This is a genomic window from Streptomyces sp. PTL18 (assembly GCF_059510295.1).
The window spans coordinates 1-57,671 of sequence record NZ_JCAJZO010000004.1; the positions used below are offsets into that span (position 1 = coordinate 1).

General features: G+C 71.5%; 41 protein-coding genes and 4 pseudogenes (1 of these 45 running past the window's edge). 26 read left to right on the top strand and 19 right to left on the bottom strand.

The window, feature by feature from the left end:
- The 8 genes and pseudogenes from AC5WS8_RS09065 to AC5WS8_RS09100 all read right to left on the bottom strand — a co-directional run.
- A pseudogene (locus AC5WS8_RS09065) lies at positions 1-252 on the bottom strand (hypothetical protein); the annotation flags it as partial.
- The gene (locus AC5WS8_RS09070) at positions 249-2,225 is read right to left on the bottom strand and encodes a site-specific integrase (RefSeq protein ID WP_496102795.1); all 1,977 of its coding nucleotides are present in this window, start codon (positions 2,223-2,225) and stop codon (positions 249-251) included. The pseudogene AC5WS8_RS09065 and the gene AC5WS8_RS09070, both read right to left, overlap by 4 nt.
- Positions 2,226-2,445: 220 nt before the next feature.
- Complete coding sequence (locus tag AC5WS8_RS09075) at positions 2,446-3,522, bottom strand: hypothetical protein (protein WP_496102796.1); 1,077 nt, start codon at positions 3,520-3,522, stop codon at positions 2,446-2,448.
- The gene (locus tag AC5WS8_RS09080) at positions 3,494-4,168 is read right to left on the bottom strand and encodes a hypothetical protein (RefSeq protein WP_496102797.1); all 675 of its coding nucleotides are present in this window, start codon (positions 4,166-4,168) and stop codon (positions 3,494-3,496) included. The genes AC5WS8_RS09075 and AC5WS8_RS09080 overlap by 29 nt, the downstream gene beginning before the upstream one ends.
- Positions 4,168-5,685 carry a site-specific integrase gene (locus AC5WS8_RS09085; RefSeq protein ID WP_496102798.1) on the bottom strand — a complete coding sequence of 506 codons (1,518 nt, stop codon included), beginning with the start codon at positions 5,683-5,685 and terminating at the stop codon, positions 4,168-4,170. The genes AC5WS8_RS09080 and AC5WS8_RS09085 overlap by 1 nt, the downstream gene beginning before the upstream one ends.
- A gap of 45 nt (positions 5,686-5,730) precedes the next feature.
- On the bottom strand, positions 5,731-6,684 hold the full coding sequence (locus AC5WS8_RS09090; RefSeq protein WP_496102799.1) for a tyrosine-type recombinase/integrase: 954 nt from the start codon (positions 6,682-6,684) through the stop codon (positions 5,731-5,733).
- A 64-nt stretch (positions 6,685-6,748) separates the two neighbouring features.
- On the bottom strand, positions 6,749-7,570 hold the full coding sequence (locus tag AC5WS8_RS09095) for a hypothetical protein (protein ID WP_496102800.1): 822 nt from the start codon (positions 7,568-7,570) through the stop codon (positions 6,749-6,751).
- A gap of 305 nt (positions 7,571-7,875) precedes the next feature.
- Positions 7,876-8,736, bottom strand: coding sequence for a GntR family transcriptional regulator (locus AC5WS8_RS09100; RefSeq protein WP_496102801.1), 861 nt, complete (start codon positions 8,734-8,736; stop codon positions 7,876-7,878).
- 632 nt (positions 8,737-9,368) lie between these two features.
- Between AC5WS8_RS09100 and AC5WS8_RS09105 the strand changes: the two genes are divergently transcribed.
- Complete coding sequence (locus tag AC5WS8_RS09105) at positions 9,369-10,412, top strand: DUF2637 domain-containing protein (RefSeq protein WP_496102802.1); 1,044 nt, start codon at positions 9,369-9,371, stop codon at positions 10,410-10,412.
- A gap of 114 nt (positions 10,413-10,526) precedes the next feature.
- Here the strand turns inward: AC5WS8_RS09105 and AC5WS8_RS09110 are convergent, their stop codons facing one another.
- A complete protein-coding gene (locus AC5WS8_RS09110; RefSeq protein ID WP_496102803.1) occupies positions 10,527-11,009 on the bottom strand; it encodes an ATP-binding protein in 483 nt (160 codons plus the stop codon).
- 275 nt (positions 11,010-11,284) lie between these two features.
- On the opposite strand from AC5WS8_RS09110, the gene AC5WS8_RS09115 reads away from it, so the two are divergent.
- Positions 11,285-11,878 carry a hypothetical protein gene (locus tag AC5WS8_RS09115; RefSeq protein WP_496102804.1) on the top strand — a complete coding sequence of 198 codons (594 nt, stop codon included), beginning with the start codon at positions 11,285-11,287 and terminating at the stop codon, positions 11,876-11,878.
- 100 nt (positions 11,879-11,978) lie between these two features.
- On the opposite strand, the gene AC5WS8_RS09120 is transcribed toward AC5WS8_RS09115, so the two are convergent.
- The 5 genes from AC5WS8_RS09120 to AC5WS8_RS09140 form a co-directional block, all read right to left on the bottom strand.
- Positions 11,979-13,721, bottom strand: coding sequence for a pyruvate dehydrogenase (locus tag AC5WS8_RS09120; protein ID WP_496102805.1), 1,743 nt, complete (start codon positions 13,719-13,721; stop codon positions 11,979-11,981).
- 54 nt (positions 13,722-13,775) lie between these two features.
- Entirely contained in the window at positions 13,776-15,182 is a 1,407-nt protein-coding gene (locus AC5WS8_RS09125) for a protein phosphatase 2C domain-containing protein (RefSeq protein WP_496102806.1), read from the bottom strand.
- A 242-nt stretch (positions 15,183-15,424) separates the two neighbouring features.
- Complete coding sequence (gene rsgA / locus AC5WS8_RS09130; protein WP_496102807.1) at positions 15,425-16,579, bottom strand: ribosome small subunit-dependent GTPase A; 1,155 nt, start codon at positions 16,577-16,579, stop codon at positions 15,425-15,427.
- Positions 16,580-16,856: 277 nt separating this feature from the next.
- A complete protein-coding gene (locus AC5WS8_RS09135; protein WP_496102808.1) occupies positions 16,857-18,353 on the bottom strand; it encodes a cellulose binding domain-containing protein in 1,497 nt (498 codons plus the stop codon).
- Positions 18,354-18,570: 217 nt separating this feature from the next.
- Positions 18,571-19,926 carry a radical SAM protein gene (locus AC5WS8_RS09140; protein WP_496102809.1) on the bottom strand — a complete coding sequence of 452 codons (1,356 nt, stop codon included), beginning with the start codon at positions 19,924-19,926 and terminating at the stop codon, positions 18,571-18,573.
- 244 nt (positions 19,927-20,170) lie between these two features.
- Here AC5WS8_RS09140 and AC5WS8_RS09145 point away from each other — a divergent pair, with 244 nt between their 5' ends.
- From AC5WS8_RS09145 to AC5WS8_RS09160, 4 genes and pseudogenes are all read left to right on the top strand, one after another.
- Positions 20,171-21,415, top strand: a complete 1,245-nt coding sequence (locus AC5WS8_RS09145) for an FAD-binding protein (protein WP_496102810.1) — start codon at positions 20,171-20,173, stop codon at positions 21,413-21,415.
- A 142-nt stretch (positions 21,416-21,557) separates the two neighbouring features.
- Positions 21,558-22,841 (top strand): ROK family transcriptional regulator, encoded by a 1,284-nt coding sequence (locus AC5WS8_RS09150; protein ID WP_496102811.1) that lies wholly within the window; start codon positions 21,558-21,560, stop codon positions 22,839-22,841.
- Between the two features lie 14 nt (positions 22,842-22,855).
- Positions 22,856-23,240, top strand: a pseudogene (locus tag AC5WS8_RS09155) (carbohydrate ABC transporter permease); the annotation flags it as partial.
- Positions 23,241-23,252: 12 nt separating this feature from the next.
- Positions 23,253-26,114, top strand: coding sequence for a glycoside hydrolase family 2 TIM barrel-domain containing protein (locus tag AC5WS8_RS09160; RefSeq protein WP_496102812.1), 2,862 nt, complete (start codon positions 23,253-23,255; stop codon positions 26,112-26,114).
- Positions 26,115-26,390: 276 nt separating this feature from the next.
- On the opposite strand, the gene AC5WS8_RS09165 is transcribed toward AC5WS8_RS09160, so the two are convergent.
- Positions 26,391-27,035 (bottom strand): CBS domain-containing protein, encoded by a 645-nt coding sequence (locus AC5WS8_RS09165; RefSeq protein WP_496102813.1) that lies wholly within the window; start codon positions 27,033-27,035, stop codon positions 26,391-26,393.
- Positions 27,036-27,226: 191 nt separating this feature from the next.
- Here AC5WS8_RS09165 and AC5WS8_RS09170 point away from each other — a divergent pair, with 191 nt between their 5' ends.
- Both AC5WS8_RS09170 and AC5WS8_RS09175 read left to right on the top strand, forming a co-directional pair.
- Entirely contained in the window at positions 27,227-27,814 is a 588-nt protein-coding gene (locus AC5WS8_RS09170) for a TetR/AcrR family transcriptional regulator (protein ID WP_496102814.1), read from the top strand.
- Positions 27,807-28,613 (top strand): alpha/beta fold hydrolase, encoded by an 807-nt coding sequence (locus tag AC5WS8_RS09175; protein ID WP_496102815.1) that lies wholly within the window; start codon positions 27,807-27,809, stop codon positions 28,611-28,613. Before AC5WS8_RS09170 ends, AC5WS8_RS09175 begins: the two co-directional genes overlap by 8 nt.
- An 82-nt stretch (positions 28,614-28,695) precedes the next feature.
- On the opposite strand, the gene AC5WS8_RS09180 is transcribed toward AC5WS8_RS09175, so the two are convergent.
- Positions 28,696-29,784 (bottom strand): cellulase family glycosylhydrolase, encoded by a 1,089-nt coding sequence (locus tag AC5WS8_RS09180; RefSeq protein WP_496102816.1) that lies wholly within the window; start codon positions 29,782-29,784, stop codon positions 28,696-28,698.
- Between the two features lie 466 nt (positions 29,785-30,250).
- Positions 30,251-30,607 (bottom strand): annotated as a pseudogene (locus tag AC5WS8_RS09185) (SGNH/GDSL hydrolase family protein); the annotation flags it as partial.
- Between the two features lie 119 nt (positions 30,608-30,726).
- Between AC5WS8_RS09185 and AC5WS8_RS09190 the strand changes: the two are divergent.
- The 4 genes from AC5WS8_RS09190 (at position 30,727) to mmuM (ending at position 41,062) form a co-directional block, all read left to right on the top strand.
- Complete coding sequence (locus AC5WS8_RS09190) at positions 30,727-32,844, top strand: autotransporter (RefSeq protein ID WP_496102817.1); 2,118 nt, start codon at positions 30,727-30,729, stop codon at positions 32,842-32,844.
- A 408-nt stretch (positions 32,845-33,252) separates the two neighbouring features.
- The gene (locus AC5WS8_RS09195) at positions 33,253-37,248 is read left to right on the top strand and encodes a HAMP domain-containing protein (protein ID WP_496102818.1); all 3,996 of its coding nucleotides are present in this window, start codon (positions 33,253-33,255) and stop codon (positions 37,246-37,248) included.
- Positions 37,249-37,324: 76 nt separating this feature from the next.
- Positions 37,325-40,054 (top strand): SpoIIE family protein phosphatase, encoded by a 2,730-nt coding sequence (locus tag AC5WS8_RS09200; RefSeq protein WP_496102819.1) that lies wholly within the window; start codon positions 37,325-37,327, stop codon positions 40,052-40,054.
- A 78-nt stretch (positions 40,055-40,132) separates the two neighbouring features.
- Positions 40,133-41,062, top strand: a complete 930-nt coding sequence (gene mmuM / locus AC5WS8_RS09205) for a homocysteine S-methyltransferase (protein WP_496102820.1) — start codon at positions 40,133-40,135, stop codon at positions 41,060-41,062.
- Between the two features lie 57 nt (positions 41,063-41,119).
- Here mmuM and AC5WS8_RS09210 read toward each other — a convergent pair whose 3' ends face one another.
- A complete protein-coding gene (locus AC5WS8_RS09210) occupies positions 41,120-42,724 on the bottom strand; it encodes a carboxylesterase/lipase family protein (RefSeq protein WP_496102821.1) in 1,605 nt (534 codons plus the stop codon).
- 97 nt (positions 42,725-42,821) lie between these two features.
- On the opposite strand from AC5WS8_RS09210, the pseudogene AC5WS8_RS09215 reads away from it, so the two are divergent.
- A pseudogene (locus AC5WS8_RS09215) lies at positions 42,822-42,986 on the top strand (substrate-binding domain-containing protein); the annotation flags it as partial.
- A gap of 109 nt (positions 42,987-43,095) precedes the next feature.
- Here the strand turns inward: AC5WS8_RS09215 and AC5WS8_RS09220 are convergent.
- On the bottom strand, positions 43,096-44,244 hold the full coding sequence (locus tag AC5WS8_RS09220; protein ID WP_496102822.1) for a YihY/virulence factor BrkB family protein: 1,149 nt from the start codon (positions 44,242-44,244) through the stop codon (positions 43,096-43,098).
- A 120-nt stretch (positions 44,245-44,364) separates the two neighbouring features.
- Between AC5WS8_RS09220 and AC5WS8_RS09225 the strand changes: the two genes are divergently transcribed.
- The 13 genes from AC5WS8_RS09225 to AC5WS8_RS09285 form a co-directional block, all read left to right on the top strand.
- Positions 44,365-45,999, top strand: coding sequence for an acyl-CoA dehydrogenase family protein (locus tag AC5WS8_RS09225; protein WP_496102823.1), 1,635 nt, complete (start codon positions 44,365-44,367; stop codon positions 45,997-45,999).
- A gap of 300 nt (positions 46,000-46,299) precedes the next feature.
- Positions 46,300-47,589: a GAF domain-containing protein gene (locus AC5WS8_RS09230; protein ID WP_496102824.1), complete on the top strand. Its 1,290-nt coding sequence runs from the start codon at positions 46,300-46,302 to the stop codon at positions 47,587-47,589.
- Positions 47,590-47,721: 132 nt separating this feature from the next.
- Entirely contained in the window at positions 47,722-49,098 is a 1,377-nt protein-coding gene (locus AC5WS8_RS09235; protein ID WP_496102825.1) for a hypothetical protein, read from the top strand.
- A gap of 133 nt (positions 49,099-49,231) precedes the next feature.
- Positions 49,232-49,804, top strand: coding sequence for a GNAT family N-acetyltransferase (locus AC5WS8_RS09240; protein ID WP_496102826.1), 573 nt, complete (start codon positions 49,232-49,234; stop codon positions 49,802-49,804).
- Between the two features lie 127 nt (positions 49,805-49,931).
- Positions 49,932-50,015: a putative leader peptide gene (locus AC5WS8_RS09245; protein WP_309486338.1), complete on the top strand. Its 84-nt coding sequence runs from the start codon at positions 49,932-49,934 to the stop codon at positions 50,013-50,015.
- A gap of 174 nt (positions 50,016-50,189) precedes the next feature.
- Positions 50,190-51,881: a nitrite/sulfite reductase gene (locus AC5WS8_RS09250; RefSeq protein ID WP_496102827.1), complete on the top strand. Its 1,692-nt coding sequence runs from the start codon at positions 50,190-50,192 to the stop codon at positions 51,879-51,881.
- Positions 51,878-52,057: a hypothetical protein gene (locus AC5WS8_RS09255; protein ID WP_496102828.1), complete on the top strand. Its 180-nt coding sequence runs from the start codon at positions 51,878-51,880 to the stop codon at positions 52,055-52,057. Before AC5WS8_RS09250 ends, AC5WS8_RS09255 begins: the two co-directional genes overlap by 4 nt.
- Positions 52,054-52,764, top strand: coding sequence for a phosphoadenylyl-sulfate reductase (locus AC5WS8_RS09260; RefSeq protein WP_496102829.1), 711 nt, complete (start codon positions 52,054-52,056; stop codon positions 52,762-52,764). The genes AC5WS8_RS09255 and AC5WS8_RS09260 overlap by 4 nt, the downstream gene beginning before the upstream one ends.
- Positions 52,765-52,790: 26 nt before the next feature.
- Positions 52,791-53,327 (top strand): adenylyl-sulfate kinase, encoded by a 537-nt coding sequence (gene cysC / locus AC5WS8_RS09265; RefSeq protein ID WP_496102830.1) that lies wholly within the window; start codon positions 52,791-52,793, stop codon positions 53,325-53,327.
- On the top strand, positions 53,324-54,262 hold the full coding sequence (gene cysD, locus AC5WS8_RS09270; RefSeq protein ID WP_496102831.1) for a sulfate adenylyltransferase subunit CysD: 939 nt from the start codon (positions 53,324-53,326) through the stop codon (positions 54,260-54,262). Before cysC ends, cysD begins: the two co-directional genes overlap by 4 nt.
- A 2-nt stretch (positions 54,263-54,264) precedes the next feature.
- Positions 54,265-55,593 (top strand): sulfate adenylyltransferase subunit 1, encoded by a 1,329-nt coding sequence (locus AC5WS8_RS09275; protein WP_496102832.1) that lies wholly within the window; start codon positions 54,265-54,267, stop codon positions 55,591-55,593.
- A 234-nt stretch (positions 55,594-55,827) separates the two neighbouring features.
- Complete coding sequence (locus AC5WS8_RS09280) at positions 55,828-56,940, top strand: ABC transporter substrate-binding protein (RefSeq protein ID WP_496102833.1); 1,113 nt, start codon at positions 55,828-55,830, stop codon at positions 56,938-56,940.
- Positions 56,941-56,952: 12 nt separating this feature from the next.
- Positions 56,953-57,671, top strand: partial view of an ABC transporter ATP-binding protein gene (locus AC5WS8_RS09285; protein WP_496102834.1) — the 5' portion only. 85 nt of this gene lie beyond the right edge of the window; the window shows 719 of its 804 coding nt (coding positions 1-719); its start codon is at positions 56,953-56,955; its stop codon lies beyond the right edge, outside the window.

The window sequence follows — 57,671 nt, forward strand, 5'->3', positions numbered from 1 at the left end:
GGTGATCTGGGCTTCGCGGGGGTCGGGGATCTCTCCGGCCTGGTGCAGGGCCTGGAGGCGCCGCTCGAACTCGACGCGGAGGTGAGAGTAGGGGCGGTTGCCGTAGAACGCGGTGCGGTCGACCGCGGCCTCGCCGGCGAGGGTCTTGATGTCGCACTTTCCGCCGCGCGGGATCTCACCTCGAAGGAGCCGGTCCATGGTGGCCCTGATGCGGTTCTCGTTCTCGGTTCGCTGGGCTGCGGAGATTCTCATGCGGAGTCCTCGTTCATGGTGGTGCGGGCGGCGTCGATCTCGGCGACGACGCGGAGAGCTCGGTCGCAGTCGGCCTGGAGCCGGGCGCGTTCGGTCTTGCGCGTGGTGCCGAGCTGGCCGATGAACGTCTCGGTGCGGTCGGCGTGTTCGGCCCAGACGGGACGGTGGCAGGGATGGTGTGTGGCCTGCGGGCAGCGGGCGGAGTCACACATTCCGACCAGCGGTCGGTCGGCGGTGGGGGTGCCGGCGAGCTTCAGGCAGAGCGCCCGGGACGGGTCGGTGAACCAGCAGTAGTTCGCGGGACCGAGGTGGAGGACCTTGGCTCGTTTGGTCAGCAGGTTGAGCACGTCGTGGTCACTGCGCTGCGTCTTCGGCGCCGACGCTGCTGCCGGGTCGAGCTTCTCGTCGATGCTGGCGAAGAACTCGGTGAGGCTCCGAGCTCCCGGGCCGGCCGGCAGGATGCCTTGCTGGTAGTTGCGGAACTCGGCCAGGACCAGATCCAGGTTGCGGTCGCTCTCGTGCTTGTTCACCTCGGCCAGCAGTTCGGCCTGAGCTCCGCCGGGGCGCGAGGCATACCCTTCCGTTGTGGCGACAACGACATGCTTTAGGTGGATCTTGGATGCGAGCACGCCGCCGGGACGGTAGGCCAATTCCAGGGCCAAGGTCCTCCTCAGCATCCGGAGATTGACCGGTCCGTTGGGAATCGGGGCAAGCCCAAGTCGTTGTCCGGCTTCGGAGTTGACCCAGTTCCTGAACCACTTGTAGCGGACGCCGAAGGAGAAGCGGCCAAAGAGCAAGGACCCGTCGTGCGGGTTGTCGTGTAGTTGCTCGGCGAGTGAGATCGCGCGATAGACCGGTTCGATGACGACCCACTCATCGTCGGTGGCGCCCAACGGCTGGCCTTTGACTACCTTGCTGGCGACGCGGTAGCGGGTCAGACCGGGGACAGGCTCCTCGGGCGGGCGGCGGCAGCCGACCCTCAGTTCCATCAGCTCACTCGCCCTCATCCCGGAGACCGCGGCCAGAAAGATGATCACGGCTGTGCGGACGATCCCGACCAGCGCGACGGCCTGGAGCCGGTGCAGCGGCAGGGTCCAGGACAACGACGAGGTGCCGTCCGCTGCGGCGACCTCGGAAGCCTGACGGGCGAACATCTTCTCCACTCCCACCGAGGCGACCGCCGATTCCAACGGCCCGCGCAGAGCCGGGAACCATCTCGACCAGAACTGGCTGAACCCGGCCTGCCGGGCCAGGACTCCGGTGGCCACCGGCAGCAGGGGATCGTCCGCGGACCAGCCATCGGCCCGTCGGTCGTCGGCATAGTTCTCGGCAAGCATCGGCAGCGGTGTGCACGTTCGCGTGTACTCGGCCAGCAGCTTCACGATCTCATCAGCGAAGTCGGGACCGCCGTGTCGCAGCCCGGCCGTCTTGCAGGAAATGCTGCTGTCGTTCTCCCGTACTTCCCGGTCCAGTTTGATGGCGTGCGGGCCGAGCGTGGACACGACGTAAAGTGCGGCCGCGAGCATGGGCTGCAGCACGCTGTCCTCGACCGGCGAGGTCTTGTTCTCGGTGCGGCCGCTGGGCATCTCAGCGACAGCTGAGGCTGTGGCTTCGCCCCAGGGCCGCAGGTCCCCGGGGACGCGGTCGGCCGTGAACAGGTCGCGGTAGTTGACGAGGTCGACGACGACCTGTGCGGCGGCGCGTCGCGTTGCGGGGCTCTGTTCGCCGACAACCGTGCCGTCCTCATCGAGCACGTAGCGGCGATGGGCCATGTATGCCTCGCAGATCTGCGTACTGATCTGCTGCAGACTCCCGATGGCCTGCTTGTCCAGCCAGGCAAAGAGCCTGGTGAGCTCGTCCAGCCGGCCCGCGCAACTGCGCAGGTGCAGGGCCGTGCGATGAGCCCTGGGCAGTGGGGCGACGGCTGGATGACGCGGGGCGAACAGAGCCAGCACCAGTTCCTTGGCAACCAAGCGCCACCGGGTGTCGGTGATCGCGGTGAAGTGGAAACGGCGGGTGCAAAGGGCGAGTTGGACGGGCAGCCCGATGACGTCGGTGAAGTCCCAGGTGTCGTCCTCGAACAGCGGTCGCTGTGTGCCCTCGGAAGAAGGAATCCGGCCTCGCGGCAGACATCAGCGCCGGCGAAGATCGCGGACCGGCCGTCGAAGAAGGCAGCAGCGGCAAGGGCGGTGGTCACACGCTCATCTCCTCGGGCCGCAGGGGAAGTTCATCGTCCTGGTCGGCGATATGGGCGGATCCCGCGGCCAGCACGGTGGGGTCGAAGCGGTCCAGGACCTGATGGATGCGTGCGGCGTAAGGGCCGAAGACAGCCATGAACTGGGCGGCGGGCATCTGCTGCCACTGCCGGGAGAAGAACGCCTTCAGCCGCAGCAGGTTGACCGCGTGCCGAGGGGCGAACACTGCCAGCGGGCAGAGCAGACAGACCCAGGGCCGGGCCGGACAGGGTTTTCCCTTCGGCCCGTGCAGTCCGGACAGCTGGTCACCGCAGGCGGCCGTGAACACGTCGCGCTGGCCGCCGACCAGCTCGGCGATCGCCGCATCGTTCAGGTCCATGGCCGCCACCAGCTGCGGATAGCCCCCGGCCAGCGCAGCCGCGTCCTCCTCGGTAATCACCGTCGGCGGGTGGGCCCGCCGGAGCATGTCGTGCTGGGCGTCCTCGACGACCGTCTCGATGGCCTGCTGCTGGGCCGGAGTCGCGGCCGTCAGGTAGTGATCGCCTTCGACGGCCGGTGTGTGGTTCGGGTCGATGGTCGCCCGCGAGCTGCCTGTCCAGGTGCTCTTGTCCCGCATGGCTTCGTGGGTGGTGCGGATCCGCGACCGGTGGACCTTGAGGGGCTGGCCGTCGTTCCCGACGACTCCATGGCGAAGGACCCATCGCTGAACTGCGACCCGGTCGATCCTGCGGATGCGGCGTGACCCGCCGGCCCGGCTCACCCCCACCCACAGCTTGCGGCGTTCTTCCGGCGGCATAAAACTCCGCAGCAGTGCCGAGTGCGCGAGCCACTGTTCCAGCAGCCGGACCGCCCGGCGGGGCAGGTTCAGGCTCTCCGCCGCGGTGCGGCGCTTGATGTAGGAGAGAAGGACCGTCGAGTCACCGGCCCAGTCGATGTCCTCGGTGACCAGGTCGTCGGTGCCGTCGGGGACGATGCCGGAGTAGATGCCGAACAGCAGCCGGTAGGCGATCAGCGCGTCCAGGTGCGGGAAGACGGCCCGGGTCGCGTCATGGAAGCCGCCGCGGTTGTGGACCACTGCCGCCGAGACGTCCAGGTACTGGCCGAAACCGCTGATGCTTACGGGCCCGACCCGAGCCAGCAGCCAGCAGCCAGCGCAGATTGCCCGGCTTCCAGCCGCCTTCGAGGGGGTGCTGTCCGTCGGCGGCATCGGCGAGGGCTCGTCGGTGAGCGGCGTACGAATCGTCGACCAAGGTGCGGCAGACCGCGGTCAGCCGCTGCCATTCCTCCTCTGCGTAGGGCGGCAGCGTGTGGCGGTAGGGCTGGATGTTGAAGTGCCGTCCGGCAGCGAGTTCCAGTACTCCCTCTCCGAGGGTGCCGCCGCTTTGGGCATAGCCCTCCACCAGGCTGCGGGTCAGGGCCTCCAGCCTGGTCGGACTGGCCATCCAGAACTCGGCCAGCTGGCCCCGCCGTAGCTGAGCGGCGCCACCAGCGAAGCCCTGCGCGGCCAGAGTGCGGACCATGTTCCGCAGAGCCTGGATATAGAAGTTGACCGTGCCGTCCGAGTCCGCGGTGCCGTGCGGATGGATCAGGTCCACGAGGCCGGTGGCCAGGTCCCGGGCCAGACGCGGGTTGGGCAGCCCGTCCAGGTTGTAATCGGCACGGCGACCGTCACTGAACACGCAGGTCAGGCCGAGGGGTTCGTCGATGAGCATAGTCGGCATCAGAGGTCACCATCCTCGACCGCGTCGGCGAACTCGGCCGCAGCTTCCCGCTCGGCCGCCGAATCCTCGGTCAGCCCGGCATCGGCTCCGGCCCCCTCGTATGCCTCCCGGTAGATGCGCGTCGTGTCCAGGCGGCGAAGGTACTTTTCCGTGGTCAGGACGGTGGTATGTCCAAGAAGATCACGAAGTACCAGTAGCGGGTCCGCCTTGCTCAAGTAGAAGACCAGGGCGGCGTCGGCGTCGGTGTCCCGGACGAGCTTCGCGGCCTGCCGATAGTGCCCGGTGACCAGGAATTCCAAGGTCCTCATCGAGAAGGTGTGGCGGCATCGGTGGGGCCAGACGTGCGGGAAACGGGGCTCGAAGCGGGACCGGATCCGGTCCGAGGTTCGCTCGAAGACCGTGGCCCAGGCCGTGAACGGGCCGCCGCCGTTCTTCACTGCCAGCAGGCACGAACCGCCCTCCGGGGCGACCAGCCGGCGCCGCTCGGCCGGCGTCAGCGACGCCCAGGGGCGCCGGATCCCATTGATCAGCCCACCCCTCGAGTCTGGCTCGGTCACCATCAGTGACTCGCCCCATCGCCGTGGCGGCCGCCACGGCGAGCCTTCCGTCGTAGCGGCGCGGTCGAGGTCGAGATAGTTGTGCAGCCCGGCCAGGGCATCGTAAGAAGTCCACGTGGTGCGGAACTTCTTGCCCTTGGTGATCCCGGCCGGCACCGGGAACGGGATCGGCACCACGGTCGGCTCCGGCGGCAGGGCGGGGACCTCCCAGGGCAGCAGGTAGGTGAACTCCTGCAGCCGCAGCCCCGTGGCCAGCGCCAGGTCCCCGATGGCAGCGTTCCGGGTCATCTCCCGGCCGTGGAACCCGGTGTCCTGAGAGCCGTCCGGAGCCAGCCCACGCAAGCCCTTGCGGAACAACTCGGTGAAGTCCGGCTCCAGGTACTTGATCGTCACGTGCGGCTTCGGCGTGCGGCGCACCGCAAGGTTCACCTTGACCTCTCGGCCGGCCCCGGCGAACAGGGCCCGTGCGGAACGGTAGGTGAACGGCTCTGCCGTCGCGTACCCCTCGTTGATCGCCCACCGATAGAACAACGACAGGATGCTCATGTGCTGGCCCCACGTCGTCGCCGCGAACCGGGCCTTCAGCGGGCCCGCGGCCCGGTGCTCGGCGTACCGGCTGAGCCCGGCCTTCAACCGCTCCCGCGAGTCGAACAGACCCACCCCGTGCTCGGCCAGGAACTCCATCCACTCCTTGAGGGCTCGCGCGTAGTTCTCCCACGAGCTCGGCGCCGGCGCCCCGCTGGCCGGGAGCTCACGTAACCACCGGTTCACTACCGCCGTCGGACGCGGCGCTGCAGGACCGTCCTCGAAGCACAGGTCCTCGTCGACGAGCACGGGCATCCCCTCGGGGATCAACGGCCGATGCTCGACGTCCCAGGGCTCCCAGCCCCGGGACGAGAAGAAACTCAAGATCATGGGCGCTGACAGTAGAAACACCACACGGCTCAGCGCAAAGCCCAAACACCCAAGCCACCAGCCCAGTTGGAGCCAATCGCCACACGGAAACTAAGCAGAGACAACGTGGCGAGCGGAGTGGACGGTCAGCTCCTTCGGGAGTTTCAGGGCGTCGCGGTAGGCGACGAACCGGGCGTTGATCTCCGCCGGCTTGATGCGGCCGCCCCGCTCGGTCACCCACAACGCGGGGTGGTCCTCGCAGCCGAACCGGGGACGGACGTTCTCCATATAGTCGGCGACCGCCTCCACCGCCCAGTCCATCACCGACAGCACGTTCCGGCGCCGAGGCGGCTGGCCCTTCTTCGCCTTGCCGTAGCGGACGTTGAGCGTGCCGTACCGGCCGAACTGCGGAGCCTTCGCATTCCGCCCGAAGTCCACCACATCCAGCTTCGACGTCTCGGTGCGGCGCAGCCCCCACCCGTAGATGACCTTGAAGAGGGTGGCGTCGCGGTAAGCGGCGAGGGCTCCCTTGCGCTTGGCCCGGACCGCCCGTTCGACCTGATCGTCGGCGTAGTCGAGGAAGCGCTGGATCTCCTCGCGGGTGAACGGCCTCGCCTCGGGGCGGCCCTCGTAGTCGTTGAGGTGGGCGATGGTGTTCCACTCGTGGCAGATGGCCACCGGGTGAGTGCCGAAGGCGTCCTCGCAGGCCACCGCCCAGCCGTAACGGCCGTCGATCAGAAACTCGCTGAACAGGCGCAGGCTGCCCTGGTAGCTGCGGATCGTGGACGGCGCGAGGTGCTTCTCGCTGGTCAGCCATAGCGACCACTCATCCACGTGGCCCGGCGTCCAGGCCCACGGGTATTCGTTGGTGTGCTCCACAAACCGGCGTACGAGTCGTTCCCGGGCGGTGACCGTGTCCTCACGGAGCCCGCGGGCGGCCTGCTGAGCCCGCCAGCCCCGCAGCATCGCCTCGACCATTGCGTCCTGCGGACGCAGCTGGACCACCCCGGAGACCAGCTCCAGATGAGCCGCCCCCGCCAGATCGGCACGTCGTTGAAGACCCACTTCCGCCCTCCCTTCCGGAGGGCAAATCCTGCATCAGATGGGATCTGATCACCAAACTCCCAGCTCAGGCCGCCAAGTTGTAGGAGGATGGAGCCATCGCCGGACGCTGTCCTGACCTCGCGACCTGCCGTTTCTCGCCCGTCTGATGCAATTCCCGAGGGTTCAGGTAGATATCCATCGTGGTGGTCACGTCGGCGTGCCCCATCAGCGTCTCGACCAGATACCAGGTGTCGCCGAACTGGGCGCGGAAGTCGCGTACCTCCTCGGCGTTCAGGTGCGCGACCTGCCGCTCGTGGAGCAGTCGGCCGACCGAGTACCAGCGCAGCGCGAACGAGTGCCGCATCATGTGCGCGTTCGCCTCGAACGAGGTGAGCCCGGCGCGGGCGACCCGCTCGTTGCCGGTGTCGAAGGTGTGCTGCCAGCCGTGCGCCTCGCGTGGCATGCCGTCCTCGTTCAGCCAGACCGCCAGCGGTTCCAGTCCGGCGGCGGTCCGGCGGAACAGCCTCTTTCGGGCGCCGGGGTCCAGCGAGTCCAGCGACGCGGCCATCCGTCGGCCGTTGGTGTCGCGCATCTCCAGCCGCCGGTTGCGGGTCCTGCATTCGGCCAACAGCAACTGCGGCAGCCGCTCGTAGTGGCCGGCGCGCTGAGCGAGGCGGACCGCTGCGGCGCGTTCGCCCTCCTCGTAGGCCAGGACGTCGACCAGCACGCTGCGTGGCATCCAGAACCGGCGCCCACGTCCGCCCTTGGCGCAGGCCTCCGCCAGCCGGCAGGTGTAGTAGGTGCGGGTCTCGTCGTCCGCGGGCAGCTCCAGGCGCAGGACGCCGGCCCACTCACTCAACCGCAGCCCGGTGCCGTAGAGCCCGTCGGGCTGTTGCGCCCGCGCCACCCGTCGATCTCCCGACCGCGCAAGTCCAGTCCGCGCAGCCCGACGTCGACCCGGCGAGCGTAGCCAGCCGGGTCCAGCCACTTCACGTCCTTGCCGCGTACGAGGTGCGGGCCGGCCTCGAACGACTCCGTCACCGTGCCCGGGTCAGGGTCTGGAACCTGCTGTCGGACCACTGGATCGCTCACTCCGAACCGGGACCCGGCCCTGAACATACAGCCACTCACAGTCACTGAAATCCCAGCAACAGTTACTTGTGGCTGGAGACCGCCCGCACGCCCCGCCGGGAGGGCAGTGACAAGGCCCTGTCAGGAGGCTCCCGCGAAGTGTTCCCGAACGAGTGACCGCACCACCGTCAGGTCCTGGGCGGCCAGTGCGTCGAGCAGGGCCGTGTGCTCGGCGGCGTCGGCGAGCAGGTCGGCGCGGCCGCGGGAGGCGGGGGCCTCGACCAGGGGCCACTGGGCGCGGCGGTGCAGGTCGTCGGCGATCCGCAGGAGCTGCTCGTTGCCGGCGAGGGAGAGGACCGCGCGGTGGAAGGCGCGGTCCGACTCGGCGTACGTCGCCCGGCACCCCAAGGACGCGGCGCGGACGGTGGCCTCGGCCAGCGGGCGCAGCTCCGCCCAGCGTTCGACGGGAACCGTGCGGGCGAGCCGCAGCATCACCGGGACCTCGATCAGGCCGCGGATCTCGGCGAGTTCCGCCAGTTCCCGGGCGCCGCGCACGACGACCCGGAAGCCCCGGTTGGGCACGACCTCGACGGCGCCCTCCACGGCCAGCTGCTGCATCGCCTCGCGGACGGGGGTGGCGGACACCCCGAACCGCTCGGCGAGCCCCGGCGCCGAGTAGACCTCGCCGGGCGTCAGCTCGCCCGCGACCAGCGCGGTGCGCAGGGCGTCGAGGATCTGCCCGCGCACGGAGGCCCGCTGGACGACGGGCCGCCCGTCCGGTGTGCGCAACCCGGCGGGGCCCGCGTCGTGTCGCACGCAGGGGTGCGGGATCGGTGGCTCGCTGTGGGTGTGCTCGCCGCGGGTGGCCCCCGTGGCGGCGGCCCGCTCGCGGACCTCGTCCCCGGACCGCAGTTGGTGCGGCACCCGTGCGGCCGGTGTCCGGGATGCCGCGGCCCTGGTCTCGGTAGAGCCCTCCGGACGGCGGGAACGGGCCTGCTCCACGGGCTCCTCCTCCGGTCCCTGCGACGTCCTGCACGGTGCGATGCGCTTCACGACGGTTGTTTACCGCTCGTAAAGCACCATAGGCACCTTACGCTCCGGTTCAACCACAGACCACCTCCAGTAAGGAGAGCCTTACCTGCCAAGCAGTGCGGAACGACGGCCCGCACCCCGTGGCGGTCTCGCTCCCTTCCCTGGCGGGGGACGCCTGCGCCCGGCTCGGCGAGGCGCCTCCCGGGCAGGTCGGTCACCGAACTCGGCGGCCGCTCGCGGCCGGACGAACCGCCGAACCGCCAAACCGACCGCCCTGGCGGCCGGTTGAGTGAAATCCAGGGACCCGGGCGACGGACCACCGTGCGCGTGCCGTAGGATCCAGCCCCGGACCGGACCCCGCGCGACCCACACGCGTTTCACAAGTTCCTCACCTGTCGCAGGAACTTTCCGTGGAACCACCCGTACGGGTAGTCTTGTTCGAACTCAACTCCCGCCCCTCAAGCGGCAGTTCGAGCAGAACGCCGTCCAAAGCATTCCCTTGCACATCCTTGGCGGCCTCTTGCCCCGAAACCCCCTGAGGGCCGGTGGGATTGGGCCACTATGGCGGGCGTTACGCCCTATCCCAATGCAAGGGACCCCAGATGAGACTGACCGACATATCGCTGAACTGGCTGCTTCCGGGCGCCGTACTGCTCCTGGGCATGCTGGTGGCGGTGGCGGTGCTCGCGCGCGGCAAGCGCTCCTCCGGGGAGAGCGCGAGCGCGGACGACTCGTGGGAGCGTGCCGAGGAGCGCCGCAGGCGCAAGGAGACCGTCTACGCCACCGCCTCCTACGTACTCCTCTTCTGCTGTGCCGCCGTCGCCGCGGCGCTCTCCTTCCACGGCCTGGTCGGCTTCGGCCGGCAGAACCTCGGCCTGACCGGCGGCTGGGAGTACCTGGTCCCGTTCGGCCTGGACGGTGCGGCCATGTTCTGCTCCGTGCTCGCCGTCCGCGAGGCCAGTCACGGCGACGCGGCGCTCGGCTCCCGCATCCTGGTGTGGACCTTCGCGGCGGCGTCCGCCTGGTTCAACTGGGTGCACGCGCCCAGGGGCATCGACCACGCGGGCGCCCCCCAGTTCTTCGCCGGCATGTCGCTGTCCGCCGCCGTGCTGTTCGACCGCGCGCTGAAGCAGACCCGCCGCGCCGCACTGCGCGAGCAGGGCCTGGTGCCGCGTCCGCTGCCGCAGATCCGTATCGTCCGCTGGCTGCGTGCGCCCCGTGAGACGTACAAGGCCTGGTCGCTGATGCTCCTCGAGGGTGTGCGCAGCCTGGACGAGGCCGTCGAGGAGGTCCGCGAGGACCGACGCCAGAAGGAGCTGAACAAGGCCCGTCGTCGCGAGCAGCAGCGGGCCGAGCGGGTGCAGTTGAAGGCGCTCAGCCGCGGTCACCGCGCCCTCACCGGCGGCAACGGCGGACGCCAGGTCGAGGTGCAGACCGTCGAGCGGGCCCCCGCACCGGTCTCCTCGGAGCCTGCCATACCCGCGGGCGAACTGCCCTCGCGCACCCGCCCCTCGCTCCAGCCCGTCCGGAACTCCGCCGCTGACCCGATCACGGTCGACCTCACCGCCGAGGACGACACCATGGCGCTGCCGCGGCTCGACTCCCTGGAGCGCAAGCTCAAGGACCTTGAACAGCAGTTCGGCTGAGACCGGACACCATCCCGGGAAGGGGGCGCGGCACGATGCCGCGCCCCCTTCCCGTTGGTGACGCCTTCCCTCCCGTTGGTGACGCCTTCTTCGTCCCAGCCCTGCGGCGCCGCCTCACGCGGCCTCGGCACCGAGGTCGAACCACACCGCTTTTCCCACACCGTGCCCCCGCACGCCCCATGCGTCCGCCAGCGACTGGACGAGGATCAGTCCTCTGCCGTGCGTGCCGTCGTCGGTGCTCGGTGCGCACGGCCTCGGTCTGCGTCCCGCGAAGTCCCTTACCTCCACGTGGAGTCCGCGCGAGGAGACGGTGGCGGTGAGGACCGCGTCGCGGTCGGTGTGGATGAGCGCGTTGGTGACGAGCTCACTTGTGAGCAGTTCGGCTATCTCGGAGCGTCCCGGCCTTCCCCAGTGCCGCAGCAACTCCCTGAGCGCCCTGCGCGCCTCGGGCACCGCCCGTAGGTCCGACCGCCCCAGCCGGCGCCTGAGCTGGGGGGCCGCCGAGTGGTCCGTCGGCGTGTCGGTCGCTTCCTCCGTCGTCTTCGCCGAGGAGGCCCCGATGACCGCGGGACCGCCCCCTCGTGCTCGCCTCTTCATGACCCCCGCCCCGTAGCCGGCTGCCGGTTCCCCTCCGCTCGAACACCTCCATGGACATGCATGCCCCGGCGACGGACCGGCAGTCATGGTGACGGCGTTTCTCCTCGACTTCCGGACCCAGGGACGTTCCTCGGTGACGCCACATCAGCCTTCGTTACTCCAAAAGGATTGTTATTCATATTGTCGGTATGTCGGATATGACAGAGATCGTCAGGGTCTGTACGTTCAATCACGCATCGGCTTTCAGCCGACGTCTCTCAGACAGGAGAAGCAACATGGCAACGCGTTCCACCGTTGTAACCGCCGCGATCGCGGCTGCCGCGGCCCTGGCGGCCACCGGCATCACCTACGCAAACGCGGCTTCCGAGCCGGCCCAGGCGGCTCCCGTCGCTCCGGTCGCCGCGGCCCCCGCCCCCGCTGCCGCCCCCGCCCTCCCGCAGGGCGGCAACGGCGACAACAGCAAGGGCAACGAGGGCCGTGAGGACCACGGGGACCACGGGGACCACGACGAGGACTACGGTCGCGGCTACCGCCACGAGTTCCTCGGCAAGGTCCGCATCAACGAGCGTGAGTACCCGGCCATCCCGGACGGTTGCGTCACGATCGTCAGCGGCCTCGGCTCCAGGAGCCTCAACATCCGCAACGACAGCAGGAAGACCGTCGAGGTCTTCTCCGGGGCCACCTGCGACAACGGCGCTCCCATCGCCATCGTCGGTCCCTGGAGCCAGAGCGACGGGGTGCACCCCCGTCACGTCTGGGGCGGTGTGAAGGTCAAGCACGGCGTCGTGGGCAGCTTCCGGGTGATCCGTCACCACCACGAAGACTTCGACCACGGCTTCGACCACGGGCGCGAGCACGAGGACAAGTGACCGAGCCGTCCGAGTCCGACACAACAAAACGAGAACCCCGGCCCGCCGGAATCGGGCCGGGGTTCCGGTCTTGGAGCCTCGCACAGCGAGGCGCGCGGCGTCACGGCCGGGGCACGTTGCGCAGATTGGAGCGTGCCATCTGCACCATGCGGCCGACACCGCCCTCGAGCACGATCTTCGAAGCGGAGAGGGCGAAGCCCGTCACCATCTCCGCGCTGATCCTCGGAGGAATGGACAGGGCATGCGGATCGGTGACCACGTCGACCAGCGCCGGACCGTCGTACCGGAAGGCGTCCTTCAGGGCGCCCGCGAGCTGCTTCGGCTTCTCCACCCGTATGCCGTACGCACCGCACGCACGCGCCACGGCCGCGAAGTCCGGGTTCTTGGTGGCGGTGCCGTACGAGGGCAGCCCGGCGACCATCATCTCCAGCTCCACCATGCTGAGCGAGGAGTTGTCGAACAGGACCACCTTCACCGGAAGGTCGTACTGCACCAGGGTGAGGAAGTCACCCATCAGCATGGAGAACCCGCCGTCACCGGACATCGACACCACCTGCCGCCGCCGGTCGGTGAACTGGGCGCCGATCGCCATGGGCAGCGCGTTGGCCATCGAGCCGTGGGAGAAGGAACCGATGATGCGGCGGCGGCCGTTGGGCGAGACGTAGCGGGCGCCCCACACGTTGCACATGCCCGTGTCGATCGTGAACACCGCGTCGTCCGCGGCCACTTCGTCAAGGACGGAGGCCACGTACTCGGGGTGGATCGGAACGTGCTTGTCGACCCTCCGCGTGTACGCCTTGACGACGCCCTCCAGCGCGTCGGCGTGCTTCTTGAGCATCCTGTCGAGGAAGCGCCGGTTCTCCTTGCTCCGCACCCGCGGGATGAGACAGCGCAGGGTCTCCCTCACATCGCCCCACACCGCCAGGTCCAGTTTGGAGCGGCGACCCAGGTTCTCCGGACGGACGTCGATCTGGACGATCCTCACGTCCTTCGGCAGGAAGGCGTTGTACGGGAAGTCGGTGCCGAGCAGGATCAGCAGGTCGCACTCGTGAGTGGCCTCGTAGGCGGCGCCGTAGCCGAGCAGACCGCTCATGCCGACGTCGTACGGGTTGTCGTACTGGATCCACTCCTTGCCGCGCAGGGCGTGCCCCACCGGGGACTTGATCTTTCCGGCGAACTCCATCACCTCGGCGTGCGCACCTCGTGTGCCGCTGCCGCAGAAGAGGGTGACCTTCTCCGCCTCGTCGATCATCTCCACGAGGCGGTCGATCTCGGCGTCACCCGGGCGGACGTTGGGGCGGGAGGTGACGAGGGCGGTCTCGGCGGGCCGGTCGGGGGCGGGCTCGGCGGCGATGTCGCCGGGGAGCGAGACGACGCTCACGCCGCTGCGGCCGATCGCGTGCTGGATGGCCGTCTGCAGCAACCGCGGCATCTGCCGGGGGTTGGATATCAGCTCGCTGTAGTGGGAGCACTCGCGGAACAGCTGGTCGGGATGGGTCTCCTGGAAGTACCCGAGGCCGATCTCGCTGGAGGGTATGTGCGAGGCGAGGGCGAGCACCGGGGCCATCGAGCGGTGGGCGTCGTACAGGCCGTTGATGAGGTGGAGGTTGCCGGGCCCGCAGGAGCCGGCACAGGCGGTCAGCCGGCCGGATATCTGGGCCTCTGCGCCGGCCGCGAACGCGGCGGTCTCCTCGTGCCGTACGTGCACCCAGTCGATCGCGGAGTTGCGGCGTACGGCGTCCACGATCGGGTTGAGGCTGTCGCCGACGACCCCGTACAGGCGCTCGACCCCCGCCCGGACGAGGATGTCGACGAACTGGTCGGCGACGTTCTGCTTGGCCATGGATCCACGCACCCCTTCGCTGTCCCTGGATCCATGTATCCACACGGGACGCGATCACGCCTCCCAGACGGCGGCCGCCGTACGGTCATCGGCGTAGCCCTTCACCCTCACCAGAGCGTCGGCGAGGAAGGCGGCGAGACCCGGCACCTCGCCCGTGGACCAGCGGGCCGTCAGGTGCTCGGCGAGTTCCGGCTCGTCGCGCAAGGGGTCGGCGAGACCAGTGCTGCACAGCAGGAGGGTGTCCCCCGGCCGGGCGACGGAGGCACGGAACAGAAAGGGTGAACGGGGCGGCTCGACGACCGGTTCGTACGGGTTCGGGGGTGTGGTGATGCCGAGGTCCATGGTGAGCCGGTCGCCCTCGGGCGTCTCGGAGGGCGGGGAGCCGAAACCGACCACCGGCTCACCGGTGGTGTCGGCGGCGTACGGCTCGATGTCCTGCCACTCGCCGTCCCGCAGCCGGAACAGGCCGCCGGCGCCGACGCCGAAGAAGACGCGGATACGGCAGGCGGGGTCGGCGGGCAGCAGCAGGCAGCGCAGGCTCGCGGCGTACTCCTCCGGGTCGGCGCCGTGGGCTGCCGCGCCGGCGCGGAGCTTGCCGAGGCTTCGGTCGGTGAGCCGTTGCAGTCCGGACTTCAGGTCGCCGCGCCGGGCGGAGCGGATGTCCTCGCCGAGGCGGAGCTGGCTGCGGCCGACGGCACGGGCGATCCAGTGACACGCCTCGGCCGCGGCACGATGGGCGCCGGGTGCGCCGCGCCGACCGGTGGCCATGGCGACGAGCACGAGGGCCTGGTCCCCCGCGCCGAAACGGGCGGTGAGCAGGCAGTCCCGCCGCGGCTCGCCCCGGTAGCGGGCCGAGTCCCCGCGCGCGGAGACCGCCCGCAGCGTGCAGGACCCGTAGCGGGCTCCGTCCAGCGCGGTGTCGGGGACCAGGTCGGCGAGTCGGTCGGGATCGGCCGGCGGGAGGGCGGTGGGCTCCGGGTCGTAGGTGGGCGGGCCGGAGCCGATGTAGTCGACCGGGAGCGGGGGGCGCGGGACGGGCGGCGCGGGCGGGGCCTCCGACGGCGCGTCGGGGGGTGCCGGCTTCGGCGCGCTGTCGGCGGACGCGGGCGGCGGGGGGACGACCGGTGGCTTCGGGACGGACGGGAAGGTCACCGGGCTCGGAGGGAGGGCGGACGGGGACTCCCAGGGAGCGCGGTCAGGGGGCGGGGCGCTGGGGCGGGGGGTGTCCGGCGAAGTGACCTTGCCCTCCGGTCGGTTGTCCTTGCCCTCCGGTGGAGTGCCGTGTCCCCGAGGTCCGCTGCCCCGCGCCGCGTCCTGCCCCACCGTCCCCGCGGCGGAGGCGAAGCGGTCGTCGAGGGTGTCGGACGCGGGGGCCGGTCCCGTGTCCCCGGTGGAGTCGTCGTACAACTGCCCCCACCAGTCGTCCTGGTGGCCGGTGGGCCTGTCCCCCTGCTGGCTCATGCCCCCAATTGTCCACCGCCGGGGGCCGTTGCAAACGGGCCATCAGGAAAATTCCGGCCCGGCGACCGGTCCGTGCGCGGTGTGTCGGACGATGCGTCGAACAGTGATACGGAGCCGGCCGGGAGAGAAGGGCGCGAACGGCTGCCCGCTCGCCCCTGGCGGCCTGACGGCGAGTACTCTCGCGAGGCGTCCTGCGGCCCCCCGGCCCGCGAGGGCCCTGGGGGACGCACGATCATCCCCGGCTAGGACGGCCGCCGGCCCCGCTTGGCCTCCATCGCCGCCCTCCCCTGCGCTCCCTTGCGCCTCCAGTCCCGGCGCAGCTCCGCCCGTACGCGCGCGTCCGTCTTCGCCACGATCCACCGGTTCTCCCGCAGGAGCTTCCGGTAGCTCTCCAGGCGGCGCTGAGACAGTTCCCCCGCCTCGACCGCCGCCAGCACCGCGCAGCCGGGCTCCGCCGCGTGCGCGCAGTCCTGGAAGCGGCACCGCTCCGCCAGTTCCTCGATCTCGGAGAAGACCTGCCCGACCCCGCTCTCGGCGTCCCAGAGACCGACCCCGCGCAGCCCCGGCGTGTCGATCAGCACTCCCCCGCCCGGCAGCGCGAGGAGGTTGCGCGTGGTCGTCGTGTGGCGGCCCTTCTCGTCCACCTCCCGCGTGGTCTGTACGTGCATGACGTCCTCGCCGAGGAGTGCGTTGGCCAGGGTGGACTTGCCCGCGCCGGACTGCCCCAGCAGCACGGACGTTCCGCCGGTCAGGAGGGCGGCCAGCACGTCGAGCCCTTCGCCCCGCCGTGCGCTGACCGGCAGCACCGGCACCCCGGGCGCGGTGGTCTCCACATCGCGGACCAGGTAGGAGAGCGTCGTCGCGTCCGGCACCACGTCGGCCTTGCTGAGCACCACGACCGGCTGCGCCCCGCTCTCCCAGGACACTGCCGACTTGTGCAGCAGGGCCTCACCACTCGAACAGGACATCGCAAGCGCGAGGAACCGCTCGATCCGCTCGAGGTCGAGTTCGACCGCGAGCGACACACAGATGACGACGTGATCGATGTTGGTGGCCAGCACCTGGCCGTCGGACCGCTTGGACGACGTCGAGCGCACGAAGGCGGTACGGCGTGGCAGCAGCGTCCGCACGTAGCGCGGGTCACTGCCTTCGGGGTCGACGGCGACCCAGTCCCCCGTGCACACGACCTTCATCGGGTCACGGGGGACGACGAACTCGGTGTCGGCGCGAACGGTGCCGACCGGTGTGACGACGTCGCACTGACCGCGGTCGACACGTACGACACGGCCGGGCAGGAGTCCCTGCCGGGCACAGGGGGCGAATTCGGCTTCCCAGCCCTCGTCCCAGCCGTAGACGGCGAGAGGGTGCGACGAAACCGAAGCAGAAGAGAAAGACAAGGGGTGACCCTTCACAAGGTGGCCCCGGCACCGCGCCCACTGGCACGGGAGAAAAGTGAGGTCAGCCGGAGACCACGGGGGTGGACTGAATGAACTTCCGGATGCGGGCAGCGCCCATCTCAACGACAGCCATCGGTCACACCTCCCGAACGAATCCGAGTCACCCGCGGCAACGTCCAGTCACCGCTCGAACAGCACTGACCCTAGGGGTGGTCAGGCCGCGACGCCACCGAATTACGGCAACCACGCGGCGACAGACACGGCGTCTCCGGGCGGCTCAGCCCGCCGTGCAGCGCGCCCCGTTCACCGTGAAGACGCGCGGGTGTGCGTTGCCGCCGTGCCAGGAGGAGAGGAAGCCGACCGCGAACGTGCCGTTCGCGGCGACCCGCTGGTTGTAGTCGGCGGCCTTCGCGGTGACCCTGGCGCCGTCCTGGGTGTAGATCCCGTCCCACATCTGGGTGATGCGCTGGCCGTCCTGGAACGTCCAGCCGATGCGCCAGTCGGCGAGCGCCCTGGTCGAGGTCACGGTGACGGTGGCCTGGAAGCCGTCCGGCCACTGGTTGACCACCTCGTACTTCACCCGGCATGTCGACGGCGTGGCCCTGTCGTCGGAGCCGGAGGCCGTGGACGGGTCGCCCACCGGGCTGGTCGAGGTGCCCTGCGGTTCGGTGTCGGAGTCGCCGCTCCTCGCGGGCGTGCCCGAGCCGGACGGGCGCGAAGCGGAGGAGGCACCGGCCGGGCCGTGGCCGGCGGACGGGCCGCGGGGGGACGAGGACAGCCCCGGCGCGGTGACCGACTGGCCGGTCACGTCGCCGCTCGCGGTGGTGTCGTCCCTGCCCGAGCTGCCCAGCTGCAGCAGCGAGACGGTGAGCGCGAACGCGGAGACGATCACGGCGGCGGTGAGGATCCCGGCCCGGCCGATCCGGGGCCGCGCCTGGGCGCCCACGGTGATGCCCCGGTCCGTGCCGGCGTCCGTGCGGCCGCCGCGCAGCCCGGCCTCCGCCGCCCGGCGGCGCCGCTCCAGATAGGCGAGCCCGCCCCAGCCGATCACGCCGCTCGCGAGTGCGGCGGGCGTGCCGCCGCCGTGCAGCCTGAGGCAGGCCGCCGCCTCCGCGCACTCCACACAGGTCGCCAGGTGCCGGGAGAGGTCCTCGGGCGTGTCCGCGCCCGGGGAGCGGGTGACCGCGTCGAGCAGCCGGGCGTAGCTGCGGCAGCCGGGGTCCATGGGCGTGTCGAGGTGGTTGCGCCGGCAACGGTCCCGAAAGAGGGCGCGTACCTGGGCGAGTTCCTCGGCCGTGGTTGCCGGGTCCAGGCCGAGCCGGCGGGCCACGTCGGGCAACGGCAGCGCCTCCACCTCCGCGAGCCACAGCAGGGCCGCGTCCGGCTCCTGCATGTCCTTCAGGCCGCGCAGCGCGAGCGGGCGGTGGAGGGGCGGACCCGTGTAGCGGGCGGCCTTGTCGGAGTTGAGCCACAGCCTCAGGTCGGGGTCGAGGTGGTGTCCCCTGCCCTCCGTCTCCCAGGCCGCGGCGGTGGTGCGCACCGCGGTCAGCAGCAGGGGTATCCGCGGCAGGCGTGGGACGCGGCGCCCGGCGGCCATGCCCTGGGCGTCGTGGGCGCGGACCTCCTGTATGCCGTGGGAGAAGGCCTCGGCGGCCAGCTGCCGGCCGGCGCCCGAACCGGACGTGCACAGGTCGGCGTACGACAGGACCGCGTCCCAGCACTCCGAGAACAGTGCGGCCTCGGCGGCGTCCTGGGGGGTCGGCAGGTCGGGCATGAGGGCTCCTGCGTCAACTGCTTCCACATGCAAAGTCAACTCACCTGTAAAAGCAAGGGAGTTGAGGGTCGTCTCACGACAGGCCCAGAGCCTTTCACGGCTCCCACACAACTGACAAGCGGCGTATTCAAATGCCGTTACCGGTGGTTGCGCGCTGTGGAGTTGTACGGACCGCGGCCCCGCTGCGACTCAGCCCGCGGGGCACACGATCGCATTGTTACGCATGCGACGGTTCTTCAGCCCCTTCGTCCACGACTTCGTCCGCCGGGAGACTGTCCATGAACGAACTGACGGAGAACACCGCGCGACCCGGGCCGGGCGGACCGTAGCCGGGGGGCGAGGAGAGCCCGAAGTCGTCCATGGTGGCGCGGTAGGCCTCGAGCAGTCGGATGTGGTACTCCAGCGGCGCGCCTTGCGGGTTGGCCTTGCCGAGCGGGGTCGTGGGCTCCGGGCACCAGGTGGTGAAGCGGGGCGTGATGCCGTGCGACATGAAGAAACGCAGGCCCTCGGTGGTGGAGGCGATGGCCTCGTCCACCGTGGTGAAGCCGAAGGGCTCGGCCATCTCCACGCCCGCGACGAAGTTGGGGATCACGTTGCGCGCGCCGAAGACCTCCGCCGAGTCGAGGATGCGCCGGTGCCACTCGTCCCGCCCGACGTACCGCTCCTTGCCGGGGCAGTACAGCTCGAACAGGCGGCGGTCCCACACCTCGAAGTTGGGGTGGTAGATCTGGACGCCGTAGTCCTTGAAGCGCTGTACGTCGTCCTTCGGCAGCGCCTGCGCGACGACCTTGCCGATCCAGCGGCCCGGGAAGCGCTCCTCGATGGCCCTGGCGTAGTGCCCGTAGAAGTCGGCCTCGTCACGGCCGGCCACCTTGGAGGTGATCGCGCCGCCGGTGAGGGTGTAGGCCGTGGACGCCTTCTGGGTGTCGTAGCGGTCGATGATCTCGAGCGCCTCCAGCACCTCCTCGACGTCCTTCACACCCGTGTAGGGGCGTCCGGCCGCCTTGTGCTGGCGCCAGTTGTGGTTGATGTCGCAGTACTGGCACTCCTCCTTGGCGCCGAAGTACTGGCAGACCCGGAAGACGGTGAGATAGATCAGGTAGCCCCATTGGATGGTGGGGGCGACCTCCATCACCGACTTCCCGTTGGAGAGGGTGTGCCGGTAGTACTCCGGCATGGGCGGCACGCCGACGTCCGCGATCCGCCTGCCGTCGAGGTACAGCCCGAGCAGGCCCTCGTCGTCGGCGGCGACCCGGTACGGCGAGGCGGGGTTCACCCGTACGGAGACGACGGTCCGCCGCAGACCGTAGGGGCCCCCGGTCAGGATGATCTCCTCGGGCGGGCGGCGCAGCGCGGCCTCGCCCAGTTCCGGCAGGGTGCCGTGGTCGAAGGAGAAGATGAAGTACGACTTCGGCTTGACGTCGCCGGCAGCCTCGTTGGCGGTGTCGCTCAGCGCCGACTCGTCGAAGGCGACCCCACCCCGCAGCAGGTCCTCCTTGAAGACGGCCTCCCGCGGCACGTGCGGGAATCGCTCCATCAGGTCCTCGACCAGCGCGGTGCGACTGTCACCCATCCCGTTCTCCTCGTTCCCGGCGTGTGTTGCTCGACTCCCCACGGTATGCCTCCGGCGTGCGGCCGGACCTGTCGGGTCCCCGCACGACGCACATGTTGCCCACTTTCGGCACTTTTCATCAGACGTGTACCGAGCGACAAGCGGACAGAACCGGTCACGCGAACGGGGCGAACGGGCTTGATCGCCCGGTGTCCGTCGGCTGGGATGCCGGTAACCACTGCGATCCCCGGGGAGGGACGACGGGATGACCGAGACCGTGACCAACTGGGCGGGCAACATCACCTACGCCGCCAGGGAACTGCACCGCCCGCACTCCCTGGAGGCACTGCGGTCGCTCGTCGCGGACAGCGCGGCCGTGCGCGTGCTCGGCAGCGGGCACTCGTTCAACGAGATCGCCGAGCCGGGCGCCGGCGGCGCCCTGCTCTCGCTGGCCGCCCTGCCGGACGAGATGGACGTCGACACGGCGGCCCGCACGGTACGGGTCGGCGGTGGCGTCCGGTACGCCGAGCTCGCCCGGGTGGTCCACGAACACGGGCTCGCCCTGCACAACATGGCCTCCCTGCCGCACATCTCGGTGGCGGGCTCGGTGGCCACCGGCACCCACGGCTCCGGCGTCACCAACGGCTCGCTCGCCTCGGCGGTGCGCGAGGTGGAGCTGGTCACCGCGGACGGGTCGATCGTTCGGATCGCCCGGGGCGAGCCCCGCTTCGACGGCGCCGTGACCTCCCTCGGCGCGCTCGGTGTGGTCACGGCCCTCACCCTCGACCTGGAGCCGTCGTACGAGGTCGAACAGCACGTCTTCACCGAGCTGCCCCTTGAGGGGCTCGACCACGAGGCGGTGGCCGCGACGGCGTACAGCGTGAGCCTGTTCACCGACTGGCGTGCCCCCGGCTTCCGGCAGGTCTGGCTCAAACGCCGCACCGACCAGCCGCTGCCCGGCTTCCCGTGGGCCGCCCCCGCCGCCGAGGCCATGCACCCGGTGCCGGGCATGCCCGCGGTCAACTGCACCCAGCAGTTCGGCGTCCCGGGCCCCTGGCACGAGCGGCTGCCGCACTTCCGGGCGGACTTCACCCCGAGCAGCGGCGCCGAGCTGCAGTCCGAGTATCTGCTGCCGCGCCCGTACGCGCAGGCCGCGCTGCACGCCCTCGACGCGATCCGGGCGACGGTCGCGCCCGTGCTGCAGACGTGCGAGGTGCGGACGGTGGCCGCCGACGCGCAGTGGCTCAGTCCGGCGTACGGGCGGGACACCGTGGCGCTGCACTTCACGTGGATCGCGGACACGGCGGCCGTGCTGCCCGTGGTTCGGCGGGTCGAGGAGGCGCTGGACGGTTTGGAGGCTCGGCCGCACTGGGGCAAGGTGTTCACCGTGTCACCGCAGGTGCTCCGTGAGCGCTACCCGCGGCTGGACGACTTCACGGCGCTGGCGGCGGAGCTGGACGCGGCGGGCAAGTTCAGGAACGCTTTCGTACGGGACGTGCTCGGATCGTGAGACCGGGGAGACAAGGGCAGACAGGGGCACGGGGCACTTCATACACCCCCTTTCCTAAGCCCTTGTAGAAAGGCGGGACCGGGCATAGGCTCCTCCGCGCCGAGGCACGGGGCCTCGGCGCGACCTGGGAAGGATCGGGGACGTGCCGGTCAAGCGCACCTCACGCGACATCCGCACCGCGAACCGCTACGAGGTGCTGCGCCAGATCATCGCCCACTCCCCCACCTCGCGTCAGGAGCTGGCGGCGGGAACCGGGCTCAGTCTGGCCACGGTCGCCACTCTCGTCGGCGAGCTGCTGGACCTCGGCATGCTGACCGAGGTCGGGTTCGAGGACTCGGCGGGTGGGCGGCCGCGCGGCCTGGTCGCGGTCAACGCCTCCGGGGGCGCGCTGATCGGCGTCGACATCGCGGAGACGTACGTCCGGGTCGAGCTGTTCGACCTGGCGCTGAACATACTCGCCCGCGCCGACGAGGACATGCGCCCCGGCGAGAACCGACCCGAGCAGGTCGTCGCCCATGTCGCCGCGGCCGTCGGCTCGGTCGTCACCCAGTCCGGGGTGGTGGGCGCCCGCGTCCTCGGTGTCGGTGTCAGCGTCCCGGGCCAGGTCGACCGCGACCGGGGCGTGTCGGAGTACGCCCCGAACTGGGACTGGCACGACGTACCGCTGCTCGACCTGCTCACCGAGCACATCGCCTACCCGCTGTACCTGGACAACCCGCTGCGCGCCTGCGCGGTCGCCGAGCTGTGGTTCGGCGCGGCCCGCGGGCACGGGGACGCGGTGGTGGTCAATCTCGGCACGGGCGTCGGCGCCGGCCTGGCGCTGGGCGGCGGCCTGCACCGCGGCGTCAGCAACAGTGCCGGCGAGTGGGGCCACACGACGCTGGTACTGGACGGGCGGCTGTGCCACTGCGGCAACCACGGATGTGTGGAGACGTACGTCGGCGCCCCCGGCATCATGCTCAACCTGCGGGAGCTGAGCCCGCGGAGCCCCCTGCTGCACCCCGAGGACCAGACCGCCACGATCGACGCCCTCGCGCGCGGCGTCGCCGCCCAGGACCCGATCGCGCTGAAGGTCGTGCGGGACACCGCTCGCTACCTCGGCGCCGGGATCGCCGACCTGGTCAACCTGTTCAACCCGGAGGTGGTCGTGCTCAGCAGCTGGGTCGCGGCCACGCTCGGCGAGCCGCTGCTGGACGAGGTGCGCGAGGCCGTCGCCCGGCATGCCCTGAAGCGGCCGTTCGCCGCCACCGAGATCGTCCTGTCCCCCATCCCCACCGATCCGGTGTGCCTCGGAGCCGCGACCTTCGCCCTCGAGGGCGCACTCCAGTCCGTCAGTCAGAGGGGCGCGCCGGTGCCGAGGGCGCACGGGGGTCGCCCCGCTCGAGCGAAGTCGAGAGCCGGGGAGCGCGGAGGCCCGAAGGGCTGAGCACGGCCACGGTCTCGAGCGGTTTCACCTGCTTCCTGTTCCGGCAGTACTTCCCGGGGTTCCCCAAGGAGCTGGAGGAGGCGGCGCGCGTGGACGGGCTCGGCTACTCGACGCGTACTGGCGGATCGTCGTACCGAACTCCCTGAACTTCTTCACCACCATGGCCCGATCACCTTCATCAGCGGCTGGAACTCGTTCCTGTGACCGCTGGTCATCGGACAGGACCCCAGCGCCTGGACCGTACAGGTCGCCCTCTCCTCGTACATGACCAACCAGACCGTCAACTACCACCTGATCTTCATGGCCACCGCCATCTCGATCCTGCCCCTGGTGTTCGTCTTCCTCTTCCTGCAGCGCTGGCTGGTGCAGGGGGTCGCGCAGACGGGCATCAAGGGCTGACCTGGGAGACCGATGACTTTCCGCACCCCTGCCTCCATCGACTACGTCGAGGACGTCTCCCCGGGCAGCGGGGCCCTGCCGCCGCGTGCCTGGTACGCGTCCTCGGACGCCGCCTCCCTCTCCCTGAACGGAAACTGGCGGTTCAGGCTGTCGGCGACCGCGGACGCCGAGGACAGCGCGTTCGCCGCGCCCGGATTCGACGCGGGGGACTGGGCGGAGGTCTCGGTCCCCGGACACTGGGTCCTCCAGGGGCACGGCTCGCCCGTCTACACCAATCACCTCTATCCCTTCCCGGTCGACCCGCCGCGCGTGCCGACCGAGAACCCGACCGGTGACCATCTGCGCGTCTTCGACCTGCCGTCCGACTGGCCGTCGGACGGCGGGGTCGTGCTCCGCTTCGACGGGGTCGAGTCCTGTGCCCGCGTCTGGCTGAACGGCACGGACATCGGCGAGTTCAAGGGCTCCCGGCTGCCGCACGAGTTCGCCGTCGGGCACCTGCTGGAGCCGAGCGGCAACGTGCTCGCGGTCCGGGTCCACCAGTGGTCGGCGGGCTCGTACCTGGAGGACCAGGACCAGTGGTGGCTGCCGGGGATCTTCCGGGACGTCACCCTGCTGCACCGTCCGGCGGGCGGTGTCCTGGACTTCTTCGTGCACGCCTCCTACGACCACACGACCGGCCAGGGCACCCTGGAGGTCGACTCGGACGTGGACGGGCGGGTGACGGTGCCCGCGCTCGACATCGATGTCGCCACCGGTGAGTCCGTGACCGTACCCGTCGAGCCGTGGACCGCGGAGACTCCGGAGCTGTACGACGGCGAACTCGTCACCGAGGGCGAGCGGGTGCCGCTGCGGATCGGTTTCCGCACGGTGGTCCTCGAGGACGGCCTGATCAAGGTCAACGGAAAGCCCGTCCTGTTCAAGGGCGTCAACCGGCACGAGTGGCACCCCGCGAAGGGCCGCGCGCTGGACCTCGCGACCATGCGCGAGGACGTGCTGCTGATGAAACGGCACAACATCAACGCGGTGCGCACCTCGCACTATCCGCCGCACCCGGCCTTCCTGGACCTGTGCGACGAGTACGGCCTGTGGGTCGTCGACGAGTGCGACCTGGAGACCCACGGCTTCGTCGAGCAGGCCTGGCGCGACAACCCCGTCGACGACGACCGCTGGACCCCGGCCCTGCTCGACCGGGCCGCCCGCATGGTCGAGCGGGACAAGAACCACCCCTCGGTCGTCATCTGGTCCCTGGGCAACGAGGCCGGTACCGGGCGCGGGCTGACCGCGATGGCCGAGTGGATCCGCGGCCGGGACTCCTCGCGGCTGGTGCACTACGAGGGCGACATCAACTGCCGTGACACGGACATCTACTCGCGGATGTACGCCGGTCACGCCGAGGTCGAACAGATCGGCCGGGCGCTGGACGGCGGCACCCACAAGCGGCGCGAACTGCCGTTCATCCTGTGCGAGTACGGGCACGCCATGGGCAACGGGCCCGGCGGCATCGCCGACTACCAGCGGCTGTTCGAGTCGTACGACCGGCTCCAGGGCGGCTTCGTCTGGGAGTGGATCGACCACGGCATCGAGCACCCCGAGCTCGGCTACGCCTACGGCGGCGACTTCGGGGAGGAACTGCACGACGGGAACTTCGTCTGCGACGGCCTGCTGTTCCCGGACCGCGCACCGTCGCCGGGCCTCATCGAGTTCAAAAAGGTGATCGAGCCGGTCCGCCTCGAGGGCGACGGCGACGGCGGTACGGTGCGGATCCGCAACGTCCACGACTTCGCGGACCTGTCCACGCTCGCCTTCGAGTGGTCCTTCCAGGCCGACGGCGAGAGCGTGGAGCGGGGTTCCCTGTCGGTGCCGGTGCTCGCGGCCGGAGAGTCGGCGGAGGTCAAGCTGCCCGAACCGCCCGAGGTGCGCGGCGGTGAGACGCTGTGGACCGTACGGGCGGTACTGGCGGCGGACACCGCGTGGGCGGCGAAGGGCCACCTGGTGGCATGGGGCCAGTTCCCCGTCTCCGGTCGTGTGCCCGTCCCGGCCGCCGCGGGCGCGGCTCCCGTCCTCACCGGCGGCCGGATCACCCTCGGGCCGGGCACCTTCGACGCCCGCACGGGCGCGCTGGAGTCCGTCGCAGGCGTGGACGTGGCCGGCCTGCGCCTGGACGTGTGGCGGGCCACCACCGACAACGACGACGGTGCCGAGTGGCAGACCGACCTCCGCTACGGCCCGATGTGGCGCAGGCTCGGCCTGCACCGCGTGCGGCACCGTCTGGACGCGGTCGAGCACGGCGACGGGGCGCTGACCGTACGGACCCGGGTGGCGCCCGCCGCCCGGGACGCGGGCCTGGCCACCGTGTACCGCTGGACGTCGGACGGCCGGCGGCTGCGGCTGACCGTGTCCGTCACGCCGGAGGGCGACTGGACGGTGCCGCTGCCCCGGCTCGGCATCCGGTTCGGGCTGTCCGGCTCGGCGGACCGGGTCACCTGGTTCGGCGGCGGTCCCGGCGAGGCGTACCCGGACACCAGGTCGGCGTCCCGGCTGGGCCGTTGGGAGTCCACCGTCGACGGGCTGCAGACGCCGTACGTGCGCCCGCAGGAGAACGGCGCACGCGCCGACGTCCGCTGGGCGGAGATCGGCGGGCTGCGCATCGAGGGCGACCCGGAGTTCTTCTTCAGCGCCCGGCGCTGGACCACCGAACAACTGGACGCCGCCCGGCACCGCACCGACCTCACGCCCGGCGAGACGGTGTGGGTCAACCTCGACCACGGCCAGCACGGCATCGGTTCCCAGTCGTGCGGTCCGGGCCCGCTGCCGCAGTACTTCCTGCGGGCCGAGCCGGCTGAGTTCTCCTTCCTGTTCACGGAGGCCAGTTGACGGACACGGTCCTTGGGACCTCCGCGGGCGGACGGCTGTTCGGTCGTCCGGCCGCGTCCCGGGCCGGTTCCGCAGGGACGGGTGCACCTTCCCCTGCCCGTGTACCGCCGGCGGCGACAGGACGGTGACGCGTACGACCGCACCCGGCGCCCACGCGGGTACGGCCGGCGCCCGGCCGGTGAGGTCGCCCACCAGGCTCTGCGCCCCCTCGTCCGCCGGTCGGCCGATGGGCCGCCGCGCTCGCCGAACGGGACGCCGCCGGCTGGCGGGCCCGGCTCAACCCGCCCGGGCGGCGGTGAGGCGGGCGTTCACGGTGACGACACCGTCGACTCCCTGGCACAGGCCCACGGCGATCGGAACGAGACGCGGTTCCGGGACCTGGCCCCGCAGGTGGACGGCACCGTCATGGACCTCCACCGCGATGGTCCCCTCGGCCAGGCCGAGGATGCGCCCCAGGACGTCCTGCTCGACCTCGCCGCGGATCTCGGCGTCGGAGCGGATGAAGGCGTCGAGCAGGTCGCTGCGGCTGACGATGCCGGTGAGCAGGCCCTCGTCGTCGACCACCGGCAACTGCTTGACATGCCGCCTGCGGAGTTCCCGTGCGGCCCGGGGGACCGTCCAGTCGGCGCGGGCGGTGAAGACGGGGCTGCTCATCAGGGCACCCGCCGTCCGCGCCCGAGCCTTGCCCCAGGCACGCTCGTCGTCCCCGCCCCTCCCCCGCGGATCGGGCATGCCCGTCTCGTGCCGCAGCACGTCGGAGGCGGAGACCATGCCGATGGGAGCGCCGTCGTCGTCGACGACCGGCGCCGCGGCGATGTCGTTCGCGTCCAGCAGGGCAGCGGTCTCGTGGACCGGTGTGTCGGGGCGGAGGGTGATCACTTCCTCGGTCATCACGTCACCGACCGAGCGGCGGTGCAGCATGGCGGCCTCCTCCGCTGTGCGACGAGGCGGTCTCGGTCGGACATCCGGGTGCCGGCGTACCGCGCGCCGGCCTCCGTCGGCGTCCGCAGCGCCTCCTCCCCCCATGACAGCACCACACCGCCGCGCAGACCACCGAGGTTCAATGAGCTAGGCTGTTACCTAGGACCCCTAGGTAAGGGTGAGGAGCTCCCATGCCCCGTGCCGGTCTCACGGTCGGGCGGATCGTCGCGGCGGCAGCCGACCTCGCGGACGAGGCCGGCTTCGAGAACGTCACCGTCTCCGCGCTGGCCCGTCACTTCGGTGTGAGGGACGCGAGCCTCTACTCGCACGTCAGGAACCTCCAGGAGCTGCGCACCCGCGTCGCGTTGCTGGCCGGCGGTGAGCTGATCGACCACATCGCCGCCGCCGTCGCCGGACGCGCGGGCAGGGACGCGCTGGCCGCGTTCGCGGGCGCCTACCGCGAGTACGCCCACCGGCACCCGGGCCGGTACGCCGCCACCCAGATCCGCGTCGACCAGGCCCTCGCCACGGACTCCCCCGCCCTGCGCCGCACCGCCGAGATCACCTACGGCATGCTGCGCGCCTACGGCCTGGAAGAGCCCGATCTCACCGATGCCGTACGCCTGTTGCGCAGTACCTTCCACGGTTACTGCGTCCTGGAGGCGGTCGGCGGATTCGGCGCTCCGCGCGACGTCCAGGCGTCCTGGGACAAGGCGGTCGTGGCCCTGCACATCACTCTGACGAACTGGCCCCGCGAGGAGACGAAGGACCGTGACTGACCTCCACCACGACGTGCGCGGCGCCGGCCCCGTCCTGCTGGTCGTCCCCGGTGGGGCCGGACACCCCATGGGGCTGGACGGCATGACGGACCGCCTCATCGACCGCTTCACCGTCGTCACCTACGACCCGCTCGGCCTCGCGCACGGCCACCTGGGACCGCCGGTTGCGAAGCAGCGGGTGGAAGCGTGGAGCGACGGAGCACGCCGGGTGCTCGAAGCCGTGCTCCCCGAGGGTGCCCGCGCATACGTCCTCGGCCTCAGCTCCGGCGGCATCGCGGCCCTGGACCTGCTCGCCCGTCACCCCGAGCGGCTGGCGCACGTGGTCGCGCACGAGCCGCCCGTCGTGGAGGTGCTTGCCGACGCGGCCCGGCAGCGGGCGATGTTCGCGGAGGTGTGCGACACCTACCGCGCGGCCGGGATGAAAGCCGCCGGGGCCCGGCTGGCCGCCGGGCTGGAAGGCAGGCCCGCCACCGCCGAGGCGGCGGAGGGCCGACCGCCCGCGCCCGGCGAGGAGTCGGCCACCCCCATGGGGATCTTCCTCACCCGTGTCCTGCCCGCGTTCACCGCGTACGCACCGGACCTGGCCGCTCTGAAGGCCGCATCCGCACACCTCACCGTGGCCGCCGGCGTCGACTCGCGCGGCGGGCTCCTCCACCGCACGGCCGCGACGGCCGCCGGGCTGACGGGTGCCGCGTTCACCGAGTTCCCGGGCGGCCACGTCGGCGCGGTGGAGCACCCGCAGGAGTTCGCGGAGCGCCTCGCGGACGCCCTGCTCTCCTCCGGGTTCACCGGCTCCTAGGGGGTTCGAAAGTCCCGCATCGGGCGCCGCGGGCGCTGTGCGGGACTTTCGAAACACCCCCTGGTGCCGCAACAGGCACCAGTCACTGCTCGGTCGCCGGGTGCCCCTTGCCCCACGCCCACGCGAGACGGTCCGCGCCGGACTGGTTGGTGGTGGCCAGGCCCAGGTGGGTGCCGCTGCCGGTGAGGGTCTGGATGCTGTAGGTGTCGCCGGTGCGCAGGCCCGGCCAGTAGACCGACCCCATGTGCAGCTGCCGGAAGACGTCCGTGTCGGCCTGGATGAACGCGACCGAGTTGGGGTCGCTGCCGGCCGCGGCCGGCTGGTTGTAGTTCAGTCCGGTCGTCATGGGGGCGCCGAACTCGTCGGCGACGGTGCGCCCGGCGCAGGTGCCGAGGCGCGCCTTGAGGTCGCCGACCCACTCGGAGTAGGTGGCGCTCTGCTTCCAGAAGCCGTAGTGGTGCAGGGACAGGTACGTGCCGTCGAGGCGGTGGTCCGCGCAGACGCTGACGACGCTGTCGTTGTAGCCGGAGCCGCTGACGAAGATCCTGCTCCTGGGGACGGAGGGGTAGCTGCTGATCCACTGTGCCACCAGGTCGGCCCACGCCCCCGCGGTGTAACCGTGCGGCTCGTTCATCGGCTCGAAGTAGACCAGCGGGTTGCGCTGGTAGGCACGTGTGACGGTGCCCCACATGCGCCAGAAGTCGGGCAGGTTGTCGACCAGGCCGTCCTTCTGGGCCCCGGTGCCCTCCCAGTAGCCGAGGATCACCTTGAAGCCGTGGGCGGTGGCCGCGTCGATCACGGCGCGGTAGGAGCTCCAGTACGAGCCGTTCACGGTGTAGGGGTTGATGGGCAGCCGCACCGTGTTCGCCCGGAGGTTCGTGCGGAAGCCCTTGATCACGCCGCTGGCCTTGGCGTAGGTGGTGGCGTAGTCGTCGGTGAGGCTCAGACCGGACAGGACCACGGGGTCGTTGGCGTAGTTGTCGCGGGGGTCGGCCCAGTTCACGCCGTTGAACTGGCCGGGTTCGAGGGAGGCGGCCGGTCGGTCGGCGCCCGACGCCGGGGCGGCGGCCAGGCCGATGAGGGCACCACTGCTCAGGGCGACCGCCGCCGCGATGACGGTGCGGGTGAGCCTGCCGGTGCGCTGTGCGGCCCTGCGGGCGGAGCGGAACATGTGCGGGGACCTTCCTGTGCGGGTGGGGGGAGGCGGCGTGCGGACGCGCGAAAACCGCGTACCGGGGGAGGAGGAACCTGCGGCGCCCTGGGGCGGCAGCGGCAGGCCGGAACCGAGGCCATGGGAGCCTGACGTGCTGTCACGCTCGGACGATCACCTTTCGGGCGAGAGCCTCGCCGCACCCGCCCGGGGGTGTCAAGGCATCCGACAGGACTTCGTCAAACCCTTATGGGAAGTGGGGTCGCGGATGCGAGTCCCTGCTCCCGGGGCGGGCCCGGCCGCGTCCCGGGCACAGCGAGGCCATCGTCGCCGATGAGCTGCCGCAACGGCTCGGCAGCGTCCCCGAACGCCGGGGGCGGCCCGCGCCCTGTGCAGACGGCGGACCTGGGGCGCCCCGGTTCCGGTCGGGACGCCCCAGGGGCTTTCGGACGGGGACTGCCGACGAGTTCCCCACTCGGACGGGCCCCTAACGTGAGAGACCCTCCGGTATCAGATCTTGCGCCACCAACTCCTCGCGCACCAGACCCGCGTACACAGTCGCGCCATGGACCGACGTGTGCGTGTCGTCACGCTTCTCGTTGTACAGGTAGAGCGACTTGGAGCCCTCGACGCCCAGCGACTCCACCAGCGCCTTGGTCCTGGCCGTCAGGTCGATCAGCGGGACGTGCCCGGCGGCGGCCACCGACCGGATCACTGCGGGGTGGTCCACGCCGATGCCGTTCACCAGCAGCGCGGTGTTGTTGTTCAGCGTACCGTCCGCATTGAACCAGCGGCGGACGATCGGTGTCACCAGGACCGGTTCGCCACCCTGGTCGCGCACCCCGCGACGAGAGCCTCCAAGGTAGGTGGGTGCCATCGGGAGGTCCACGGGTCTGGAGCGACGAGCCGGAAACCGCTTGCCGATTTCTGTTATCGGCGCCCCCGTCCGCCCGTCCCCCTACCGTGCGCAGCCATATCCACAGGACAGCAGCGGCCGTCGGCGCCCTCACGGCGGTCGCCTTCACGCTCACCTCTCCCCCCGCGTCCGCGGCCGGGATCCGTGACGTCACCGCGGACGTGCTCGCCGGCCGGGACGTGACCCTCTCCGGTGACACGGTGGTGACCGTGCCGTCCGGAACGACCACCTACGGCGGGTCGTTCCGCGGCGAGGGCACGCTCACCGTGCGCGGCAGCGGCACGCTGGTCCTCACGAAGGACAGCGACTTCACCCTGCCCGCCGCCCGGCAGCGGCAACGCGTCACCACCCTGGGCGGCAACCATCCGTACACCACCGTGACCAACCCCGACCCGCCCGCGATCACGGTCGAGCGCGGTGCGACGCTGCAGTACGGAACCGGCGGCGGCAGCGGCCTGATCGGCCACTTCCCGTACCGCACCCCCGGTTACCGGCTCAACCAGCTCAACATCCGGGTCGACGGCACGCTCCGCCTGTCCCTGACCCGCACCTTCAACCTCGGCACCATCAGCGGCGCGGGACTGGTCACCCAGCCCCGCGCCATGTGGGGCACCCTCGACCTGGCCGGGACACACCCCTTCTCCGGTGTCATCGACAACGGCACGGGCACGGCGGCCGGCCGCCCCGAGTTCCCGGTCGCGCTGCCGAACGCCCGCGCGATCCTCAACCGGGGCTCCTGGATCATCGACACCCCGCTGAACCAGACGATCACCCTGCGCCAGGACTTCTTCCAGAGGGAGTACGGCAGCGACGTCAACGTCCACTCACGGCCCGGCAGCAGCGTCGTGCTCACCGGCCAGTACAGCTACAGCGACCGCGGCGGCGACAGCAACCCCTCGCTCAGTGACCCGGGCCTCAACTGGCGGCCCCTGCCGCACCGGGTGAACAAGCGCGGCACCAACATCGAGGGCGCGAACGTGCGGTGGGGCGACGGGACCACGCACCGCATCTTCATGCCGGGCACCAAGGACACCGTCTACATCAACCTGCACGAGGCGAGCGGCCGGCGCTCCCTGCTCACCTTCGACTACAACGGCCCGGTGACGCTGGGCGCCCCCATCGGCGGCGGCCGGTACCACGACACGCTGGCCGCGCCCGGCGCCGGGGACGTCGTCATCGCGGGGACGCGCGGCAACGACGTCACGTTCGCGGCCCGCCAGTACTACGACGGGTCGACGACCGTCGAGAAGGGGGCGGTGCTGCGGCTGGGTTCGGGGCAGCCGGGCGGGGACGGTTCGCTGATGGCCGGAACGGAACGGCGGAGGATCGTCGACGACGGCACGCTCGTCGTGCGCAACACCTCGACACCCGTGTCGCTGTCCCGGATCGGCGGCAGCGGCTCGCTCGTGCAGTCGGGTGCCGCGACGACCACGCTGACCGGTGCGGGTATCGCCTACACGGGCGCGACCACCGTCACCGAGGGCACCCTGGCCCTGCGCGACGGTGCGACGCTCGCCCGCAGCAAGGCGATCCGGCTCACGACGGAGGGCGCACGCCTCGACGCGGGTCCGGCGGGCCTGCGGGTGGCGGCCACGCTCACCGGCCGGGGCACGGTGACCGGGCCGGTGACGAACGACGGCACGATGACGGGCGGCCTCACGGTGACCGGAGATTACACCCAGCGTGCCGCGGGCCAACTGGTCCCGCGTGACAGCCCGTTGAAGGTGACAGGCCGGGTCCGGCTGGCCGGTGGCCTCGACCTGTCGGCCGCCGGATCACCGTCCGCCCGACAGATCACCGTCATCGACCACCGGGGCCGTACGAAGACCGACGGCACGTTCACGGGCCTGCGGGAGGGGGCGAGGGTGAAGCTCGCCGACACCACCTACCGCATCAGCTACCGGGGCGGCGACGGCAACGACGTCGTCCTGACCGCCGTCGGCGCCACCCCCTCCGCTCAGGCACCGACCGCCCCGTCGGCCGGCGCTCCGGACGACCCGGGGATCGCGAACACCTCGACCGGCGGCTCGCTGTCGTGGTGGCCGGGATACGCGCTGGGAGTGGCGATGGTCGCCGGACTGATGGTTCCGGCGATCCTCCGCGAGCGCCATCGAAGCACACGGCAGGACGCAGGGCAGGGCGCACGCCAGGGCGGGCGGTCATGACGCTTTCGGGGGACGGGGAACCAGCCGTGCGGCGGCGCACGGAGCGGGCGGGGAGAGCTGGATCGCAACCCGGCATTCCAGATGATGGGCAATCTGTTCATCTAGTGGACAGGCCAGGCCCGTAGGCCGTCCTGTCGGCCATCACAGCGAAAACTTCGCTGAGTACCCCTGAGCGGTCTTCATATGCCTGCCCGGCGGGCCTTGTTCCAGAGAGCCGAGAAGTTCCCACGACGCTTTGTTCGCCGCGGGCCGACTGCGTTAACCTGCGACGGATTTTCTCATCGGGCAGATCCGTGAACTGCGGAAATGCGGGTCGATGAGCAGGGCCCGGGGCCTGGGAAGGCCGACGACCCGGCGCGGTTCCGAGTCCTCGACGTGAGGACTCCTGGGGAGCGGAACGAGGTGCGCATGACCGGCAGGACGACCGAGGCCGTCGATCGGGGCCCGGCTGAGCAGGAGCTGCGGCAACTTCTTGCCGGGCTGACCGCCGTGCGGGACGGTGACTTCGGCACCCGGCTGCCCTCCGACGGGGAGGGGCTGCTCGGCGACATCGCCACCGTCTTCAACGGCATGGTGGACCAGTTGTCCGTGTTCACCTCGGAAGTGACGCGCGTGGCGCGCGAGGTGGGCACCGAGGGCAGGCTGGGCGGCCAGGCGGAGGTGCCGGGGGTCTCGGGCACCTGGGCGGACCTCACCGAGTCGGTCAACGCCATGGCGGGCAACCTGACCACCCAGGTCCGCGACATCGCCCAGGTGGCGACCGCGGTGGCCAAGGGCGATCTGTCCCAGAAGATCGACGTGCCGGCGCGCGGCGAGATCCTGCAGCTCAAGGAGACCGTCAACACGATGGTCGGTCAGCTCTCCGCCTTCGCCGACGAGGTCACCCGCGTCGCCCGCGAGGTCGGCAGCGAGGGCCGGCTGGGCGGCCAGGCCCAGGTGCCCGGTGTCGGCGGTGTGTGGCGCGACCTGACCGACTCCGTCAACTTCATGGCGGGCAACCTCACCGCGCAGGTCCGCAACATCGCCCAGGTGACGACGGCGGTCGCCCAGGGCGACCTCTCCCAGAAGATCACCGTCGACGCCCGCGGCGAGATCCTCGAACTGAAGAACACCATCAACACGATGGTCGACCAGCTCTCCGCCTTCGCCGACGAGGTCACCCGCGTCGCCCGCGAGGTCGGCACCGAGGGCAACCTGGGCGGCCAGGCCATCGTCCGGGGCGTGTCGGGCACCTGGAAGGACCTGACGGACAACGTCAACGTCATGGCTTCCAACCTGACCGGCCAGGTCCGCTCGATCGCCCAGGTCGCCACGGCCGTGGCGCGCGGCGACCTGTCGCAGAAGATCACGGTGGAGGCCAAGGGCGAGGTCGCGGCCCTGGCGGACGTCATCAACACGATGGTGGACACGCTGTCCGCGTTCGCCGACGAGGTCACCCGCGTCGCCCGCGAGGTCGGCACCGAGGGACGCCTCGGGGGCCAGGCGAACGTGCCGAACGTGGCGGGCACGTGGAAGGACCTCACGGACAACGTCAACTCGATGGCGAACAACCTCACCGGCCAGGTCCGCAACATCGCCCTGGTGACGACCGCGGTCGCGGGCGGCGACCTGTCGAAGAAGATCGATGTCGACGCCCGCGGCGAGATCCTGGAGCTCAAGACCACCATCAACACGATGGTCGACCAGTTGTCGTCGTTCGCCGCCGAGGTCACCCGTGTGGCGCGGGAGGTCGGCAGTGAGGGACGGCTCGGCGGCCAGGCCGAGGTGGAGGGCGTGGAGGGCACCTGGAAGCGGCTGACCGAGAACGTCAACGAACTGGCCGGGAACCTGACCCGGCAGGTCCGTGCGATCGCCGAGGTCGCGAGCGCCGTCGCGGAGGGCGACCTGACCCGCTCCATCACCGTGGAGGCCTCCGGCGAGGTCGCCGAGCTCAAGGACAACATCAACTCCATGGTCGGGTCCCTGCGCGAGACCACGCGGGCCAACCAGGAGCAGGACTGGCTGAAGACCAACCTGGCCAGGATCTCCGGTCTGATGCAGGGCCACCGCGAGCTGCCCGTCGTCGCCGAGCTGGTCATGGACGAGCTGACACCGCTGGTCTCCGCCCAGTACGGCGCCTTCTACCTCGCCGAGGACACCGAGCGCGGCCCCGAACTGCGGCTGGTGGGCTCGTACGGCTATCCCGACGACGGGGAACGGCCCACCCGTATCCCGTTCGGCCGCTCGCTCGTCGGGCAGGCGGCGCGCAACCGCCGTCCCATCGGTGTGGAGGAGCTGCCGCCGGGCTATGTGACCATCTCCTCGGGTCTCGGGCAGACGGTGCCGAGCGCCTTGGTGGTGCTGCCCATCGTGGTCGAGGACCAGGTCCTCGGCGTCATCGAGCTGGCCTCGGTCACCCCGTTCACCCAGATCCACCAGGACTTCCTGGCCCAGCTGATGCCGACCATCGGCGTCAACCTCAACACCATCGTGGCCAACGCCCGCACCGACGAACTCCTCGAGGAGTCCCAGCGGCTGACCACCGAACTGCAGGCCCGCTCCGAGGAGTTGCAGGTCCAGCAGGAGGAACTGCAGCGCTCCAACGCCGAGCTGGAGGAGAAGGCGTCCCTGCTGGCCGAGCGGAACCGCGACATCGAGGCCAAGAACCTCCAGATCGAGCAGGCACGGCAGGAACTGGAGACCCGCGCCCAGGAGTTGGCGCTGGCCTCCAAGTACAAGTCGGAGTTCCTGGCGAACATGAGCCACGAGCTGCGCACCCCGCTGAACAGCCTGCTGATCCTCGCCCAGCTGCTGGCGCAGAACCCGTCGCGCAACCTCACCCCCAAGCAGGTCGAGTACGCGGGCATCATCCACTCGGCGGGCTCGGACCTGCTCCAGCTGATCAACGACATCCTCGATCTGTCGAAGGTCGAGGCCGGCAAGATGGACGTCGCCCCCGAGCGCGTCCCGCTGCGGAAGCTGCTGGAGTACGTCGAGGCGACGTTCCGGCCGATGACGACGCAGAAGAGCCTGGACTTCACGGTGACCACCGCGCCGGGCACTCCCGCCGACCTGCTCACCGACGACTCCCGGCTGCGTCAGATCCTGCGCAACCTGCTGTCGAACGCGGTCAAGTTCACCGAGCAGGGAAGCGTCGAGCTGCGCATCGAACCCGCAACCGACCGGGAGGTGCCCGCGGGTGTCCACCGCGGTGGCCCCGTCGTGGCCTTCCGGGTGAAGGACACCGGCATCGGCATCCCCGAGCAGCATCTCGAGACGATCTTCGGGGCGTTCCAGCAGGCGGACGGGACGACGAGCCGCAAGTACGGCGGCACGGGCCTCGGCCTGTCCATCACCCGGGAGATCGCCCATCTGCTCGGCGGCGCCGTCACGGTCGAGAGCACGCCCGGTCAGGGCAGCACGTTCACGCTCCATCTGCCCGTCGCGCGCGCCGACTTCGAGGAACTGGCGGGCGGCGGTCGTCCGGCGCAGCAGCCGCAGGACACGGCCGCCTCCGAGGTGGTGCCCGCGCGGCCCGCGGATGCCGGCCCCAAGCAGGTGCCCGGGCAGCGCAGGCGCCGTCTGCTGGTCGTGGAGGAGCGCCCGCGCGGTCTGCTCACCCTGGTCGCGGAGAGCGCGGTCGCGGACATCGCGCAGGACGGCGGCGATCCGCGCGGAGCGATCGACATCATCACCGCCGCGGGAGCGCAGGAGGCGGCGAGCGCGCTGGCCGCCGAGCCCTGCCACTGCGTCGTCCTGGAGCTCGGCATGTCGGACGACGAGGGCGCGCGGTTCCTCCAGGCCATGCAGGGCGACTCCGCGCTGGCCAGCGTGCCGGTGCTCGTGCACGCCGGGCACCGAGTCGACCCGGCCCAGGAGCAGTCGCTGCGGTCCCGTGCCGGGGGCCGGCCGCTGGACTTCCTGTCCAGCCTGGACGACCTGCGCGAACGCATCACGCTGCACCTGTCCGCCGAGGAGCCCGGAGACGTCCTGTCGCTGGTCCGCGCCGAGGAGCCCCCGTACCCGGCCGCGCAGCCCGTGGACGACACCTTCCGCGGCCGCACGGTGCTCGTGGTCGACGACGACGCGCGCAACCTGTTCGCGCTCAGCGGCATCCTGGAACTCCACGGTTTCCAGGTCCTGCACGCGGACAACGGCCGCAAGGGCATCGACATGCTGCTCGCCCACCCGGACGTCGCACTGGTCCTGATGGACGTGATGATGCCGGAGATGGACGGGTACGCCGCCACCGCCGAGATCCGCGGCATGCCGCAGTACGCGGACCTGCCCATCATCGCGGTCACCGCGAAGGCGATGCCCGGCGACCAGGAGAAGAGCCTCGCGTCCGGCGCGAACGACTACGTCACCAAACCCGTCGACACCAACGACCTCATCGCCCGCGTCCGACGCTGGCTGCCCGCCTGAGGAGGGGACCACCCGCCGTGCGCACCAGCCGACCGGACGCCGACCGGCGCCGTCCCAGCCGAGGAACAGGCCGACCGTGAGCATTCCCCAGCAACCGCCCGAGCCGCAGGGCCCCCGCGCTCCCGCCGGTGAACAGGCCACCACCGAGCCACCGCGCGGGAACCCGACAGCCGCCGAGCCGCCGGACCGGAGCGCCGCCGAGCCGCTCGGTCCGACGGCGGTGGACACCGGGCGTGCGGCCGGCGCCTCGGCCGGTCCCGGTGCCGTCACCCACGGCCCGGCCGCTGCCGGGAGCGTCGGTGCCGAGTCCACCGCCACCGGCCCGGACACCGCGGACGAGGCCGGTCCGCGGCCCGTCCACCGCGGCCCCGCCGGAAGCCGGCCGGTCACCGGCGAGCCCTCCGCCGGTGCCGTCGACGAGGACGGGCCCGGGCAGACGTCCCCTGTCGGCAGGCTCGCGGCGACCGTGGAGCGGCTGCGGCGCGAGGTACGGGCGGCGCAGGCCGAGGCGGACGGGCGTGCCCTGGTGGAACTGGCCAAGGGCATCCTGGTCGAGCGGCTCGGGTGCGGGCCGGCGCAGGCCGCCAGACAACTCGCCGAGCTGGCCGAGCAGGCGGGCGCGACCCCGCTGGAATTCGCCGTCGAGGTCATCAACCAGGCCTCGCGTGACCGGCTCTCCGAGGTGGCCACCGCCTTCCTCGCGGCCACCAGGACCACCACGGGCTCCACGGGCTCGGCGGCCTCCGCCGGAGCGGGTGGTTCGCCGGGGAACCGGTCCTCCGTCGTACGGCTGCGGGCCGCAGAGAGCGGTGCGCTGGCCGCCCCCGACACCCAGGCGGTCGCCGACTCCCTGCTGGAGCACGCCCTGACCCCGCTCGGCGCGGTGGCCGTGGCCATCTGGGCCGCGGGCCCCGACGGCTCCTTCACCCTGGCGGGCAGTGCGGGGTTCTCGCCCGCGGAGGCGGGACGCTGGCGGTATGTGCCGCCGGGCGTGGCGACCGTCGCGCGCCGCGGTCTCGCCGAGCGCGCGGGACAGTGGATCGGCTCCCTGTCCGGGACCGGGCTGCCCTCCGTCGGTCAGCACCTCTACCCGGACGGCGGCAGGGTCGCCGTTCCGGCCGGTACCGGCGGGCGGATCCACGGAGTGCTGGAGATCGTGTGGCCGGCGCCGCTGGGGCCGCAGCCGCCGCAGATCGTCCGTCAGGTGGAGGCTCTGGCCGAGCTGTGCGCCCACACCCTGGAGACCTACGCCCTCCAGTGCCCCGGCGGCGTCCCCAGGCCCGGGGTCCTGCCGCACGTCGCCGAGCTGATGGACCTGGCCGACGGGCTCCATGACCCCGCCCTGGTGCTCGTGCCGCACCTGGACGGCAGCGGGGAGCTCGTCGACTTCCGCATCCAGCATGTGAACAGCCGTTTCCTCGACCCCGCGGGCCGGCCGCGCGGCGTCGTCAACGGCGCCCTGTTGCTGGAGGCGTACCCGCTGGCCGCCGGAGAGAGTGAGCTGTTCGACCGGATCGAGCGGGTCCACGCCACGGGCGAGCCGTTCCGCGCCCACCGCATGAGGCTCACCGCCCTGGTGGACGACGTCCCGCTGGCGGCGGTGGCCGACATCAACATCACCCGGCACGCCGGCAGCGTCCTGCTCATCTGGCGCATCGAGGACGAGACGGCGCGCCTGGCGAGCCTGCTCCAGCACGCTCAGCGCCTCGGCCGGATCGGCGGCTTCGAGGAGAACCTGCTCACCGGTGAGATCACCTGGAACGGGCAGCTCTACAGCCTGTACGGCAGAGCCACCGCCAGTGCCCCGGTGCCGCTGGAGGACCTGCCCGCCCACGCCCACCCCGACGACGCGGTCGCCATCCGCAGGTTCCTGCGCACCCTGCTGCACCACCGGCGTCCCGCGTCCACGGCCTTCCGTCTGCAGCGCCCCGACGGGGTGACGCGCCACATCCGCGTGGTGGCCGAGCCGGTGCTCGACTCCGACGGCCGGCTGTTCGTCGTCCGCGGCGCCTACCAGGACATCTCCGCCCACCACTGGACGGAGGTCGCGCTCGCCGCCACCCGTGACCAGCTCGCCCACACCGAGCAGCAGGCGAGCGAACGCAACCGGCTCACCCTCCAGCTCCAGCACGCGATCATGCCCCCGGCGCAGGCACCGCTGGAGGCCCCCGGCCTGCAGGTCGCCGTGCGCTACCGGCCCGCCGAGACGGAACAGCTGGTCGGCGGCGACTGGTACGACGCGGTCGTGCTGCCGTCCGAGCTGGTGCTGCTGTGCGTGGGCGACGTGGCCGGGCACGGCATAGAGGCGGCCACCAGCATGGTCGTGCTGCGCAACGCGCTGCGGGGCCTCGCCGTGACGGGCGCCGGGCCCGGCCAGTTGCTGTCCTGGCTGAACATGGTGGCCCACCATCTGACCGGCGCGGTCACCGCCACGGCGGTCTGCGCCCTGTACGACCCGGCCCGCCACACCCTGCGCTGGGCCAGGGCGGGCCATCTGCCGCCGGTCCTGGTGCGGGGGGCCGAGGCCGCGCCGCTGCCCCTGGTCAAGGGGCTGCTGCTGGGTGCCGTGCCCGAGGCGTCGTACGAGGAGCACGAGGTCCAGCTGGCCGTCGACGACACCCTGCTGATGTACACGGACGGGCTGGTCGAACGCCGTGACCGTTCCGTGGAGGAGTCGCTCGCGCAGCTGCTGACGGCCGCGCGCACCGTGTCCCCCACGCTGGACCAGCAGTTGGACCGCCTGCTCACCTACAGCAGGTCGGACACGGACGACGACACCTGCATCGTGGGCATCCGGGTGGTCTGAGGGTTCGGGACGGACGCCCGGGACGCCCGCCTGCTGGACGGCCCGGGCGTCCGCCCGCCCTTCGACTAGCGTCGTGGCATGACCAGCAACACCACTCCCACCCTCGCCGAGGCCCTGGCCGCCGGGACCCTCGTCCTGGACGGCGGCATGTCGAACCAGCTCGAGTCGGCCGGGCACGACCTGGGGGACGAACTGTGGTCGGCGCGGCTGCTCGCGGAGCGGCCGCGGGCGATCACCGAGGCGCACCTCGCGTACTACGAGGCGGGCGCGGACGTGGCGATCACCTCCAGCTACCAGGCGACGTTCGAGGGCTTCGCCAGGCGCGGCGTCGACCGTGACCGCGCGTCCGAACTCCTCGCCCTGAGCGTCGAACTGGCCCGCGAGGCGGCGCGCCGGGCCCGGGAGAAGGGCGTCAGGCGTCCGCTGTGGGTGGCGGCCTCCGTCGGCCCGTACGGGGCGATGCTCGCGGACGGCTCGGAGTACCGGGGCCGCTACGGCCTCACGGTCGCCGACCTGGAGGCCTTCCACCGCCCGCGTCTGGAGGTGCTGGCGGCTGCGCGCCCGGACGTCCTGGCGCTGGAGACGGTACCCGACACCGACGAGGCCGTCGCGCTGCTGCGGGCGGTGCGCGGCCTGGGTGTCCCCGCCTGGCTGTCGTACACCGTCTCCGGCGACCGCACGCGCGCGGGCCAGCCGCTTCAGGAGGCGTTCGCGCCGGCCGCCGAGGCGGAGGAGGTGATCGCGGTGGGCGTGAACTGCTGCGCACCCCAGGACGTGGGCGGCGCCGTCGCGGCGGCCGCACGGGTCACCGGCAAGCCGGTGGTGGTCTACCCCAACAGCGGCGAGTCCTGGGACGCCGCCTCCCGCTCCTGGGACGGCCGTTCCACGTTCACGGCCTCGGAGGTCACCGGCTGGCGCGAGGCGGGGGCACGGTTGGTCGGCGGGTGCTGCCGGGTGGGGCCGGAGGCGATCCGGGGGATCGCGGAGGCGCTGCGGGCGAGGGCGTAGCACCGGCCCCGTGGCCGTTCCGCCGCGCGGCCCACGTGACTGCCGTCCCGGCCCCCGTCACGGGCGTCCCGGACCGCTCGGGCGCCGCAGCCGCCGTACCACCGACAGCGGTACCGTGCCCCGCCGCACCGCCCCGTTCCCCGGCGGGAGGGCCGGCTCCGGGCGGGTGCGGGCCGCCTCCCACAGCGCCATCTCCGTGTCGCGGGGTCCGTACGCCACCGGCTCCCCGCCCCCTCCGAAGATCCGCACCGGGTGCCTGGCGTCCCACGCCGGCCAGCCCGGGTCGCCGTCCGTCGCGAAACGCACCCATGCCCCGTGCATCTCGCGGGCCAGTGCGCGCGGGGCGTCAGGGCCCGCGAGTTTCGCCGCCTCCGGGACCTCCGCGCTGTCGAAGACGAAACCCAGCTCCAGGGCGTGGCAGGCGCCCAGGCCGGGTAGGTTCGAGCGCCAGGCGAACTCGTAGACGTACGTGGACGCGTGGTCCGCGCGGGCGTCGGCCAGGCGGTGCAGGGGGTGCCGGAGCAGATGGTCCGTCACCATCTGGCCCACCAGCTCCGAGGCGGGGGCGTCCGGGTGGGCGGTGCGGTAGCCGCGCGGGACCTCCGGGCCGCAGTGGCAGCGGGCCATCGCGCCGGCCACGGCGACCGGGCCCAGGCGGTCGACGCGTTCCGTCAGGCCGGTGGGAGCCAGCCAGAGGCGGTACTCCTCGCTGGTCCAGCCCATCAGCAGGGGTACGTCGCGGGCCGTCCCGTCCAGCAGTGCCTCCAGCGGGTCGCGCGGTACCAGGTCGCCGTCCACGACGATCCCGAAGGCCGGCCCGCCGAGGATCGGGCTCGCCCTGCGGCCCACCTCCGCCTGCGCCTCGGCCAGTGCCGCGCGGTCCACCTCGGCGAACGCCGCCGCCGTCGCCGGCACCTTCAGCCTGGCCGCCATGCGCCGCACCAGGCGCCGTACCTTCTCCCGTTCCGTGGCCTCCGGCGGCCCGCTCTGCAGCACCGCCCGCCCGAACAGGCCCCGGGCGCGCGGGCATGCCAGCAGCGCACCGATGCTGATGGCGCCCGCCGACTCGCCGAAGACCGTCACCCGGTCCGGGTCGCCGCCGAACTCCGCGACGGCCTCGTGCACCCACTCGAGCGCGGCGAGCTGGTCGCGCAGCCCCGGGTTGGGCGGGGCGTCCGGGAAGAGGCCGTAACCCTCCACTCCCAGGCGGTAGTTGAAGGAGACGAGGACCACGCCGTCACGGGCGAAGGCGCTGCCGTCGTACACGGGCACGGCAGACGATCCCCGGGTCAGGGCACCGCCGTGGATCCACACCATGACCGGGAGCCGGGCCCCCGGACCCGGCTCCGGCGTCCACACGTTGAGGTTGAGGCAGTCGTCCCCGGCGACCACCGGGTCGGACAGATGGCGTGCGAAGGCCTCCGAGTACGGCGGCTTCGGCGGCGTCGGCCCGAACGCGCCCGCGTCGCGCACCCCGTCCCAGGTCTCCGGCGGCACCGGCGGGCGGAAACGGTGGGCGCCGAAGGGCGGGGCGGCGTACGGGATGCCGCGAAAGACGGCGACCCCGTGCTCGTACCGGCCGCGCACGGCTCCGTGCGGGGTGCGGACCACGGGGTCCGAACGGTGCGCCGGGTTCGGGGTCGCGTCGTCCGCAGGGTTCATCCGGCCTCTCCTCACCGCGGGGGCTGCCCCCATGACATCACCTTCCCCCGTCCCCGCCCCGCGCATCCGGTGTCTTCCGCGGCGACTCACCACGGGCTACATGACGACCGTGCGGCAGCCGTACGGGGAGACGGCCGAGACGGCGCTCCGGCTGCTGGTGCGCATGAGGGGCGGCGCACGGCCGGAGGGCACCCGTACGGAGCTGTCGACACGCCTGGTGGAACGGGCCGGTACGGCACCGCCGCCGCGCTGCTCCGCCTGAGCCGCCCAGCGGATGCCGTCGAGGAGACGAGCCCGGAAGTCCGGGTCCCGGTGGGTCTCCGAGGCGTGTCCGAGCGAGGTGGCGGGCCGGTTCCCGGGAAACGGGCCGCTCAGTCCGCCGGTCCCTCACCCTTCTGCGGATGGATCTGACCGGTGCGCACCTGCGTGCGCAGCCGGGAGGTGACGTCCTCCGGGGGCAGGAAGCGGGACCAGCGCTCCGGGAACTCGGACGGCATGTCCGGGTCGTCGGGATCGCCTGCGCGGGCCGCAGCGGCGCGGGCCACGTACTCCGCCGCCTGCTCCTCGCGCAGCCGCTCGTTCGCCTCGCGGGCGGCCGCCGTCGCGGCCGCGGGCCACACCCGGTCGATCGCCGCGTTGACGGCGGCGCCCACGAGGACCGCGAAGGCCGACACGCCGATCCACAGCAGCACGGCCACGGGCGCGGCCAGCGAACCGTAGATCGTCGGACCCTCCACCGTGTGCGTCAGGTAGATGCGCAGCAGGAAGCTGCCCAGCACCCACATCGCCAGGGCGACCAGGGCTCCCGGCACGTCCTCCACCCACGGTGAGCGCACGGGTACGGACACGTGGTACAGGGTGGTCAGGAACACGATCGACAGGACGATCACCACCGGCCAGTACAGGACCTGCACCACCGTCGTCGACCAGGGCACCACGTTCACCACCGCGTCCGGGCCGGCCACCATCAGCGGCAGCGCGACCGAGCCGATCAGCAGCGCCACGATGAACAGCACGAACGCCAGCAGCCGGGTCTTCACGATGCCCCGGGTGCCGTCCAGCCCGTACATCACCGTGATGGTGTCGATGAAGACGTTCACGGCGCGTGAGCCGGACCACAGGGCGAAGAGGAAGCCGATGGAGACGACGTCGGGCCGGCCGGCCTTGAGCACGTCGTGCAGGATCGGCTGGGCGATCTCCTTCACGCCCCGGTCGGACAGCACCGTGCGGGACGCCTCCAGGAGGTTGTTCTGCAGGCTCTGGATGGTGTCGGTCCCGGTCCAGTGGTCGACGTAGCCGAGCAGTCCGACCAGGCACAGCAGCAGCGGCGGCACGGAGAGCAGGGTGAAGAACGCGGCCTCCGCGGCCAGCCCGAGGACGCGGTACTCCATGCACGAGTTGACGATGTCCTTCAGCAACAGCCAGGCGGTCCTGCGCTTGGAGACGTTCCGGTAGAGGGCACGCGCCCGGTGGAGACGGCCGGGGGGCCGCTCGGTGATGTTGCTTGCTGCTGGCTGCACGCCTTAACGGTATCCGCCGCCCGGACCCCCGCTCATCCCGCATCGGGGCGGTCCTGAGATGTGGCGCATCCACTCGGCGATACGGGTGACCGATCGCGTACCGAGGGGTAGGTTCAGCCCATGGCAGCCAGCACGCACACCGTGACCAATCAGGCTCCGCCGCTGGTCGGATATGACGTCTTCACCGCCGATCGTGCCCTCGTGGAGGCCGTCGAGCGGCAGCTGGACCCCGCCCTCCTCGACGAGGTGCGCGCCGAGCTGTCGGGGCTCGGGCTCAGCGCGGGCTCCGCGCAGGTGCAGGAGTGGGGGGCGCAGGCCAACGAGAACCCACCGAAACTGCGCACCCACGACCGCTACGGCAACCGCGTCGACGAGGTGGAGTTCCACCCGGCCTGGCACCGGCTGCTCGGCAAGGGCGTCTCCGCGGGGCTGACCGCGGCCTGGTCGCGGCCGGGCGGGCATCTGCGCCGGGCGGCGGCGTTCGTGGTCTGGAGCCAGGTGGAGGCGGGCAACGGCTGTCCGCTGTCGATGACGCACGCCGCCGTGCCCGCGCTGCGCACCGATCCCGTCCTCGCCGCCGAGTGGGAGCCCCGGCTGACCTCCCTGGTCTACGACCGGGGGCTGCGCCCGGCCGCCCAGAAGGCCGGCGTGCTCTTCGGGATGGGCATGACGGAGAAACAGGGCGGCAGCGACGTCCGCGCCAACACGACCGCCGCCCGGCCGCTCGCCGAGGACGGCGCGTACGAGCTGAGGGGCCACAAGTGGTTCTGCTCGGCGCCCATGTCGGACGGGTTCCTGGTGCTGGCCCAGGCCCCGGGAGGGCTGACCTGCTTCCTGGTGCCGCGGGTGCTCGAGGACGGCACACGGAACGTGTTCATGATCCAGCGGCTGAAGGACAAGCTCGGCAACCGCTCCAACGCCTCCAGTGAGGTCGAGTTCGACGGCACCTGGGCGCGACGGGTCGGCGACGAGGGGCGCGGGGTGCGCACCATCATCGAGATGGTGGCGGCGACCCGGCTCGACTGCGTCCTCGGCTCGGCGTCACTGATGCGGCAGGCGGTGGTGCAGGCGATCCACCACTGCACGTACCGGGAGGCGTTCGGCGGGCGGCTCATCGACAAGCCGCTGATGCGCAACGTGCTCGCGGATCTGGCTCTTGAGTCGGAGGCGGCGACGGCGCTGGGGCTGCGGCTCGCGGCGGCGTACGACGTCGGCGGCGAGCGGGAGCGGGCGTTCCTCAGGCTCGCGGTGCCGGCCGCCAAGTACTGGGTGACCAAGCGGTGCACGCCGGTGGTGACGGAGGCGGCCGAGTGCCTCGGTGGCAACGGCTACGTCGAGGAGTCCGGTATGCCCCGGCTGCTGCGTGAGTCGCCGCTGAACTCCATCTGGGAGGGCGCGGGCAATGTGCAGGCGCTCGACGTGCTGCGCGCGCTCCAGCGGGAGCCCCGGGCTCTCGACGCCTGTCTCCAGGAGGTCGGCCGGGCGCGCGGGGCGGACCACCGTCTGGACGGTGCGATCAAGAACCTGCTCACCGAACTCGCCGATCTGGAGGGCGTCGAGGCCCGGGCGCGCCGTCTGGTGGAGCGGATCGCCTTGGTGCTCCAGGGGGCGCTTCTGGTGCAGTACGCGCCCCCGGAGGTCGCGGACGCCTTCTGCGCCTCCCGGCTGGGCGGCGACTGGGGCGCGGCGTTCGGCACCCTGCCGCACAGCCTGGACCTGGCCGCGGTGGTGGAGCGGGCGCGGCCGGTCGCCTGAGGGGCCGCCGGCTGTGCGCGTGGGCGGCGGAGGTGGTGCTGCGCCGACTCGGCACCACCCCCGCCTGCCGGCCCCCAGTGCAAGGAGCGCGGACGCCGTCTGAGCGGCGTTGCACAATTTTCAACCACACCCTGACCCTTCGCCAGGGTTGCAGAGGGTTGCAACCCGCGCCCGCTCTGACCGGACTCCATCCCTCCGTGCCCCGAAAGACGGCAGTATTGAGGACCACCGTCGACACGGGCCGGGGGCGCTCCGGCCCGAACCCGTCGACGGGACGGCCAGCCTTGGGGGAGGTTTCCAGTGGCGTATCCGGCCAGAGAGGTCACGCGGCTCGCCGGCCTGGACGTCGGACAGGCGGCGCGCCTGCTCAGCGAGGTGCGCAGCGCGACGCTCGCGGGGCAGCGCGCTCCCGTCCCGCCGCGTCCGGTGATCGAGGCGTCCTGGGGGCGGATGCTGCGCCGCGGGGTCGATCCCGACCACGACGTCCGTGCCGACCCGCTGGGCCGGGACGAGATCGAGCGGCGTCGGCAGGAATCCTCGCTGCGGCATGTGCTGCCGGTCCTGCGCGAGGGCCTGCTGTCGGTGGCGGACGTCGCACGGCACATCATGGTCGTCGCGGACGCCGAAGGGCGGATCCTGTGGCGGGAGGGCAGTGCGCCCGTGCTGCGCAAGGCGGACGGGCTGGGCTTCGAACTCGGCGCGGACTGGGGCGAGGGAGTCGTCGGCACCAACGGCGTGGGCACTCCGGCGGTGACCCGGCGTCCCGTACAGGTGTTCGCGTCCGAGCACTTCGTGCGCTCCCACGCCTCCTGGACGTGCACCGGCGCCCCGATCACGGACCCGCGCGACGGCCGGCTGATCGGGGTGGTGGACGTCAGCGGTCCGCTGGAGTCGATGCATCCGGCGACGCTCGCCTGGGTGGACTCCGTGGCCCGGCTCGCGGAGGCCCGGCTGCGGGAGATGCATCTGAGCACGCTGGAGGGGCTGCGCGCGGTGTCGGCTCCGCTGCTCGCGCGGTTGGGCGGCCGGGCGGTGGCCGTGGACAGGGACGGCTGGACGGCTGCGGTGACCGGGATGCCGTACACCGGCCGGGTCGCGCTGCCCGCGGCGCTCGCACCCGGCCGTGCTCTGCTGCCGACGCTGGGCCCCTGCACGGTGGAGCCGCTGCCGGGCGGCTGGCTGATCCGCGCGGCGGACGCACCCGGGCCCGCGCGGCCGACCCGGATCGTCCTGGACGTGTCCCAGCCGCGCCGCTGGTCGGTGGCGGTCTTCGGGGACACGGGCTCGTGGACCCATGAACTCAGCCCCCGGCACGCCGAACTGCTGTACCTGCTGGCCCTGCACCGCGAGGGCCGCACGGCCGGGGCCCTGGCGTCCGACCTGTTCGGCGACCCGGCCCGCACGGTCACGGTCCGCGCCGAGATGTCCCGGGTACGGCGGTATCTGGGGGCGGTCCTGGAGCACCGGCCGTATCGTTTCCGCGAGTCGGCGGAGGTGGACCTGCTCACCCCGGACGACCCGAACGACCTGCTGCCCCACTCGACGGCGCCGGGGGTGGTGGGAGTTCGGCGCACCCGAACGTGGGGATAACCCTGCTTTTCCCGGGTCTCCGGCCGGTCCCCCGTCCGTCTGCCGTAGCATCCCTCCTTACAGGCCACCCCACCCGTTCCTGAAGTCAACGCACGGACCACAAGGAGCAGTTGGCCTACGCCGGGAGGTTGTATGAAGCACCGTGGCAGGCACCGCCGCAGGCGCCGGGGGCGTGCGCTGCGGGCGACGCTGGCGGGTACCGCACTGGCCCTGACCGCCGCCGCCACGCTGATCAGCACCTCACAGGCCGCGGGCGGCGACAGCCCCGGGGGCCTGACCCGGGTCACCGCCGCCACCGAGACCGCGAAGCTCCGCCTCCACGAGGACCTCGCCGACCACCGCGCCCTCGACACCCTCACGCGTGCGATGGGCGGCGCCGTCGACGTCCACGGCGTCCTGTCCTCCGCCGACCGCACGATGCGGGACAGGTCCGCGTGCGACGCCGCCGAGACCGCCGCGCTGCCCGTGCGGCCGGCCGCCACGCGCGCGTACTGCTGGGACCACGACGACGCGACGACCACGCAGTGGGTGCCGCGGTCCGTGACCACCTCGGGGGACGCCGAGGCCGACGGCCTGTGGGGCCCGGACCGGGTCGTCCTGTCCGGCTGGACGCACCACGACCGCCCCGCCGGCCCGGCCGCCGAGCGGGGCCTCGCCCGGGTCGCCTTCGTCGACGCCGACGACCCTTACCACCTCGCCTACCGCTGGGTCCTGCTGGTCGCTCCACGCGCCGGGGGCCATGACTTCGCCGCCGTCCGCACCGGCCTGTCCGGCATGGTGTGGTACCGGGACAAACTGTTCGTCACCGCACGCGACTCGCTGCTGGTCTTCGACCTGCACCGGATCCTGCGGGCGAACGTCGACAGCACGGCGATCGGCCGGGTCGACGGGGGCTACGCGGCGGACGGCTACCAGTACGTGCTGCCCGCGGTCGGCTCCTACCGGCTGACCGGCGGCCCCTGTTCCACGGCCGACGACCACGGCACCCCCTGCTTCTCCACGCTCTCGCTCGACCGCACCGGCATCCCGGCGAGCCTGGTCGCGGGCGAGTCGATCCGCCCCGGGGGCAACGGGCGGGCGGCCCGGGTGTGGCGGTACGCGTTCAGCACCGCTCCCGGCCGCGCAGGCCTGCTCACCACGGACGCGCACGGCGACGTCAGGACGACGGAGGCCTACGAGACGGCGGCGGCCGGGGTGCAGGGCGTCCTGTCGCACCGGCGCGACGGGGCGGAACGCACCGACTGGTACGTCGACCGCGCGCCCTCGGTGGGCGGCCGGCACGGCACGCTGTGGCGGCAGACCACCTCCGGCGCGCAGGCGGCCACCTGCGCGCCCGACGAGACCCACGCGTGCTGGGGGCGGCACACCTCGTCCCTGTCGTACTGGCGGGAGACCGGCGAGCTGTGGACGCTCACGGAGGGCGCGGCGAGCGACGACGGATCCGGACCGGCCGGCGGGCGGGTGCTGTACGCGGTGCCGCTGGACGCGGTGGACGACGCTTTGAAGTAGTCCCTGAAGCGGTCCTTGAAGCAGTCCCTGATGTGGCACGCTCCCCCGGCCCGGCAGAGCGCCGGGCCCACCTGGCCGGCCAGAGCGCAGCCCCCCTTGGCCGGACCGCCCGGCGTCATGGTTCCCTGGCCGCATGAGCAGCATCACCGTGACCACGTGGTCCCTGGAGCAGACGTCCCCGAGCGATCTGCTGCCCGCCGCGGCCCCCGAGGACGACGTCCGGATCGTCCGAGCCGAGGTGCCCTCGCCGGAGTTCAGCCGGTTCCTGTACGCGTCGGTCGGCGGGGACATCCGCTGGATCGACCGGCTCGGCTGGACGTACGCGCGTTGGCAGGAGCACCTGGAACGGCCGGGCGTGGAGACCTGGGTCGCCTACGAGCGGGGCACACCCGCGGGCTACGTGGAGCTGGATCCACAGGACGACGGGGTCGTGGAGATCGTCTACTTCGGGTTGCTGCCGGCCTTCCGGGGGCGGCGGATCGGCGGACACCTGCTGTCGTACGGGACCGCTCGCGCCTGGGACCTCGCGGACCGCTGGCCGCGACGGACGCCGACGAAGCGGGTGTGGCTGCACACCTGCAGCCTGGACGGGGACCACGCGATGGACAATTACCGTCGGCGGGGGTTCCGGCTGTTCGACACCGAGGTCGAGGAGCAGGCGGAGGTGGCCGCTCCGGGCCCTTGGCCAGGGGCGCACGCCCACTGAGCTGCGCGGACGCGAGCACCTCCGGGCGATGTGACCGACACCACCCTTGTTTCACATGATGGGACAAGGGTGTCCGCATGATGGACGAAACTGGACTGTGTCCAGATCGCCATGACACGCTTCCGTCATGTCTGGAACTGGAATCGCCTTGGTGAGTCGACGGCACGTCGATCTCGGCCGCATGTCCAGCGCCATCTGTCCGGCGAGCTGACCGCCTCCAGCCAGCCCGGTTTCTCCCTTTCTTCACCCTCGCGCAAGGGCGCGCACGTCTTCCCGTGTGCCCGCACGCAGGTCAGAGCCTCCCACCCGTCGCCCGACCAGCACCCCCATCGACGGCGCCACGCGCCGGCCCCACCCGATCGCTGTCCCGAAGGACGTACCCATCATGGCCGCCTCCCCGCAGAATCCCGCCACGCCCCGCCGCAAGGTGAGCCGACACCGTGGCGAGGGTCAGTGGGCCGCAGGTCACTTCACCCCGCTCAACGGCAACGAGCAGGTCAAGAAGGATGACGACGGTCTCAATGTGCGGACACGCATTGAGACGATCTACTCGAAGGCGGGTTTCGACTCGATCGACCCGAGCGACCTGCGCGGCCGGATGCGCTGGTGGGGCCTCTACACCCAGCGCAGGCCCGGGATCGACGGCGGCAAGACCGCGATCCTGGAGCCGGAGGAGCTGGACGACCGCTACTTCATGATGCGGGTCCGCATCGACGGCGGCGCGCTCACCACGCGGCAACTGCGCGTCATCGGTGAGATCTCGCAGGAGTTCGCGCGCGGCACCGCCGACATCACCGACCGGCAGAACATCCAGTACCACTGGATCCGGGTCGAGGACGTGCCCGAGATCTGGAACCGCCTGGAGGCGGTGGGCCTGTCCACGGTCACCGCCTGCGGTGACACGCCCCGCGTGATGATCGGCTCCCCGGTCGCCGGCATCGCCGAGGACGAGATCATCGACCCCACCCCGGCGCTGGAGGAGATGAAGCGCCGCGTCCTGAACAACAAGGCGTACTCGAACCTCCCCCGCAAGTTCAAGACGGCCATCTCGGGTTCGCCGCTGCTGGACGTGGTCCACGAGATCAACGACGTCGCGTTCGTCGGCGTCCGGCACCCCGAGCACGGACCGGGCTTCGACCTGTGGGTCGGCGGCGGTCTGTCCACCAACCCCAAGCTGGGCGTGCGGCTGGGCGCGTGGGTTCCGCTGGACGAGGTCCCGGACGTCTACGAGGGCGTCGTGTCCATCTTCCGTGACTACGGCTACCGGCGGCTGCGCAACCGGGCCCGTCTGAAGTTCCTCGTCGCCGACTGGGGCGCCGAGAAGTTCCGCCGAGTACTGGAGGACGAGTACCTGGGGCGGAAGCTCGTCGACGGTCCCGGCCCCGAGCAGCCCGTGCAGCAGTGGCGCGACCACGTCGGTGTCCACCGGCAGAAGGACGGCCGCTACTACGTCGGCTTCGCACCCCGGGTCGGCCGCGTCGACGGCACCACGCTCACGAAGATCGCCGACCTCGCCGAGGCGCACGGCTCGGGCCGGGTGCGCACCACCGTCGAGCAGAAGATGGTCATCCTCGATGTCGAGGAGGGCCTGGTCGACCTCCTGGTCGACGGCCTGGAGGCACTGGACCTCACCGCCAAGCCGTCCTCGTTCCGGCGCGGCACCATGGCCTGCACCGGCATCGAGTTCTGCAAGCTCGCCATCGTCGAGACCAAGCAGCGCGGCTCCTCGCTCATCGACGAACTGGAGCGCCGCCTGCCGGACTTCGACGAGCCGATCACCATCAACCTCAACGGCTGCCCGAACGCCTGCGCCCGTATCCAGGTCGCGGACATCGGTCTCAAGGGCCAGCTGGTCCTCAACGACCAGGGCGAGCAGGTCGAGGGCTACCAGGTGCACCTGGGCGGCGCGCTCGGCCTCCAGGCCGGGTTCGGCCGCAAGGTCCGCGGTCTGAAGGTCACCGCGGAGGAGCTGCCGGACTACGTCGAGCGGGTCCTCAAGCGGTTCCAGGCGGAGCGCGAGGACGGCGAGCGGTTCGCCACCTGGGTCTCGCGCGCTTCTGAGGAGGCACTGTCGTGAGCGAGCGTGCCGCGCCCTTCTACTGCCCCTACTGCGGCGAGGAGGACCTGCGTCCGAGCGAACAGGGCCACGGCGTGTGGGAATGCGCCGCGTGCAATCGCGCCTTCCAGTTGAAGTTCCTCGGGCTGCTCGCCCAGGGTGTTCAGCGAGCCGACGACGGACAGGACGGGATATGACCGCCACTCAGCAGCAGCGGAGTGCCGAGGAGCTGAAGGCGCTCGCCGAACAGGCCGGCCGTGACCTGGAGGACGCCTCCGCGCCGGAGATCCTCCAGTGGGCGGCCGAGACCTTCGGCCGGCGCTTCTGCGTGACCTCGTCGATGGAGGACGCGGTGGTCGCCCACCTCGCCTCCCGCGCGATGCCCGGCGTCGACGTGGTGTTCCTCGACACCGGCTACCACTTCCCGGAGACCGTCGGCACCCGCGACGCGGTCGAGGCGGTGATGGACGTCAACGTCATCACCCTCACCCCGCGCCGGACGGTCGCCGAGCAGGACGCCGAGTACGGCCCGAAGCTGCACGACCGCGACCCCGACCTGTGCTGCAGGCTGCGCAAGGTCCAGCCGCTGGAAGAGGGCCTGAAGGACTACGACGCCTGGGCGACCGGGCTGCGCCGCGACGAGTCCCCGACCCGGGCGAACACCCCGGTCGTCGGCTGGGACGAGAAGCGGCAGAAGGTCAAGATCTCGCCGATCGCCCGCTGGACCCAGGACGACGTCGACGCCTACGTCGCCGAGCACGGCGTGCTGACCAACCCGCTGCTGATGGACGGCTACGCCTCCGTCGGCTGCGCCCCCTGCACCCGCCGGGTCCTTCAGGGCGAGGACGCACGCGCCGGCCGCTGGGCGGGCCGCGCCAAGACCGAGTGCGGGCTGCACGCCTGACCATGACAGAGATTCAGGAGACACACGTGACGAGCGGAGCCACCGTCTGGCTCACGGGTCTGCCGAGCGCGGGCAAGACCACCATCGCCCACGAGCTGGCGGGCCGGCTGCGCGAGGAGGGCCACCGGGTCGAGGTGCTCGACGGTGACGAGATCCGCGAGTTCCTCTCCGCGGGACTCGGCTTCAGCCGGGAGGACCGGCACACCAACGTGCAGCGCATCGGTTTCGTCGCCGAACTGCTGGCGCGCAACGGCGTCAAGGCCCTCGTCCCGGTCATCGCGCCCTACGCGGACAGCCGGGAGGCGGTGCGCAAGCGTCACCAGCAGAACGGGACGGCGTACCTCGAGGTGCATGTGGCCACCCCGGTCGACGTGTGCTCGGTGCGTGATGTCAAGGGCCTGTACGCCAAGCAGGCCGCCGGCGAGCTGAAGGGCCTGACGGGCGTCGACGACCCGTACGAGGAGCCCGAGTCGCCCGATCTGCGGATCGAGTCGCAGCACCAGACCGTGCAGGACTCCGCGGCGTCCGTGTACGCCCTGCTCAGCGAAAGGGGACTGGCATGACGACCGTCGCCGGTATCCAGGAGGGCACGGACAGCGGCCCGTACGCCCTCTCCCACCTGGACGCCCTCGAGTCCGAGGCGGTGCACATCTTCCGCGAGGTGGCGGGCGAGTTCGAGAACCCGGTGATCCTGTTCTCCGGCGGCAAGGACTCCATCGTCATGCTGCACCTGGCGCTGAAGGCGTTCGCGCCCGCACCGGTGCCGTTCGCGCTCCTGCACGTGGACACCGGGCACAACTTCCCCGAGGTCATCGAGTACCGCGACCGCACGGTGGCGCAGCACACCCTGCGGCTGCACGTCGCCTCCGTCCAGGACTACATCGACCGCGGTGTGCTCAAGGAGCGCCCGGACGGCACCCGCAACCCGCTGCAGACGCTGCCGCTGACCGAGAAGATCCAGAGCGAGAAGTTCGACGCCGTGTTCGGCGGCGGGCGCCGCGACGAGGAGAAGGCGCGCGCGAAGGAGCGCGTGTTCTCCCTGCGCGACGAGTTCTCGCAGTGGGACCCGCGCCGTCAGCGCCCCGAGCTGTGGCAGCTCTACAACGGCCGCCACGCACCCGGCGAGCACGTGCGCGTCTTCCCGCTCAGCAACTGGACCGAGCTGGACGTGTGGCAGTACATCGCCCGGGAGGGCATCGAGCTGCCCCAGATCTACTTCGCCCACGAGCGCGAGGTGTTCCGGCGCAACGGCATGTGGCTGACCGCCGGCGAGTGGGGCGGCCCCAAGGACGGCGAGAGCGTGGAGAAGCGGCTGGTGCGCTACCGCACCGTCGGCGACATGTCCTGCACCGGTGCCGTCGACTCCGACGCGGTGACCCTGGAGGAGGTCATCACCGAGATCGCCGCCTCCCGGCTCACGGAGCGCGGCGCGACCCGGGCCGACGACAAGCTCTCCGAGGCCGCCATGGAGGACCGCAAGCGCGAGGGGTACTTCTAGCCATGACCACCACCACGGAACTCTCCGCCACCACCCTCCTGCGGTTCGCCACCGCCGGTTCGGTCGACGACGGCAAGTCGACCCTCGTCGGGCGGCTGCTGCACGACTCCAAGTCGGTCCTCACCGACCAGCTGGAGGCCGTGGAACGGGCTTCGGCCGGCCGCGGCCAGGAGGGCCCCGACCTGGCGCTGCTCACCGACGGCCTGCGGGCCGAGCGCGAGCAGGGCATCACCATCGACGTGGCCTACCGCTACTTCGCCACGCCCCGCCGCCGGTTCATCCTCGCCGACACCCCCGGCCATGTGCAGTACACCCGCAACATGGTCACCGGCGCCTCCACCGCCGAGCTGACGGTGATCCTGGTCGACGCCCGCAACGGTGTCGTCGAGCAGACCCGGCGCCACGCCGCGATCGCCGCCCTGCTGCGCGTGCCTCACGTGGTTCTCGCCGTCAACAAGATGGACCTGGCCGGCTACCAGGAGTCCGTCTTCGCGCAGATCGCCGAGGAGTTCACGGCGTACGCGACCGAGCTGGGCGTGCCCGAGGTCACCGCGATCCCGATCTCGGCGCTCGAGGGCGACAACGTGGTGGAGCCGTCCGCCCACATGGACTGGTACGGCGGCCCGACCGTCCTGGAGCACCTGGAGACCGTCCCGGTCAGCCACGACCTGGCGCACTGCCACGCCCGGCTGCCGGTGCAGTACGTGATCCGTCCGCAGACCGCCGAGCACCCCGACTACCGCGGCTACGCGGGCCAGATCGCGGCCGGTTCCTTCCGCGTCGGGGAGCAGGTCACGGTCCTGCCGTCCGGCCGTACGACCAAGGTCTCCGGGATCGACCTGCTGGGCCGGCCGGTCGAGGTGGCCTGGACGCCGCAGTCGGTGACGCTGCTCCTCGAGGACGACATCGACATCTCGCGCGGCGACCTGATCGTGCCCACCAAGGACGCTCCGGCGACCACCCAGGACATCGAGGCGACCGTCTGCCATGTCGCCGACCAGCCGCTCACGGTCGGCCACCGGGTGCTGCTCAAGCACGGCACGCGCACGGTCAAGGCGATCGTCAAGGACATCCCGTCCCGCCTCACGCTCGACGACCTGTCCCTGCACCCGCACCCGGGACAACTCGTCGCCAACGACATCGGCCGGGTGAAGATCCGTACCGCCGAGCCGCTACCGGTGGACTCCTACGCAGACTCGCGCCGTACGGGCTCGTTCATCCTGATCGACCCGTCCGACGGCACCACGCTGACCGCGGGTATGGTCGGAGAGTCGTTCGCCGCGCCCGACCCGGTCAAGGACGAGGCCGACGACGACGGGTGGGACTTCTGATCATGACCCACGCCTGCTTCTTCTCCACGTTCGCGAAGGAGGGCGGCCGTGTCGGCAGCGGCGCCCTCGGCAGCGGGCAGGGCGGAGTGGCGCGATGTGCGCGATGACGCGCGCGCACGGCCTGCGCGCCCCCTCCCCCCGCCCGACGTCCCGGAAGCGACGAAGACCCTTGCCGAACTCCCGGCCACGACCGACAGGACCGTGACCGCCGGGCCAACGAGAGGAAGACCTCCCGTGCCTGCCAACCGCTCGACCCTGCTCCGCCGCGGCACAGCCGTGCTCGCCGCTCTCCCTCTTCTCACGCTCGCCGCCTGCGGCTACGGCTCCAGGGCGACCAGCACCCCCTCGGGCCAGAAGGTCGTCGCCGGTGCCCGGAAGATCGACGGTCTCGACTCCGTCACGATCGGCTACTTCGGCAACCTGACGCACGGCACCGCGCTCGTGGGCGTCCAGAAGGGCTTCTTCCAGAAGGCCCTCGGCGGCACGCAGGCCAAGTACCAGGTCTTCAACGCGGGCCCCTCCGAGATCGAGGCACTGAACTCCGGTTCCGTCGACATCGGCTGGATCGGGCCCTCCCCGGCGATCAACGGCTACACCAAGTCCGCGGGCAAGAACCTGCGCATCATCGGCGGTTCGGCCTCCGGCGGCGTGAAGCTCGTGGTCGACCCCGAGAAGATCAAGTCCCTGGCGGACGTCAAGGGCAAGAAGATCGCCACCCCGCAGCTCGGCAACACGCAGGACGTGGCGTTCCTCAACTGGATCGCGCAGCAGGGCTGGAAGGTCGACGCGCAGAGCGGCAAGGGCGATGTGTCGGTGGTCCGCACCGACAACAAGGTCACTCCGGACGCCTTCAGGTCCGGTTCCGTCGACGGCGCCTGGGTGCCGGAGCCCACCGCGTCCAAGCTGGTCGCCGAGGGCGGCAGGGTGCTGCTGGACGAGTCCTCCCTGTGGCCGGACAAGAAGTTCGTGATCACGAACATCATCGTGTCGCAGAAGTTCCTCAAGGAGCACCCGAAGGCCGTCGAGGCCGTGCTGAAGGCGTCGGTCGAGACCAACAAGTGGATCAAGGCCGACCCGGACGCGGCGAAGGCGGCGGCGAACCAGCAGCTGGCCGTGGACTCCGGCAAGGCGCTCCCGGCGAAGGTCCTCGACCCGGCGTGGAAGTCCATCCGGTTCACCGACGACCCGCTGGCCTCCACCCTGGACACCGAGGCGCAGCACGCGGTCAAGGCGGGTCTGCTGAAGGACCCGAGGCTGGACGGCATCTACGACCTCACCCTCCTGAACAAGGTCCTCAGGGCCGAGGGCGAGCCGACCGTCAGCGACGCCGGTCTCGGCGTCGAGTAAGACCCGCAGCCGATGAGTTCCCAGGAGGTGACGACCATGGCCACGACCCTCACCAAGGCCGCCGAGTCCGTCGACCAGGCGGCACGCCTTGAGCACGTCTCGAAGTCCTTCCCGGTGCCGGGCGGGCAGCAGCTCGTGCTGGACGACATCAGCCTCGATGTCGCGCCCGGCGAGTTCGTCACCCTCCTGGGGGCCTCGGGGTGCGGCAAGTCCACGCTGCTGAACCTGGTGGCAGGCCTGGACAAGCCGACCGGCGGTGCCATCACGACGGACGGCCGCCCGGCCCTGATGTTCCAGGAGCACGCCCTGTTCCCGTGGCTGACCGCGGGCAAGAACATCGAACTCGCCCTGAAGCTCAGGGGCGTCCCGAGGAGCGACCGGCGTGAGCGCGCCGAGGAACTGCTCGAGCTCGTGCGCCTGAAGGGGTCGTACGGCAAGCGGGTGCACGAGCTGTCCGGCGGTATGCGCCAGCGGGTCGCCATGGCGCGCGCGCTGGCGCAGGACAGCCGGCTGCTGCTGATGGACGAACCGTTCGCCGCGCTGGACGCCATCACCCGTGACCTGCTGCACGACGAGCTGACCCGTATCTGGCAGGAGACCGGTCTCTCGGTCCTGTTCGTCACGCACAACGTGCGCGAGGCGGTGCGGCTCGCGCAGCGCGTGGTGCTGCTGTCCTCCCGCCCGGGGCGCGTGGCCCGTGAGTGGACGGTCGGCATTCCGCAGCCTCGCCG

What these genes read in the sequence shown, in the direction of transcription:
- AC5WS8_RS09080 (WP_496102797.1), bottom strand. Translation starts at nt 4,168, where the DNA reads ATGCCGACTATGCTCATCGACGAACCCCTCGGCCTGACCTGCGTGTTC.
- AC5WS8_RS09105 (WP_496102802.1), top strand. Translation starts at nt 9,369, where the DNA reads ATGAGACTGACCGACATATCGCTGAACTGGCTGCTTCCGGGCGCCGTA.
- AC5WS8_RS09110 (WP_496102803.1), bottom strand. Translation starts at nt 11,009, where the DNA reads ATGAAGAGGCGAGCACGAGGGGGCGGTCCCGCGGTCATCGGGGCCTCC.
- AC5WS8_RS09115 (WP_496102804.1), top strand. Translation starts at nt 11,285, where the DNA reads ATGGCAACGCGTTCCACCGTTGTAACCGCCGCGATCGCGGCTGCCGCG.
- AC5WS8_RS09120 (WP_496102805.1), bottom strand. Translation starts at nt 13,721, where the DNA reads ATGGCCAAGCAGAACGTCGCCGACCAGTTCGTCGACATCCTCGTCCGG.
- AC5WS8_RS09125 (WP_496102806.1), bottom strand. Translation starts at nt 15,182, where the DNA reads ATGAGCCAGCAGGGGGACAGGCCCACCGGCCACCAGGACGACTGGTGG.
- AC5WS8_RS09135 (WP_496102808.1), bottom strand. Translation starts at nt 18,353, where the DNA reads ATGCCCGACCTGCCGACCCCCCAGGACGCCGCCGAGGCCGCACTGTTC.
- AC5WS8_RS09140 (WP_496102809.1), bottom strand. Translation starts at nt 19,926, where the DNA reads ATGGGTGACAGTCGCACCGCGCTGGTCGAGGACCTGATGGAGCGATTC.
- AC5WS8_RS09145 (WP_496102810.1), top strand. Translation starts at nt 20,171, where the DNA reads ATGACCGAGACCGTGACCAACTGGGCGGGCAACATCACCTACGCCGCC.
- AC5WS8_RS09160 (WP_496102812.1), top strand. Translation starts at nt 23,253, where the DNA reads ATGACTTTCCGCACCCCTGCCTCCATCGACTACGTCGAGGACGTCTCC.
- AC5WS8_RS09165 (WP_496102813.1), bottom strand. Translation starts at nt 27,035, where the DNA reads ATGCTGCACCGCCGCTCGGTCGGTGACGTGATGACCGAGGAAGTGATC.
- AC5WS8_RS09170 (WP_496102814.1), top strand. Translation starts at nt 27,227, where the DNA reads ATGCCCCGTGCCGGTCTCACGGTCGGGCGGATCGTCGCGGCGGCAGCC.
- AC5WS8_RS09180 (WP_496102816.1), bottom strand. Translation starts at nt 29,784, where the DNA reads ATGTTCCGCTCCGCCCGCAGGGCCGCACAGCGCACCGGCAGGCTCACC.
- AC5WS8_RS09195 (WP_496102818.1), top strand. Translation starts at nt 33,253, where the DNA reads ATGACCGGCAGGACGACCGAGGCCGTCGATCGGGGCCCGGCTGAGCAG.
- mmuM (WP_496102820.1), top strand. Translation starts at nt 40,133, where the DNA reads ATGACCAGCAACACCACTCCCACCCTCGCCGAGGCCCTGGCCGCCGGG.
- AC5WS8_RS09210 (WP_496102821.1), bottom strand. Translation starts at nt 42,724, where the DNA reads ATGAACCCTGCGGACGACGCGACCCCGAACCCGGCGCACCGTTCGGAC.
- AC5WS8_RS09225 (WP_496102823.1), top strand. Translation starts at nt 44,365, where the DNA reads ATGGCAGCCAGCACGCACACCGTGACCAATCAGGCTCCGCCGCTGGTC.
- AC5WS8_RS09235 (WP_496102825.1), top strand. Translation starts at nt 47,722, where the DNA reads ATGAAGCACCGTGGCAGGCACCGCCGCAGGCGCCGGGGGCGTGCGCTG.
- AC5WS8_RS09240 (WP_496102826.1), top strand. Translation starts at nt 49,232, where the DNA reads ATGAGCAGCATCACCGTGACCACGTGGTCCCTGGAGCAGACGTCCCCG.
- AC5WS8_RS09245 (WP_309486338.1), top strand. Translation starts at nt 49,932, where the DNA reads ATGTCTGGAACTGGAATCGCCTTGGTGAGTCGACGGCACGTCGATCTC.
- AC5WS8_RS09250 (WP_496102827.1), top strand. Translation starts at nt 50,190, where the DNA reads ATGGCCGCCTCCCCGCAGAATCCCGCCACGCCCCGCCGCAAGGTGAGC.
- AC5WS8_RS09260 (WP_496102829.1), top strand. Translation starts at nt 52,054, where the DNA reads ATGACCGCCACTCAGCAGCAGCGGAGTGCCGAGGAGCTGAAGGCGCTC.
- cysD (WP_496102831.1), top strand. Translation starts at nt 53,324, where the DNA reads ATGACGACCGTCGCCGGTATCCAGGAGGGCACGGACAGCGGCCCGTAC.
- AC5WS8_RS09275 (WP_496102832.1), top strand. Translation starts at nt 54,265, where the DNA reads ATGACCACCACCACGGAACTCTCCGCCACCACCCTCCTGCGGTTCGCC.